Origin of the sequence: Nocardia sp. NPDC050413 (assembly GCF_040655475.1) — a bacterium.
Taxonomy (GTDB): Bacteria; Actinomycetota; Actinomycetes; order Mycobacteriales; family Mycobacteriaceae; genus Nocardia; species Nocardia coubleae.
Genome location: NZ_JBFAJZ010000011.1, coordinates 1 through 56,558, shown reverse-complemented (window position 1 = coordinate 56,558; position 56,558 = coordinate 1). Strand labels below are relative to the sequence as shown.

The following is a 56,558-nucleotide window of genomic DNA, read 5'->3' as shown; positions in this document are numbered from 1 at the left end:
CGTAGCCCCGGCACACTTCGCGGGCGCGTCACACCACGGCGCACAGCGCCACCCGGCAGCGTTGACCAGGAAAATGTGCGCGCACCGAATCCGTATCACCGATGTGCCGCGCCGATGACGCAGACGCGATCGGCGCTGGCCCGGCGAGTATCACAGGCGGATATGTGGTCGTCGCGGGCCGACCGGCCCGCCCCACCTCGTGCGTGCGAGATGCAATGACGAGGAAGGCACGAACCCTGAGCAAGATCACTGTCGAACAGGAACCCGGTGTGGCCGACACCCTGCTGACGGCCGAACTGGACGACACCCACACGCCGCCGAGTTTCGCCGAATTGGGGGTGCGCTCCGAAATTGTGCGCGCGCTCGGCGAGATCGGTATCGAACGCACCTTCGCGATTCAGGAACTCACCCTGCCGCTGGCACTGGCCGGCGAGGATCTCATCGGCCAGGCCCGCACCGGTATGGGTAAAACCTTCGGTTTCGGTGTGCCGCTGCTGCACCGCATCGCGACCGCCGACACCGGGACCACCCCGCTGGACGGCACGCCGCGCGCGCTGGTCATCGTGCCCACGCGCGAGCTGTGCATCCAGGTGACCAAGGACCTGGAGAACGCGAGCAAGTACCTGACCAACCACCAGGGCCCGTTGAAGGTCGCCGCCATCTACGGTGGTCGCCCCTACGACTCCCAGATCGCCGATCTGAACAAGGGCGTCGACGTGGTCGTCGGCACCCCGGGTCGACTATTGGACCTGGCGAACCAGAACCATCTGATCCTCGGCAAGATCGGCGTGCTCGTCCTCGACGAGGCCGACGAGATGCTCGACCTTGGCTTCCTGCCCGATATCGAGCGCATCCTCACGATGGTGCCCGACAAGCGTCAGACGATGCTGTTCTCGGCGACCATGCCCGGGCCGATCATCACGCTCGCCCGCACCTTCCTGACCAAGCCGACGCATATCCGCGCCGAGCTGGCCAACGATTCCGCGGTGCACGACCGCACCAAGCAGTTCGTCTACCGCGCACACGCGATGGACAAGGCCGAACTGGTGGCCCGCGTGCTGCAGGCCGAGTCCCGCGGCGCGACGATGATCTTCACCCGCACCAAGCGCACCGCGCAGAAGGTGGCCGACGATCTGGCCGAGCGCGGGTTCGCTGTCGGCGCCGTGCACGGTGACCTGAACCAGGTCGCCCGGGAGAAGGCGCTCAACAAGTTCCGCAACGGCACCATCGACGTGCTGGTCGCCACCGATGTCGCCGCGCGCGGTATCGACATCGACGACGTCACCCACGTCATCAACTACCAGTGCCCCGAAGACGAGAAGACCTACGTCCACCGCATCGGGCGCACCGGTCGCGCGGGTCGCACCGGCGTGGCGATCACCCTGATCGACTGGGACGAGTTGCACCGCTGGGAGTCGATCAACAAGGCGCTCGGCCTGAACATGGCCGACCCCGCCGAGACGTACTCGCGTTCGCCGCACCTGTACTCCGACCTCGGCATCCCCGAGGGCGTCACCGGTGTGGTCCGCAAGCCGAAGCCGGAGCGCGACGAGGACGCGGTGGTCGTGGAGCGCACCGAGCGCCCCAAGACCACGCGCAGCCGCCGTCGCACCCGTGGCGGCAAGGCCGAGTCCGCCGAGACGACCCCTTCGGAAACCACCACCGAGGAATCGTCGGACGCGAGCGACACCGCCGAAGGCGACAAGCCCGCCCGCCGCCGTCGCCGCCGCCGCAAGCCAGCCGAGGGCACCGACGCGACCACCGAGTCGGCTGCCACTGATTCGGCGGTCTCCGAGTCGGCACCGACCGATTCGGCCACCACCGAGTCGGCTCCGGCCGATTCGACCCCCGCCGACGCGAACGATTCCGGTGACGAGCCCAAGCCCGCTCGCCGCCGCCGTCGCCGCAAGCCCGCGGACGCGAGCGCCGATACTCAGGTAACCGTCGACGCCTGAGCACACCCAGCACCACCCGAAACGGCCCGTCATCACCAGATGGCGGGCCGTTCTCGTACTCACCCGGCGCAAGTGCCCACTGCCTCACCTTGCCGCGGGCAAAGTCTCACGATTCCGTCCCGGAGCAGCAGGCGAGCACATGGGTAACTCACCGGGGACGGGCTAGGGTGACCCACTACCTCGTCTGGCCGCCGACGCAACCCTCACCGCACCTCAGTCCGGCCGGAATTCCCGGAGAGGCGGCCCTGCTAGGGTCGCTGGCGTGGTTGTTCCGGAGCGGCGTACCCGTGCCGATGTCATCGCCGCCGTAACGATCGCCGTTGTCTGTCTGGTCGCGGCGGCTGTCGTGTGGGCGCGTGCCGACGCCACCGGCACCGATTCCGTCACCGCTGATTCCCCCGCACCCACCGTCGTGGCCGCGACGCAGTTGCCGGGCACGCTGCGCGAACGGTGGCACGCGGCGGACTCGGTGAGTTCGCGGGCGCTCGTCGCCGGGAATGTGGTTGTCACCGGCGACGAAGGCACGGTGAGCGGGCGCGATCCGGTGACCGGTGAGCAGCGGTGGTGGTACCGGCGGGACATGCCGCTGTGCGGGGTGGAGGCGCAGTGGGGTTCGGTGATCGCGACCTACCGCGATCAGCGTGGTTGCAGCCAGACCACCATGCTCGACGCTGATACCGGTGCCCGCAGCATCGCCCGCAGCAGTTACATGGACGACGCGATCCGGCTTTCCGGCGACGGCACCTATCTGCTCGCCCTCGGTGCCGACCGGCTGGAGATGTGGCGTTCGGATCTGGTCCGCACGCTCGAGTACGGCTATGTGGACGCGCCGGTGAATCCGAATACCCAGCCGCGCAACGGTTGTGAGCTCCGGTCTGCGGCGTCGAGTTCGTCGCGGCTGGCGGTGATCGAACGGTGTCCGGACGATCCTGGCGCCCGGCTGACGGTGCTCGCCCCGTCGCCGAAGGAGGCCACCGCACCCGAGGAACACGGCTCGCGCCTGCTCACCGCACCGGGCGGCGACTCCGCCGAGGTGCGGGTGGTCGCGGTGTCGGATGCCAAGATCGCCGTCTACTATCCGCCGACCCCGGCCACCGCGACGGGTCTCGCGCAACCGGCCCGCATCGCCGTGCACGACGGCACCGGCAACGAGGTGTCCTCGGCCGCGCTGGCCGAACCGTGGACCGACCGCACCACCGTGACCCGGCTCGGCTCGGCGATCTACGTGTTCACCGGCAAGACCTTGATCGCCTTGAGCGCCGCCACATTACAGCCCACCTGGACGGTGCGCGACGCACTCGGTACCCCGGCGTCGATGGCGGGCAGACTGCTCGTCCCCGTCGCCGACGGCATGCTCGCGGTGGATTTCGCCACCGGAACGACCGTTGCGCGGATCGCGGTGCAGCGCAGCGATTACAGCGGCGACCCGATCAGCACGGCGGTGCTCGGCGACACCGTCTTCGAACGACGCGGTGGCAGGCTCTACGCACTCGGCTGAGCCCGTCGGGCTGTCATGATGGAGCCATGTCCGCATCCGACGCCCGTTTGGTCCTGCTCCGCCACGGCGAAACCACGTGGTCCGCGCAACGGAAGCACACCAGTCACACCGATCTGCCGTTGACCGAGCTCGGCGAGGCGCAGGCCCGCGCGGCCGGGCTGGTCGTCAAGTCCCTCGACCTGCGTGATCCGCTCGTCTTCACCAGTCCGCGCAGGCGTGCGCGCCAGACCGCCGAACTGGCCGGGCTCGCCGATATCCATGTCGACGACGAACTGGTCGAATGGGATTACGGCGACTACGAGGGCGTCACCACCGCCGAGATCCGCGAGACCGTCCCCGGCTGGACCGTGTGGACCCACCCGGTGCCCGGCGGCGAGACGGCCGAGCAGGTGGGCGCTCGCGCCGACCACGTCCTCGACCGGGCCGAGCCGGTCCTGGCCGACCGCGATGTGGTGCTGGTGGGGCACGGGCACTTCTCCCGCGTGCTGATCGCCCGCTGGGGCGAGTTCGCGGTGCGCGAGGGGCGACGGTTCGCGATGTCGACCGGCGCGGTGAGCGTTCTCGGTTATGACCATGGGGCGCATACGATCTGGGCCCACAACCTGACCCATCGCACCGAAGGAGAACTGCGTTGACCGTGCGGCGCGCCCTCGCGACCGACGTGCCCGCGATGGTCGGGCTCGTGCACGACCTCGCCGAGTACGAGAAGGCCCCCCAGGCGTGCACACTCACCGAGGCGCAGTTGAGCGCGGCCCTGTTCGGGCCGTCGCCCGCCCTGTTCGCCCACGTCGCCGAGCACGAGGGCGAGGTGGTCGGCTGCGCGATCTGGTTCCTGAACTACTCCACCTGGGACGGCGTGCACGGCATCTACCTGGAGGACCTCTACGTGCGCCCCGAAGCGCGCGGCACGGGGCTCGGGCGCGCCCTGGTCGCGGCCCTGGCCGCCGAGGCGGTCACGCACGGCTACAGCCGGGTGTCGTGGTCGGTGCTCACCTGGAACACGCCGTCGATCGAGTTCTACCGATCACTCGGCGCCACAGCGCAAGACGAATGGATCGGGTATCGGCTCGCGGGAAAGGAACTGTCCGCGCTCGCCGCGTCGGTGCGGTGATATCCGATGCGCATAGCTCTACCGCACGATTGGCCCGCCACACCCGAGGACGCCGTCGCACTGCAAGATCGGCTACGCCCGCTGGTTCGCGCCGAAAACCCTGTGCCACCGCAATTCTCGACAGTGGCCGGAATCGATTCCGCCTACGCCGAGGACGGCACCGTTGCCACGGCGGCGGTAATTCTCGACGCGCATACCTTGGAAACCGTGGAAACGGCGGTGGCATACGGTGTTTCGACATTTCCCTATGTGCCGGGTCTGCTCGCTTTCCGGGAACTGCCCGCCACCGTCGCCGCACTCGAAAAACTCACGCGCACACCGGATCTGCTCGTGTGTGACGCGCAGGGCCGGGCGCATCCGCGCCGATTCGGCCTCGCCTGTCATGTCGGATTGCTGACGGGCATTCCGACGATCGGTGTCGCCAAATCGGTGTGGGGCGAATACGGCGAACCCGGGCCGCGACGCGGTGACACCAGTGCGGTGACGATCGACGGCGAGATCGTCGGCCGCGCATTGCGCACCAGGGACGGTGTGAAACCACTGTTCGTCTCGGTGGGTCATCTCGTCGACCTCGACACCGCCTGCGCTCAGGTGCTCGCGCTCACGAAGAATTTCCGGCAACCGGAGACGACGCGCGCCGCCGACCACCTGTGCCGCCAGGCGCTGCGCGCGAAGACCGGCTAACGCTCCTCTGGCAGCTCGCCGTAGTCCTGCGCCATCCACCGGCTCGACGCGGGTGCGAACAGGGCGGCCAGGCCGCCGAGCGCGACGACGGCGAGCAGGGTGCCGTACACCGGCTGATGCGAGTCGGTCAGCAACGACCAGGCGACCGGCAGCAACAGGATCTGCGCGATGACCGCGATGGCCCGGCCCCAGCGCTTGCCGCGCAGCAGCGCGATCCCGGCCGCGAGCACGCCGCCGAACAGCGCGATGAACCACATGGCCGTGCCGACCCCGCTGGCCACCGACTGGTCGTGGCCGGTCAGCGCCCGCACGATCAGCACGACCGCGGTCCCGACACCGGCCAGCCCCTCGAGGGTGACGATCGCACCGGCCACCCGCACCGTCGTCGGGATACCGCTCTCGGCCTGCGCGCCGTCGTCGTGCTGGTCGCCTGTGGTCATGTCGTGCTCCGTCACGGCGCCAAGCCTACGACGACGCGTCGTCGGGTGCCGTCGGCCGGGCGGGAACCGGCATCCGGTCACTCGCATTACCCTCGACCCAGTGCGGACGCTGCTCATCGTTAATCCGAATGCCACCTCGACCACGCCGGCGACCAGGGACCTGCTCGCGCATGCCCTGGAGAGCCGGACGCAGCTGACCGTTGCGCACACCCAGCATCGCGGTCACGCGGCCGAACTGGCGCAGTGGGCATCGACCCAGGAGATGGACCTGATCGTCGTGCACGGCGGCGATGGGACGGTCAACGAGACCATCAACGGGTTCCTGCCGCTGCCCCAGGTGGAAGACGATCAGGTGTGGCGGCCCCGCCTGGGGGTGATCCCCGGCGGCTCGGCCAATGTGTTCGCCCGCGCCCTCGGTATCTCTCCCGATCCGGTGACAGCTACCAACCAGCTCATCGATCTGCTCGGCCGCGACGCGGACCGCCGGATCGGGCTCGGTCTGGCCGATGACCGGTGGTTCACATTCAGCGCCGGAGTCGGTCTCGACGCGGATGTGTGCGAGGCGATCGACGCGGCCCGCGCCAAAGGTCGCAAGGCCACTCCGGCGCGCTATCTGCGGACGACGGTTCGGCAGTTCTTCCGCGCGCGCAGGCATGAACCGAGCGTCACCGTTACCGTTCCGGGACACGATCCGGTGGAGTCGGTGTATTACGCCTTCGTCACGAATTCGAGCCCGTGGACCTATCTGGAGGATCGTCCGGTTCGTACGAATCCCGGTACGACCTTCGAAACGGGCCTCGGGGTGTTCGCGATGGGGTCGATGAGTGTGACGCGCACCCTGTTGCTCGCCCGGCAGTTGCTGAGCGATAATGGAAACCCTAAGGCGGACGCACTGTTTCGGATCGACGATGTCGATTCGGTTCGCATCGATTCTCCCGGTGAGATCGGCCTGCAAATCGATGGCGACTTCATCGGAAAACGCAAGATGGTGCATTTCACATCGGTGCCGAGCGTGCTCGATGTGGTAGCCCCGAAGCCCGTCTGAGCAAGGAACTCTCGAAAAAATCTCCGGGTTGCGCTGCGAAAACCCGGAGACGCGAGTACAAAGGACCGGGCAGGTGCCCCATGTGGGCAGCCTAGAGCGTGATCTCCCCCACGGTGCGCCGCAGACCTATTGACATCTACGGTGATCGTGAAAGCATTCACAAGCAACCGTGCGGAAACATTCGAGTCGCACAAGTGAACGATCCACTAACCAGAGGTGCCCTTTGTGGCGCCCGCGCAAAGGAGCAGAGGAATGGACTGGCGCCACAAGGCCATCTGTCGCGATGAGGACCCCGAGCTGTTCTTCCCGGTGGGTAACAGCGGTCCTGCGCTCGCGCAGATTGCCGATGCCAAGCTGGTCTGCGCCCGCTGCCCCGTCACCGCCGATTGCCTGTCGTGGGCCCTGAAGTCGGGCCAGGACGCCGGCGTGTGGGGTGGAATGAGCGAAGACGAGCGTCGCGCGCTCAAGCGGCGCAACGCGCGCACCCGTACGCGTACCTCCGTCTAGGTAGACGAGACGGGCGTTACCGGGCCAGCAGCCCCGGTCCGGTAACGCATGTGAGAACCCGGCACCCATGGGTGCCGGGTTTATTGTTGCCCTACAACAGTTTTCGAAGTTCTACCGTGCGGAACGGCGACCGAGCGGGACCCGCAGCACCGCGTCGGTGCCGACATCGGCACCGGGGTGCAACCCGATGGAACCGCCCAGTTCCGAGGTCACGAGAGTCCGCACGATCTGCAGGCCGAGGCGGTCGGAACTCTCCAGGCTGAAGCCGGTGGGCAGGCCACGACCGTCGTCGCTGATGATCACGTCGAGCCAGCGCGCCGAACGCTCCGAACGAATCGTCACGGTACCGTTCTGCCCCGCGTCGAAGGCGTGCTCGATGGCGTTCTGCACCAGTTCGGTCAGCACCATCACCAGCGGGGTCGCCCGCTCGGCCGAGAACACCCCGAGCGAACCCGCGCGGCGCACCTTGATGCGCGCGGTGTGCACGGTGGCCACGTCGGCCATGATCGGCAACAGCCGGTCGACGACCTCGTCGAGGTCGACTTCCTCGTCCACCGACATCGACAGCATCTCGTGCACCGACGCGATCGAGGTGACCCGGCGCACCGATTCCGTCAGTGCCACTTGGGCTTCGGGGTTCTCGGTGCGACGCGCCTGCAACCGCAGCAGCGCCGCGACCGTCTGCAGATTGTTCTTCACCCGGTGGTGGATCTCACGGATGGTCGCGTCCTTGCTGAGCAGGGCGCGGTCGCGGCGCTTCACCTCGGTGACATCGCGCACCAGCACCGCGGGCCCGGCCAGCTCCCCACCCGGCCGCATCACCAGGGTGCGCAGCAACACCGTGGCACCCCGCGCCTCGACCTCCATCCGGCGACCGGTGCGGCCCGCGAGCGCGGCCTGGATATCGGCGACCACCTCTTGCGCGTCGAAGGGATCGGTGATGAGGGAGCGCGTCGTCACCGCGAGATCCTGGCCGACCAGGTCGGCCTGCAAACCCATCCGGTGGTAGGCCGACAGCGCGTTCGGGCTGGCGTAGACCACCTGCCCCTGGGTGTCGAGCCGGATGAAGCCGTCACCCGCGCGCGGGCTGGAATGGGTGGCCGCCCGGTCCTCCGGGGTGGGGAAACTGCCGTCGGCGATCATCTGGCACAGGTCGTCGGCGGCCGACACGTAGGCCGTCTCCAGGGTGGAACGCACCCGGGAGCGCTGCAGGTCGCCGTCGCGGCTCAGCACGGCGATCACGTCCTCGCCGCAGCGCACCGGAATGGCCTCGCGTATCGCGTGCACCGGGCTCGCGTCCGCGGCGCCGCTCACCCGCACCTCGGTGTCGGTGCGCACGGCGGCCCCCGCGAGCAGCGCGTCGAACACCTGCGGGAAGTCGGTCCGCGACGCGGTGGTGCCCACCTTGTCGTCGAGGTGCACCGTCGGTGCGGTGGTGGGCCGGATCTGGGCCACGCACACCACGTCGGCGCCGTCGGCGACCGGGCCGGCGCCCACCCACAGCAGCAGATCCGAGAACGACAGATCGGCGAGCAACTGCCAATCGCCGACCACTCGTTGCAGATGGTCCACGGCGGTGCCGGGAAGGTCGGTGTGTTCGGCCAGGAGCTCGCTCAGTGTTGCCACGCTGGATCTACCGCTTCGTTTCTCGTGCGACTTACGCGATGGTGGCGATCAGGTCGCCCGCCTGCAGAACCTGGCCCGGGGTGACGTCGACAGAGGTGACCTCGCCGTCCACCTCGGTGAGCACCGGGATCTCCATCTTCATGGACTCGAGCAGCACAAGGGTCTGATCGACGTGCACGTGATCACCCACCGCCACCTCGACAGCGAGCACGGTGGAGACCATCTCCGCGCGCACTTCTTCCACCATGACACCCCGTTCGTAGTCGTGTCGGCCACCGCGCTCGCGGCCGTGGCCGTATCCGCCGAAGCTACAGCCAACCACACGTGAAACAATGGCTCTCGATCAGATTGTGCTCCGCGCTGCGGCGGGGAGGACCCAGAGAAGGGAGCTACCTATGGGTAAGCGCGGACGTAAGAAGCGCAGCCGTAAGGGCAACGCAGCCAACCACGGCAAGCGGCCCAACGCCTGAGCCAGGCTCGGGACACGAAAAAGGGGCACCCGTCGGGTGCCCCTTTTTTGCTGCCGTCAGCCTTCGGTCGACTCGACCCTGGTGACGGTGATGCAGCGGTGGATCTCCACCTTCAACCGTTCACGCAGACCCTCGGGTGCGTGCTCACCACCGCACTTGCGGTTGAGCAGGCCCTTGATCTTCTCCTCGATGCCGTAGGCCTCGATGCAGGGGCTGCAGTGGTCCATGTGTTCCTGCAACCGCGCGCGCGTGGCCTCGTCGCATTCGCCGTCGAGCATGAGCCACACATCCGCGAGTACGGCGGTGCAGTCCATCTCCATATCGGGGTCGCTCACGACTGCACCTCGCTGACGCTCGGCTCCGTCGTGCGCGAGCGCACGCTGTGCTGATGGTTCGCTCGCTGGCGCTCGCTCACTTGGAAACCTCCTGGCGTTCCCCACGGTCGAATCCACGGTCGCGCGCCACCCCGGCGAGCAGACCCTTGAGTTGCTTGCGGCCGCGGTGCAGCCGCGACATCACGGTACCGATCGGGGTGCCCATGATGTCGGCGATTTCCTTGTACGGGAAGCCTTCGACGTCGGCGTAGTACACCGCCATCCGGAACTCCTCCGGCAACTCCTGCAGCGCGGCCTTGATCTCGTCGTCGGGCAGGGCGTCGAGCGCCTCGACCTCGGCCGAACGCAGACCGGTCGAGCTGTGCTCGGCGGTGGCGGCCAGCTGCCAGTCGGTGATCTCGTCGGTCGGGTACTGCGCGGGCTGGCGCTGCTTCTTGCGGTAGGAGTTGATGTAGGTGTTGGTCAGGATCCGGTACAGCCAGGCACGCAGATTGGTGCCCTCCTTGAAGGACTTGAACCCCTGGAACGCCTTGACGTACGTCTCCTGCACCAGGTCTTCGGCGTCGGCCGGATTCCTGGTCATCCGCAGGGCGGCGCCGTAGAGCTGGTCGAGCATCGGCAGCGCGTCGCGCTCGAACCGGGCCGCCAGCTCGGCTTCGTCGACTTGCGCGCCGGACGCCTCGGTAGGCACCACGTCATCGTCGCTCGTCACACCAATCCCTTCGATCGCCGTAGCCACCGAATCTACCGGCAGCACGGTGTCGATGGGCAATCGCACGTCCCCCGACGCGAGGGGACGCTCCTCGAGCAGCAGTGTCACTATCTCTCCTCACGTTGTCTCGGGGGGTGTCACTGCTGTGCAACAGGCACTCCCCCGGCTGTGTTCCCGATCGGCCGGTTTTAGGGTGTGCTCATGGCTGCCGCGTCGACGCCCGCGATCAAGGTGCTCACCGCTGCGAAAATCGCGCACGAGGTTCACTCCTACGCCCACGACCCGCGTGCGGACTCCTATGGCGTCGAAGCTGTCGACGCGCTCGGCGACGCACTGGGGGTGGTGGCAGCGCAGGTCTTCAAAACCTTGGTGATCGAGCTCTCCACCGGCGCGCTCGCCGTGGCGGTGCTTCCGGTGCCCGCCAAGCTGTCGCTCAAGGCCGCTGCGGCAGCGCTCGGCGCGCCGAAGGCGAGCATGGCCGACAAGACCAAGGCCGAACGAACCACCGGATACGTACTCGGCGGGGTCTCCCCGCTCGGGCAGCGCAAAAAGCTGGCAACCGTCGTCGACGCCTCGGCGCTGGAGTGGGATCGGGTGCTGTGCAGCGCGGGTAAACGGGGCCTGGAGATCGAGCTCGCGCCCGCCGATCTGGTGCGCGCGGCGGGCGCGGTGACGGCACCGATCACCGCGTAGCAATCCGATCACAGTCTCGTTCCGAATCCACTACCGACGCATTCCGCGCCCGGTACGACCGATTCGACCCGAGGATGTGATGCGAAAAATGTCCACTCGCTCGACGATCGCCACCCTGTCCCTTGCCCTGATACTCGGCTTCGGCGCCGCGGAGGCCGCCGTACCCGCCGCGGCGATTCCACCGGTGGCGCCGTCCGCGCCGACCGACCCCGGCGACTACCCGCTCAACGGCCAGGGCACCAGCCCGAAGAACGCGCCGGGCGCCGAGAACAACGAGCAGGCCGAGAAGACCGAGAACCTCGGCGGCGGACTGGCCACCGAGATCATCGACCTGGTCACCGGCGCCATCAAGTGCGGCCTGAACATCGCCACCGATTCGGTGCCCTGCCCGCTCTGACGTTCGCGGCGGCCGGGCACGATCACAGCAGTGTGGTCTGCCCGGCCGCTTCGTCGGGAACCAGCAGTTCCGGACCGTTGTTGCGCACGTTGTTCACCAGTGTCGACACCGGTCGCGCGACGATATTCGCCACCTCGTCCGCCGCGGGCCCGCCGAGCAACTCGGCGGGCGCCGGGTGGTCCGGATCCAGCCAGGCGTCCCAGTGCTCACGCGGCATCGGTAAGGGCATGCGGTCGTGGATGCGGGCGAGCTCACCCACGGCGTCGGTGGTGAGGATGGTGCACGACATCAACGGTTGCGCGTCGGGCTTGCTCCGGTCGCGCCACACCGACCACAGGCCGGCCATGTAGATCTGCGAACCGTCGGCATGGGACATGAAGAACGGCTTCTTGACCGCCTTGCCCTTGCCGGTCGGTGCGGGTTCGACGAGCCACTCGTACCAGCCGTCCATGGGGACGAGGCACCGCTTGGACTTGGCCGAGTCACGGAACGACGGTGCCGTGACGATCTTGTCGGCCCGGGCGTTGAACAGCGGTTTGCCCTTGGCTGGAACACCCGGTTCGGCGGCCTTGGTCCAGTGCGGGATCAGCCCCCAGCGCATCCGGCGGATCCGCAGGCGCGGATCGTCGTCGGGGTGGTCGTGCTCGTGGCGTTCGACCACGGTGAGCACCTGGCTGGTCGGGGCCACGTTGTAGCTCACCGTCTCGTCGGGGTTGTCGAGGTCGGTTTCGTCGACCGCGTCGAGCTCGGCCGCCAAGCGACCGGGGTTGGTCGTAGTCGCATATCGTCCGCACATAGCAACCATGGTGGCACCGACGTCCGACAAGTTCGGCCGACGCGGCGACGCGAGTTCGCGCACCACCGGTGTGTTCGGTCCGCACATGAGGGAGGATGGGCAGGTGAGTTTCTGGCCAGCGCCCCACATCGAGGTCCCCGTCCACGCGACCGTCACCCTGCCCGGTTCGAAATCCATCACCAATCGCGCGCTCATCCTCGCCGCACTTGCCGATGGGCCGTCCACCCTCACCGGTGCCCTGCGCAGCCGCGACACCGACCTGATGATCGCCGCCCTGCGCGCCCTCGGCACCGAGATCGTCGGCGACGCCGAAACCCTCGAGGTCACCCCCGCACCGCTGCACAGTGCCGCCGTGGACTGCGGCCTCGCGGGAACCATCATGCGGTTCCTGCCACCCGCCGCCGCCCTGGCCACCGGTGATGTCGCCTTCTTCGGCGACGAGCAGGCCAGGCACCGGCCGCTGTCGACCATCCTCGACGCGCTGCGCAGCCTCGGCCTCGACATCGAGGGCGACGCGCTGCCGTTCGTGGTGCACGGCACCGGGAAGCTGCGCGGCGGTGAGGTCACCATCGACGCCTCCGGGTCCTCGCAGTTCGTGTCGGGCCTGTTGCTCTCGGCCGCCCGTTTCGAGCAGGGCATCACCGTCAACCACAGCGGCGGTGTGCTGCCGTCGATGCCGCACATCGAGATGACGGTGGAGATGCTGCGCCGCGCCGATGTCGCCGTCACCACCCCGAGCGACGTGCGCGGCGCGCAGACCTGGACGGTGGCGCCCGGCCCGATCCGCGCCGTCGACTGGGAGATCGAACCCGACCTGTCCAACGCGACACCGTTCCTGGCGGCGGCCGCGGTCACCGGCGGCGAGGTGAGCGTGCCGATGTGGCCGCGCGGCACCACCCAGCCCGGTGACGTGATCCGCGAGATCCTGGTCCGCATGGGCGCCGAGGCCCGCGTCTTCGACGGGATCCTCACCGTGCGCGGGCCGGAACGGCTGGCGGGCATCGATATCGACCTGCACGATGTCGGCGAGCTCACCCCCACCGTCGCCGCGCTCGCCGCGCTGGCCGATTCGCCGTCGGTGCTGCGTGGCATCGCGCATCTGCGCGGGCACGAAACCGACCGTCTCGCAGCGCTTTCCGCCGAGATCAACCGGCTCGGCGGCAATGTCACCGAGACCGCAGACGGGCTCGAGATCGTGCCCGCCCCGCTGCACGGCGGGCAATGGCATTCCTACGCCGATCACCGGATGGCCACCGCCGGTGCGATTCTCGGCCTGCGGGTGCCCGGTATCGAGATCGAGGACATCGGCACCACCGCCAAGACCCTGCCGACCTTCGTCGCGCTGTGGGAGCAGATGCTCGCGCCTGCGTTATCGGGTGAAGGAGTGGCGCGCTGAGTCGCCGAGGACGCAGCGCGGCCAGCTACGACGAATCCGATGTGCGGGTTCGTCCCGGCAAGGCCTCCTCCCGCCCGCGTACCAAGACCCGGCCGCAGCACAACGACGCCGAGGACGCCATGGTGGTCGCGGTCGACCGGGGCCGGTGGGGGTGTGTCCTCGACGGTGACCCCGACCGGCGCATCGTCGCCATGCGGGCCCGTGAGCTCGGCCGCACCCCGATCGTCGTCGGCGACCGGGTGGGCGTCGTCGGTGATCTCACCGGCAAGCCCGACAGTCTTGCACGGATCGTCCGGGTCGCCGATCGGCGAACGGTGTTGCGGCGCACCGCCGACGACACCGATCCGTTCGAGCGGATCGTCGTCGCCAATGCCGAGCAGTTGTTCATCGTCGTCGCCCTGGCCGACCCGCCGCCGCGCACGGGTTTCGTGGAACGGACCATGGTCGCCGCGTACGCCGGTGGGCTGGAACCGATCCTGGTGCTCACCAAGCGTGACCTGGCGGCCGAATCCGAATTCGCTTCGGCCTTCGAGGGTTTGGACCTGAAGATCCTGTACGCGGGGATCGACGACCCCATCGAACCGGTGGTCGAGATCTTGCGCGATCGGCTCACCGCGCTCATCGGGCATTCCGGGGTCGGCAAGTCGACGATGGTGAATCGCCTTGTACCCGACGCCTATCGGGCCGTCGGCGAGGTGTCCGGCGTGGGTAAGGGCAAGCACACCTCCACCCAGTCGGTGGCGCTGCCGCTGCCCGGCGGTGGCTGGGTAATCGACACACCGGGCGTGCGGTCGTTCGGTCTGGCCCACATCACGCCCGACGACGTGATCGCCTCGTTCACCGATCTCGCCGACGCCATCGAGGACTGCCCGCGCGGCTGCACCCATCTCGGCCCGCCCGCCGACCCCGAATGCGCCCTCGATCAGCTGCCCGGTGTCGAGCGACGGGTCGCCGCGATCCGCCAGTTGCTCACCGCGCTGATCTCCAATGAGGCGTGGTAGCACTCGATCAGCGCGCGAATGGGTCTCGGTCGGATTGCGAATTCGACTCGCGTTCGCTCGCGTTCACGACTGCGACACTCCGCGCCGGTACGGTCATGCCCATGAAGCCACCGGCGATCGGATATCTGCGCCGCGACATCTCGGGTGTCGCCCAGTCCTGGGACGAAACGCAGATCCGATCCCTAGCCGAACGCCTCGGTTACCGCTTCACCAAGACGGTGGCCTTCAGCGACCGCACCACCGATCCGCTCGGCCGCCTGCTCGACGTGGTCGCCGCGACCTCCGCCGCGGCCGTCGTCATGCCGAGCCTGGCCCACCTCGGTGACGACTTCCCCCACACCCTCCTCGCCGCCTGTGACATCGTCACCGTCGCCCCCGAGGTCACCCACACCCGCACCGCCCCCGCCTTACCCGCCTAGGGACGCTCGCCCCACGCGCCGCCGAGTTCCATCAACTCCTGGTAAGCCGCCCGGTCCGCCGCGAGCCGCTGAGCGGCGGCCGCCAGGGTCGCGGGGGTGAAGTCGGTCCCGATGGTCGCCTGATGCTCCACCGCTTCGTCGGCCAGAGCCACCAGCAGGTCGCCGAGCAAGGTGATCTGCTGGGTGACCGTGCCGGATCGTCGACCACCGAGTTGATCGGTCATCCCGTCGGCGATCGCCAATCGGTGCAGCCGTTTCATGGACTCCGGAACCCCGCGCGTCGAACTCCCGTCGATCCACCCCTGGCGTTGCAGTTCCGCGACCACATCCCATGCCTTGGCGAGCCGATTCCACGGCAGCAGAAGACGTTCCGGCAGTTGTGGCCGCGGAGGAGGAGGCGGCGGGGCTTGCGGGTACATCATCGGCCGCGGCATCGGCACGGGTCGATGCGCCTGTGCGTAATCGTGCCACCACACGGCGGCGAGCGGCAGGCCGCCGCAGAGGATCGAGCCGACGAAGGTGGAACCGGCATCCGGTTCCGACCCGAACAGCGAAGACACCCCCGCCAGTAGACAGGTCGCACTCCAGACGCCTGCCAGCACCCACAGCGTGATCACCGAGGGAGATCTCTGGTACTTCATCGCGGGCTCAGCGCGGCTCTACTCACAGCCGTCATTATGCCGCCGCCGTCCGACAGCTTTGCCGGATCAGGCGAGTGGGCGGGTAGCGCTGAAGTAGGTGCCGTGCGCGTACGGGAAAATGCGGGGTATGACCACTGACGACGGGCGACCCGGACCGCCGATTATGAGCCCGAGCATCCTGGTGATCACCCTGTGCCGGCGGGTGGAGGCGGCGCTGGGAGCGGGGCTGGCGCCGCTGGATCTGACGGTGGCCCGGCTGGGGCTGCTCGGGCATATCAACGGTGTGCCGGGGGCCTCGTTCAGCGAGCTGGCCCGGATGTCGGGGACCAGCGTGCAGAGTGTGCACACCTCGGTGAAGGCGCTGGTCGGGGCGGGGTTGGTGCGGGACCGGACCGCGCGGGCAGGCTCGGCGTCGACCATCGAACTCACCGAAGACGGGGTCCGCTTGCTGGCGGCGGCACGAGAAGTGGTGTCGCAGGTCGATATCGAGCTCTTCGGCCCCGAGGCGGATCCGATCCAGCGACAGGTGGGCGCGGCGATTCTCGCGGCGTTCTCGGGCGCCGCACCCTAGCACTTTCAACAACCATGAAGGTCGCGCTACGCTTCAGGCATGTTGAAGGTCGGAGGTCGGTAGTGGAACATTTCTTGCTGTCGGTGCATGTGCTCGCGGGCATCGTTTTCGTCGGTGGCTCGGCGGTCGCCACCAGTCTCTTCCCCCGCTACGCGCCGATTGCCGCACCCGAACCCGATTCGGTGCGCAGCCGGTCGGTGGCCGTCGCGATGCACCGCATCACCGGCCACTACGCGAAACTGGCGATCATCGTGCCGGTGGTCGGGATCGTCCTGGCCACCATCCAGGGCCGGATGAACGAAATCTGGATCACCTCGGCCATGATCACCACCGCCATCGCGGGCGGCCTGCTCGCCGTGCAGATCCATCCGATGCAACGGGAGGCACTCGACAAGCCCGACGACGGCAAACGCCTGCGGATGCTGTCGATGCTCGCGGGGATCTACAACCTGCTGTGGACGGCCGTCGTCGTGCTCATGATCGTGCGCCCGGGCGGCTGAGCGCGTCGAGGAAGACGGCGACGAGGTCGGGCGTCGAGGCGGGGTTCTGGCCGGTGTGCAGGCAGCGATCCGATTCCACATGTGGTGTGAAGGGTTCGGCGCAGCGGTAGTCGACACCGAGTTCGGTGAGCCGGTCCTGCAGGAGCCAACGCGCCCGATCGGCCAGCCCGTTGAGGTCTTCCTCGGCATTGCTGAAGGCGGTCAGGCGGTAGCCCGCGAAGTCGTCGCCGGTGGCGAGCAGGGCTGCGGGGCCGTGGCTGATCAGCGCCGTCGGCTTGTCCGCGCGGAGGGTGTCGACGAGCAGCGCGGCGGAATCGGCGTCGCCTGCGAGATCTTCCATCGGCCCGTAGCCGCCGGGGTAGTAGAGGGCGTCGATGTCGGCGGCGGAGATCTCGCCGAGTGCGACGGGCTTTTCGAGAACCGTCGCGCCCTTGATCGTTTCGGCCACCTCCTGCGCTTTGTCGTTGCCGCCGTTGGCATTCGGTGCGAGGCTGCCCAGGTCGACAGGCGGCACCACCCCGCCGGGCGTCGCCACCAGCACCTCGTGTCCCGCCTCGCGGAAGGCCAGGTAGGCGATGGTGAATTCGGCGGCCCAGTAACCGGTGTAGTGCTTGGCGCCGGTGGTGAGACTCCAGCGGTCGGCACCGGTCATCACGAACAGGATCTTCGCCATCATCGCCTCCCGAACAGGGCCGATCGACGTCAGGTGTGTTTGGCGCCGATGGTGTGCAGAATCTCGTGGATGATCGGGTCGGCGAGCCGGTTGGTGACCGACCGACCTTCCCGGCTCGATACGACGCACCCCTCGTGCCGCAGCACGCGTAGCGCCTGGGAGATCGCGTTCTCGGTGCGCCCGATCGCGGCCGCGAGCTCACCCACGCTGATGCCGGGGGTGCGGTGCAGACAGAGCAGGATCTCCAGCCGGTTGGGGTCCGAGAGCAGGTCGAATCGCTGCGCCCAGGCGCGGATCTCGACATCACCGATCGCGCGCCTGCCGAGCTCGACCGGCGACCCGTCCAGTGTGCGTGGCTCTCCCATAACGCCCTCAGCTTAGTCGCCGGGTTCGGCACCGGACTATCATCTGTCCATCTGTTCAGATAAACAGCTAGGAACATCATGATGCGAATCCGGACCGTCGCGGGGGCCGCGTTCGCGCTGGCACTCACCGCCTGCGGTGCGCCGACCGCCACGACCACCGATTCGCTTGTCCTCGCGGATGCCGCCGAACTGGGCGGATACAACCCGATCGCCGGTTACGGCGCGGCAGGCGAGGCGAAGATCTACGACGGTCTGCTTCGGCTCACCGGTGGCTCCGGGATGCCCGGTTTCGCACCCGCGCTGGCCACCGAGTTGCCGAGAGCCGAACCCGGTGCCGCCACGTGGACGGTGCCGCTGCGCACGGGCGTGCGGTTCAGCGACGGAACCACGTTCGACGCGGCCGATGTGGTGGCCACCTATCGCGCGATCCTCGACCCCGCCTCGGCTTCGGAGGTCCGTTCGTCGTTCTCGATGATCGAGCGGGTCGAGGCCATCGATCCCACCACCGTGCGATTCACGCTGCGGCACCCGTATGCCGCGTTCCCCACCAAGCTGCTCATCGGGATCGTGCCGTCGGAGGCGGTGGCCGAACCGGGACCCGCCACCGAGTCGGCGCTCAACACGAAGCCGGTCGGCACGGGGCCCTATCAGCTGACGACCCTCGAACCGACCCGAGCCGTCTTCGTGGCGAACGAGAACTATTGGGGCGGTGCGCCTGCCGTGAAGCGGCTCACGGTGCTCCACGTCCCCGACGACAACACCCGCGCGCAACGGATGGCGAGCGGCGAGCTGGACGGAACCTCGCTGCCGCCGCTGCTGGCCGCCACCTTCGCCGATCGCGCGCCGATGTCGGTGCACGCCAACACCTCTGCCGATTGGCGCGGTGTCTCCATGCCCGCCGGTGATCCGGTGGCCGGTGATCCCGCGGTCCGGCTCGCGCTGAATTTCGCCGTGGATCGGCAGGCCATGATCGACAACATCCTCGGTGGATACGGGCGGCCCGCTTATACGCCCATTCCGGAGGTATACGGCGAATCCCACAACCCCACCGTGTCTTTCGCCTTCGACCGGGCGCGTGCCGAGCAGATCCTCGACGCGGCGGGCTGGTTGCGTGGCGCGGACGGTGTGCGCGCGAAACAGGGTGTGCGGGCACGGTTCACGGTGATGTACAACTCCACCGATACCTTGCGCCGTGACCTCGCCATGGCGTTCGCCTCCGATGCTCGCCGGGTCGGTGTGGAGGTCGACCTCGAAGCGTTGTCCTGGGATCGGATCGAACCCCGGATCGAACGGGCAGGGATTCTGCTCGGCGGCGGCAGCGAGCCCTTCGATCCCGATACGCAGGCCTACAACACCCTGCACACCGTCGATCCGGGTGCGGGCAGTCCGTACGACAATGCCGGCCGCCACTCCGATCCCACGATCGACGCCCTGCTCGAAAAGGCCAGGCGCACCCTCGATCCGGCGGACCGGGCAGCCGCCTACCGTGCGGCGCAGACCCGCTACGCCGAGGACCCGAGCCACGTCTTCCTCGTCCATCTGGATCACACCTATGTGGTGAAGGATTCGGGGTGGACGATGTCGGGTCCGGTGCTCGAGCCACACGCGCACGGTGTGACGTGGGGGCCGTGGTGGTCGCTGCAGACCTGGACGCGCGGCTCGTGAGGGGGCGTGGCATCGCGCGGATGACGCGGCGGCGGGTGCTGACGATGATTCCGGTACTGGTCGCGGTGTCGGCGGCGCTGTTCGCGGCGGCAGCGGTGTCACCGTTCGACCCGCTCGTCGGCTACCTCGGCGACCGCTACGTCACCACCGGCGCCGCCGATCGCGCGGTACTCGCCGGGCAGTTGGGGCTCGACGTGCCCTGGTACCGGCTCTACGCGCAGTGGGCCGCCGATCTGTGCACCGGCGACCTCGGGGTTTCGCGCAGCTTCGCTCAGCCGGTGGGTGAACTTCTCGCCCAGCGGATTCCGTGGACGATGCTGCTGGTGACGGTCGCCATGACGGTGGCGGTCGCGGTGTCGCTCGTGGCCGGAGTGGTCGCGGGGATGCGCCGCGGTGGCCTGCTCGACCGGGTGGTGAGTGCCGTCTGCGTCGCCCTGCAGGGGCTGCCGCCGTTCGTGGTGTCGCTGGCCGTGATCGGGGTGTTCGCGGTGGGGCTCGGCTGGTTGCCGCCTGCCGGGCTCACCGATGCGGGCGCCGAGGTCGATGCGGCGCAGGTCGCCCGCCACCTGGTGTTGCCCGCCGCCGCCCTGGCGGTCTCGCAGCTGCCGTGGTTGTTGCTCGCGGTGCGGGAAACGGTGGCCGCCAATCGCGGTGAGGATTTCGTGGTGGGCGCGGTGACGCGCGGCATCGACACCGCGACCATCACCCGCCGCCACATCCTGCCTTCCTCGCTGGCCCCGTTCGTCACGATCCTCGGTGCGCGACTGCCCGAAGTGGTGGTCGGTGCGGTGCTGGTGGAGGAGATCTTCTCCTGGCCAGGGGTGGCGGGTGCCTTCGTACAATCGGCGAAAGACCTGGATATGGCGTTGCTGGCCACACTGACGGTCGCGACGACGGGTGCGGTGCTGCTCGGTTCGCTGCTCGCCGACATCGCGGTGGTACTGCTGGATCCCCGGGTGCGGGCCGATGGGTGAGCGTGCTCGGCGACGGCTGTTCGTCGCGGTCGCGGTGCTGGTCGCCGTGTTGATCTACGCGCTGGTCGTGCCGTGGCTCGGTGGCGTCGACGACCGGCTCACCGATTTCGCCGAGGCGCGGCGCGCCCCGTCGGCGCAGTGGTGGTTCGGTACCGATGCGGCGGGACGGTCGCTGTTCGTGCGGATCGCGGCGGCGCTGCGCACCTCACTGGTGGTCGCGGTGTGCGCGGCGGCGGTGTCGACGGTGCTCGGTGTGCTGGTCGGTGCGGTATCGGCGCTGGCAGGCGGGCGGGTCGACCGGGTGATGATGCGGTTCGCCGACACCGCCAATGCCCTGCCGCATCTGCTGCTGGGCATCGTGATCGTCGCGCTGTTCCGGGGCAATACCGTGGCCGTGGTGTTGTCCATCGGGCTCACACATTGGGTTCAGGTGGCGCGGATCGTGCGGGCGGAGAGTCTGAGCCTGCGTGAACGCGACTATGTGGCTGCCGCGGTGCTGGCCGGGGCCGGGCGCACCCATCTGTTCACCCGGCACCTGTTGCCCGCCGTGACCCCACAGGCGTTGATCGCGGTGGTTCTGCTTCTGCCGCATGCGATTTGGCATGAGTCGACGCTGTCGTTCCTCGGGTTCGGGTTGCCGCCGCACGAACCGAGTCTCGGCACGCTGCTGGAGGAGGCGCGGAGTTCGCTGTTGCTCGGCGGGTGGTGGACATTGGTGTTTCCGGCGGGGTTCCTGGTGGTGACGACGATCGCGGTCGCTGTGGCCGGATCATCGCTGCGAGGGATTCTGGTGCCGCCCAAGCCTTCCCGGATTCCGCGATGAGCAGGGTGGTCGTAAGCCCCCGCGAGGGGCTGCGGATCGATGGGCTGACGGTGCGGATTCCCGTGCGGCGTGGCGCTGTCGTGCATGCGGTGAGTGAGGTGTCGCTCGAGGTTGCGGCGGGCACGGTCACGGCGCTGGTCGGTGAATCCGGTTGCGGGAAGTCGGTTGTCGCGAGTGCGGTGATGGGGGTATTGCCGCAGGCGGCGGTGGTGAGTGGGGCCGTTCATCTCGGCCTGAGTGGTCGGAGCGTGCAGATTCTCGGTGACCGCGTCGATTCGAGCTTGCCGGCGAGCGCTGGAACCGATCTCGGCGCTTCACAATTGGACCATCCTCAGCCGATCCCAGGGGTCGCGGAGCAATCAGGTGAGCGCAGGGGCAGCGCAACCCGATGGTTGGCGCGTCTTCGTTCCCAGGTCGAACCGTACCGTGGTCGTCATATCGCGCTGGTCCCGCAGTCCGCGAGCACACACTTCACACCGGTCCGCACTCTCGGCTCACAACTCGCGGAAACCGTTGCAGTGCTGGGAACCTCGCAAACACCGGCCGACCTGCTGCGCCGAGCCGGGCTCGAACCCACAGCACTCGACCTGTATCCACACCAACTGTCCGGCGGAATGGCACAGCGGGCGGCGGTCGCGGCGGCACTGGCGGGTGATCCGGCGGTGATCATCGCCGACGAACCGACGGCCGGACTGGACCGCGACCACACCGATCGGATCGGCGCCCTGCTGCGTGAGTGCGCCGACGCGGGTGCGGCCGTCCTGCTCATCACCCACGATCTGAGTCACCTGCTGCGGGCGGGGATCGCCGACACGGTGGCGATCATGTACGCCTCGCGGTTGATGGAGGTGGGGCCCGCGGCCGAGGTGTTCGCGGATCCGTGGCACGACTACACGCGCGATCTGCTCGCCGCGCTGCCGGAGAACGGTCTGCACCCACTCCCCCATCCACCACGGGAGCTGACGAATCTGTCCGACATCTGCCCCTACGCGGGCGGTCCTACTGCGCTGGTTCGGCAACGGCGACGCATGATTCGGAAAGGTGTCGACGGTGCTCATCGCTGATTCGATCACTGTCGGCTACGGCAGCCCCGTATTCGAGGACGTGACGCTGACGATCGCGCCCGGTGAGATCGTCGGGCTCGGCGGCGAATCAGGTTCGGGCAAAACAACTCTCGCCGCTACTTTGGCGGGACTGCGCACGCCCGATGCGGGGCGGGTCACGGTCGACGGCGTATCACCCCGACGCGCACGCGGCACCACAGCCATGGTCTTCCAATCCCCGCGCGCCGCGACCAATCCTCACTTCACCGTGGCGCAGATCATCGCCGAGCCCGCCCGAATCCATCGCCGCCCCATCGATGTTCCCGCCCTGGCCGCCTCGGTCGGCCTCACCCCCGACCTCCTCGACCGCCGCCCCCACACCCTCAGCGAAGGCCAACTCCAACGCGCCTGCCTTGCCCGCGCCCTCGCCCAGAACCCGCGCTACCTACTCCTCGACGAACCGACCGCCATGCTCGACGCGGCGACAACCGCCGCCGTCATCCGCCTGGTCGTCCAGCACGCCACCACCCTCGGCGTCCTCCTCATCAGCCACGACCCCGCCCTCCTCGAGGTGGCATGCACCCGAGCCGCCACGCTGCACGATGGAAGACTGATCAATGTTGAGAGGTTGCCGAGTAGGACGTCGACTGTCGATCACTCAGAAGTCGAGGTAACCGACAATCTCCTGGAGCAAGGCATCCGGCACCGGACGCCGATGAGCCAGATTGTTGCGAAGAATGCCGAACGCCCGTAGACGTCGCTTATCCTCTCTACCTATATCGACATGACCTGATTCGACCAACCATTTCAACGAGCCGATCTCGATGATGTCGTCGTCGCGGAAGTCCAATCCTGCCAACGCCTGAGGTGTTGCCTTCGGCCGGATCATACGCTCATAGCGAGCGCGTTCTTCATCGACATAGGGGATGAGGGTGCGGTTGTGTGCCAGCCAGACGCGGCGTTCGACCTCGGCTACGTCAAGGGTGTGGGGCGCCCACCTGATGCTGTGCCCCCAACGTTCGACCCGCCCGTCACTCCACGCCTGCTCCAATGCAGCAGGCGGCATGCTCTTTCCGCGACCTATCGCCGACGTCTCCGCGCTGCGCACGGTGGAAGCGATGCCCGAGTCCTGATAGTCGGTGAGCACTGCCGCGAGGGCAGTGGTGGACCGGTCCCAACTTTCGGCCAGATGATCGATACAGGCGAGATCCCAGCCCGCCACCTCGGTGATGACAGACGCATCGACCGGTGTCAGATGGTGACGACGCGCTACCGCCGCCAACCGGGTTTCCGAATCGAGGCGATCCAGCACACCCCACCACCAGTGCACCACCGTGCGTCCCGGGTCTAGATGGGTGATCTTTTTACGCGGAAGATCGGACAGACGCACGGCGATGACAAGTTTCGGACGGTCTTCGATCGCGAGGCCACACGCATTGAGCTGTGCAGGCCAGCGGTCGACGATCTCGGCCACATCCTTGTGTCGCCAACCGGGAACGAAAACCCAGGACCCGTGCCACGCTTCCCAGCTGATGACTGTCTCCCACGCCTCGAAATGACGTTGGGCGGTGAGGTCCGCTCCGAACGTAGTGAGGACACGCGTCGGGAACGCTTCCGATGATTCGGCGCAGAACTCCGCCCGATACCCCTCCCTCGACAGGTCGTCGAGTATCACATCGGCGAGCCCGGAGGTGACGGCCGCGTCGGGGAAAACGAGTACCGCCGATCTGCCTTCGCTCAAATCGGCCGCCACGTCCTGGATGAATCTCGCCGGGCCCGGCAGGCGCGGATACTCGTCGACGCTGGGGCCGTGGTTCATGCCAGCTTGTTCACTGCCCGCGCGACGACCCGATCGATCATGTACTCGTCATTCTGTTCATTGACGACGCCGAGTATCGCGAGGTCCGTGGCGATCGCCAGCAGTTCATCGGCTTCGAAGCCAAGGACCTCAGCGATGTCGTCGATGCGTTCAAAGGTGGTCGAGCCGAGCTGCGCCCAAGGGGTGAGGAAATTCCGGGCGCTGTCGTCGATGCCGACACTGTGAAGGAATTGTGTTGCAGTTGAGGCATTTTCAGGAAACGTTGAGAGCCGCTCCCACTCCTCGCCATGGCTGATTCCTCGATTAACTACGTCGGTGATCGCCGACTCCACCAGACCCGGCCAGCCGCCGGAATGAGCCAGCAGTTCACGCCGGCCGGCGGGGGTGTTGAACGGATTGTCGTGCCACGACCGAATACCGTCGCCGGACCACTTCCCCAAGGCTATCGGTTTGGTCTCGATCACTCCCGGCATCTCGACCAGCGTTCTCGATGCGCCGACACCGTGTGAGCCATAAACGATCACGAGATGACCTTGACCACGTTTACGCAGGGAACGCACCGCCACCGCAATCTCTGCCGCCTGGTCCTTGCCAACCTTGGACGCATCAATCACCACAATACGGGGAGAGTTGGTGCCACCGCCTGCCCATTTGAACGACGACAGCCTGTGGCGGATGTCCTCGGCGGCGGCGACCGTGACGACCTCTATCGATCGTTCGGCACCCACTGTCTCCAGCACTGGCACCACCGTCGTGATCCCGAGTGCTTCGCTGCCCGCGATCACGAAATTCGTCGGCTCATACTTGGCTTTCACCGGGATGATCTGGCTGAGGTCGTGTTCACTGAGCGGACTACGCAATTCAGCGCCGTCGATCGGCACCTGACGCCGAGTGGATCTCGGGTTGTATTCGTGCGGCAGCTCGAACTGTTCCTTATTCTCGTCGAGTTCGGTTTCGAGCTGCTCCTTGCTGCCGAGCATGGTGACGACGTTGGGTGATCTCACCGAGAACCTGCCCTCGTGGTCCTTGATCAGAACACCGAGTCCGATCAATTCGTCCAGATAGACGGCGAACTCGGTGCTGTTGAGGTCCTCGAAGCCCTGCGGCCAATACAGCTCACAGTGCTCCCGGATATCTGGCGCGCTGTACTTCTCGCGGAAACTGTCGTCCATGCACATGATGGCGACCGCGAGTGCGATCACTCGATAGCGGTCCTCGAGCCGGATGGTCAACCGCAGCTTTTCAGCGATTTTGTCGCGGGTGCGCGGATCGTGGGTGACCGTGTCGATGTCGGCATCGGTGATGGTGATGAGTGGCTCGCCCTTGTGCAATGGGCGCGATTGCAGGTGATCGACGAGGTCGTTGCACACCACCTGGATGAGCCCGGGCTGGAGGTTCGTGAACGCAAGCAGCCGCCACACCAACTCCGGATTGCCGAAACGATAGCCGAGTGCTTCCAACGGCTTGACGACCAGATCACGAGCCGGTCGTGCGGACAGCGGTCCGATCAGAACGTCGCGCCCGCCGTGCGCCAACGGCGTATTCGCGACATTTTGGAGCCGTTGCACCTTGTGCAGACCGGCGAATACCGGTTTGAATCGGCCCTCACTGTTGTCGAACAGCCCCTTGAGGGGACCGATCGTCCTGAATGCCAGCGGCGCACTGGATTCCTTCTCGAGAAATGCATCGGCCTCGTCGAGCAACAACAGAAGCCGTCGGGAGTCCTTGTCGTCCAGCCAGTTCCGTATCGCTCGAATCACCGGTTCCGGTTTGCGAACATTGGCATTGGGTTTGATGCCGACGTTGCCGATCTGGGCGAGTTCGTTGTAGAGGACTTGCCACAGCCGGTCCGATTCCGCCCAAGTACCGATGCCATGCGAGTTGAGGTCGATGAAAATCGCATATTGGTCCGGGACGGAATTGAAGTCGCGTTGGATCTTGCGCAGCAGCGCCGATTTGCCGAGCTGGCGGCCACCGTAGACGAAGAGGCTACCTGCCCTGTCGGTCAGCTGGTTGAGCTCGTCGGCACGTCCCACGAATACTTCATCAGGAACGTTGCCGGCGACGACCGTGTAGTGAGTGAAACAGGTGAACGGCAGGGTGATCTGCTGTACTGCACGGAACGACCGCGGATAGTGCGCCGCAACAAACGCCGCCACCGCATGATCGACGACAATGGCGCTGATCTTGTTGTCTCTGCACACATTCAAGCACTGACGACGCTGGTCGAGGGTCAGCACCCCGTCGAACAGGACGATATTGGGACCGTTCTTGGTCGGGAATCCCGAGGACAGTGTCTCGCGCAGCAGTTTCTGATCTGCGGTAGCCGCGACCATATAGTGCGTGGTCCGACTTCCCAAGCCTGGAACCAACGACCCGTCCACGGGAGCTGCGGTCACCCGGAAAAGTTCGAAGTGACGTATGCCCGGGCCGGTCTTCCGAGCCATTTCACCACGGGTGTCCAATCCGAGCGCTCGCAGAATCGCGAAGACATTGTCCTGCCGAGCCGACCGCGATCCGTGGCTGCGCTTGTGGATGAGCGAATCCCAGCTGCGCAACCGTCCGAGATCACCGTGCAGGTTCTCCCCGTTTGGTCGGTCGGCGGTGAACTGAGCTACAACATCCTCGATCGATGAGATTCGTGACTGATCCAACCCGGCAAGCGCGGTGACGAATGAGTCGAAAACATGGGCGCCGATGGAGATGTCGTCGGAAACTTCCTCAGGCAGCGGTCCGCTGCGTGCCAGCGCAAGCAGCTCGTTCGCTCCGACGAAGTCTTCGCCTTCGATGAGGTGCATGACACGGTTGCGGTCGGCCTCGACGGTGATCTCCTCGCCGACCCTGCGACGCAGCACTGCGGCGGACTGCTCTCGATGCTGGGTTAGCGTGTCGGCCAGTGCGCGCAAGTCGGCTACTTGCAAGTCGAAGCGGTCCCCCACATAGTTCGCGGGCTCCACGAGTGCGGCTTCAGCGTCCGTATAGGCCGCTCGGGTGAAGTCGTCGGAGTAGGTCCGGCCCAGCTCCGCGCGTACCGCGTCGGTCTCGCGTCGCAGCTTTCGCTGCCAATTCGATCGTTCCGAGTCGAGGCGTTCCTGCAACTCAGGGGTTTGTCGCGCCACTGCTGCGGCTTCCTGCAGATCACCCCGTTTGACATATGCCTCGAACAGTTCTCGTGGGGGCTGCGGTGCGCGCAGCTCCTCGATCACCTGAGCGGCGTTCTCCGGACGAACGATTGGCAAGCCGTTGACATCGCGGGCAGCGCAAATCACCGGTAGCGACTCTTCGAGCAGGACCTGCAATTCCCCCGTTCTCCGCGGCGTGGGATTCGGCAACGTGATCCAGTAAGCGATCCGGGTCATCGCGGCGTCGCCTGGTCCTTTGTCCGCCGGCTCCCCTTCGACACTTCTGGCAGCCTCCACCAGCTTACGCCGGGACTCCTGGAACACGGCGACGCGAGAGTCTCCGCCTACCACGACTACAGCATTCAAAGCTGCCGCCACACAATCGCTGACCGATTCGATGGCCTTGCAAAGACTGGTTCGGGCATGCGCGACAATCGGTGACCGCTTGTGCCGCTGTGCAGAATTCACCGCAATGTCGGCGCGCGTGATCAACTCATCCGGCGACTCCAGCTCGGCGAGGACCCCCGCGAGGGCCTCACGGCGCTCCTCCCCAGCAGTCGGCGCCAGCACCGCTTCGAGCGCGGCGCCGAGCGGCTCCTGTCGACGCAACAGACAACGCAGTGCCTTGTCCGCACGGGTGAAGTTGATCCGCAAATGCTCCAACTGCTCGCGAAGCGCGCGAGCGCGCTCGTGCACCTCGTCGATCGACAACTCGAGCCGGCCACCGAAGTCCTGCAGATGCTGGTAATTCCGGTCACCGGCGGCGGTGGCCACCTCCACCAGATTTCGCCAGCCGACATCGAGGTTCGCTTGGCGAGCGATACTCTCCAACTCCGAACGCGGAATCCAGCCTGCCGTTAGTGAAGCCCGCAGCGTCGCCGCCAGTGCAACACGCGCGGACTGGCAGTTGCTGAATTCATCCTCGTGCGGCATCCGCTTCGTAAGGGCGATCAAAACATCCGACGCATCGATACCGCCGGGCACAGCGTGGAACGCGTCAGCTGCCAGCCGGTAGGCCATCACATCGAGCTTCGGAAGCCCCCCGGCTTCCGCGACCAGCCACGCCGCACCGAAACGTCCAGCACGGATATGCTCGACGAGATCCTCGCTGACATCGATTGCGACCACCTCATCGCGCAAGGCAACATCCTCTGCGAGGCAATCGTCCGGCGCAACGAACAGTTCGTCCGCTGACTTGCCATCCGGTTCGACAGCTATCCCCGGGACGTCTGGGTCGCCTACCTCTGTGGGATCCAGGTCCGGGAGTGCCGCGCGGCCGACCGCTCTGCCGTCCACCGCAGTGTCATCGTCATCGGTCCAGACCCTGTTCGCCTGCTTTTGTGCGTCCACGTCGCGTGCTGTCGCGCTGTCAAGCGGTGCGGCGACAGCAGTGCCGACCTCATTATCATTGTCTGCAGTGCCGGTGGTCTCGATAACCTCATCGGCCGTCGATTCCTCGCCGAGTTCCTCCACGAGCCGATCGATCTCCGCGCAAGCACGATCATAGGCTCGCTGGAATTCTTCTGCGCCCGTCCCGACATGCGGCTCGAGGCTCGTCAACATTACGCGCAGACTGGCGATCTTCGACTGGGCCTCGGCGCGCTCGTGCTCTTGCTGTTCCTGCTGTTGCAGCAGCAGTCTCGCTCGCTCCTGCTCTACGAGGTACGCACGGACAGCCTGCAACGTGTCAAACGAGGCGCCAGTCGGCGGGGCATCGATTCCCAGCGTGCTCCACATCGACCACAGTTGAGTATTCCACGACGTCACCACGTCCTGCACGCCAATCGTAGACCGACGGCCAGCGCGGATCTCGTCTGCGGCGGCAACCAACACAGTCGCCGATTGCTCGGCTTGTTCCCGCAGTTGCGCCACCAGCGAATCAAGGACAACCGGTTCGATGTCCGTATGAACGCCGATGATGTCGAATTCGCAGCTTCCCTCATCCTCACCGGCGGTGACTTCGACTGATACATCAGCAACTGGATTCGGTTCCGACCGGTACCCGCGCAGAATCTTCCGGAAGCTGTCCACCGTCACGCCTTGTTCGGAATGCAGCGCCAGTACCGCTCGCACCCCGACTGAATGCGGCACACTCCCGCCCTCGTTCGCCCGCGTAAGGATCTCCTGGGAGAACCTCCCCGGCAGCATCTGCAGTAGCGCATCGGAAGCGGCTGGCATGGCCATCCACCGCCGAAACAGGCGAGCATCAATCCGTACATTCTTCGGCTTGTTGGCCTTCGCTCGCACCCCCTCGCGCAGACCTTCGCTAGAGGCCAACAGTTGCTCGATCTCCTCATCGAGCAGAAGCTGCAAGCATTGACGCACCAGTGAGCTCTGCACTGACCAAATATGCCACATCACAACGGGTTTGACGGCCCGAATGCCGAAGACGTTGCCGCTTGTATCGGCGCACTCCCGGTTGCATCGAGGGCCTGCCGGACGGTGTGGCAGTTGGCATCGCGCGGGGCTCGGCCATCAAGCCAGGCGGATGCGCAGGGATTCGTATGTGGGGATGAAGACTTTCCGGCGGTATCGGCGTTCGACGATCTCCCAGGGACGACCTGCGGCAGTGAGGGATTCGAGCAGGGCGGTGAGTTCGGAGTGGACCAGCTGCGCGCCAAGGCACAGGTGGCGGCCGCCGCCGAACCAGAGCTGGCGGGTTTCGGGGTTGTAGTCGCGATGGATGTCGAAATCGCCCGCGGCGTTGTTGATGGTCCAGGTGAGGATCTTGACGTGATCGCCTGCTTTCAGATCGCGGTCGGCGACGCGGACGTCGGCGGTGACAGACCGTCCGACGAGGTAGGCGGGGCTCGTGACGCGCAGGGTCTCGCGGACCGCGTCAGGGAGACGGTGGGGTGCGGCGAGCAGGGCTCGATGCTGGTCGCTGTCGTGCATGATCGCGACCATCCTGGTCATGGCACTGGCCAGGGTGTCGGTGCCCGCGACCGCCATGAGGATCGCCAGCCCGGCCGCGTGTTCGACGGCGAGACCGAGTTCGCGGCAGCGGCCGAGGGTGGTGTCGGGGTCGGCGCGCTCGTAGGCGGCGGGAACATTCACGGCGAGCCGAGTGGCCAATTCCCTGGCCCGCGCCACCGCGACCGGGTCGAGGGTGGTGGAGGTCATGGTGCCGAAACCCAGGTTGACCAGCTCCTCAACATGATGGAACAGGCGAAGGAACAGCGCGTCCTGGTCGGCTTCGGGATCGCCGCCGATCGCCGCGGCGATGTCCTCGGGTCGCATGCCGACCAGGTCGGAGACGCTGCGGCCGACGAGGATCTGCGCTCTGGCCGCCATGTCGACGGTCTCGCCCGCTGCCAGCCGCTCCCGCAGGTCGCGCAGGTCGGGGCCGATGACGCGCCGGACCAGCGCGTCGGTGTGGGTGAGGGTGAAGAGGTCACGCACCTTGGTGCGCAATTCGGTGTGCCCCGGGCCTTCGAACAGGTCCTGCACCCAGTCACCGATCACCTGCGACCACCAGTGCCCGGCCGCCCCCTCGGAGACGATGCTGAAGTGCGTGCTGTCGTTGTAGATCTGCCGGGCGATCACGGGATCGGCGACGAACCAACCGAGTGCGGGCACTTTGCGCACCGGCCGCGCGACCCGTCCCAGCAGCAATAAGCCCGGTAACCAGGGCTGACCTGCGGCGAGTAGGGTGAGTTCACGGCGACGAGCAGTACTCCACACCCCGGCAGAATCTAGCTGACCAGGCCCGATTAGTGAAGGTCTGTGACTAGGATCGGCGGCACGCGCGGTGGCGGAGTCGGCCTTCGCGCGATAGCTGGAAGTGACACACATGGTGAGATCGACAATCGAAGCGATCGGCGCGTACCTGCCGTCCCGCGAGCTGACCACGACGGAACTGATGAGCAGGCTGGCCGTCGAGGCGCCGCTGGATCTGGAGAAGGTCAGCGGGGTCAGGGCCCGCCGGGTGCGCGGTGACGACGAGGACTCGTTCACCATCGCCCTCGCCGCGGCCCGCACCGCACTGGACAACTCGCGCTACGAAGCCGCCGACCTCGACGTGGTGATCTCCTGTTCGATCACCCGCACCCGAGGCACCGATTTCTGCCTGGAACCGTCGTTCGCGCTGATGCTGCGCAACACCCTCCGCGCCACCCGCGCGATACATTTCGACGTCTCCAATGCCTGCGCGGGCATGCTGACCGGAGTTCTGGTGCTGGACAGGATGATCCGGTCCGGCGCGGTGAAACGCGGCCTCGTGGTCTCCGGTGAGTGCATCACGCCGATCTCCGACACCGCGGTCCGCGAGATCTCCGAGAAGTACGACCCGCAATTCGCTTCGCTCACCGTCGGCGACGCGGGCGCGGCCGTGCTGCTCGAGGCCACCGACGGGCCCGGCCTGGACTACGTGGAACTCAATACCAGCGCCGCCTACGCCAAGTTGTGCCTCGGTATGCCGAGCGACCGCAGCGCGGGCGTGGCGCTCTACACCGACAACCGGGCGATGCACAACGAATCGCGGTACCTGCTGTGGACCTCGCGCCAGCAGCGGTTCCTCACCGAGCGCGACTCGAGTTTCGCCGCCGAAGGCTACGACTACCTGATCCACCACCAATTCAGCGGCCCGGCAGTCGACTTGATCGACAAGATCGCCGAGCGCGAGTTCGACTCGGTGATGCCACCCAAGCTCGCCGTGCTCGACAAGTACGGAAACACCGCGTCGACTTCGCATTTCGTCGTTCTGCACGACGCCCTGCGGGACGGCCGGATCGCACCGGGGTCGAAGGTATTGCTCGTGCCCGCCGCCTCCGGGGTGGTCGCGGGATTTTTGTCGGTGACACTGGGCGATCTTCGGGTATAGGACAGTATGGGAATTATCATTTCGGCGGCGATCACACGCACCGGCGGCGTCAGCTCGGTGGGTCAGGCGGCCGAGGCCGCCCGCGCCGCGCTCGACGCGGCGGGCTGTCCGCACGAGCAGGTCGACGCGCTCATCAATGTCGGGGTGTACCGCGACGCCAACCTGGTGGAACCGGCGGTGGCGGCGCTCATCCAGCAGGCCGCCGGTGTGGGCCTCGAGTACCGGCCCGGTGATGTGCCGTGCCTGTCGTTCGACCTCATGAACGGCGCCTGCGGGCCGGTGAACGCCATCGGGGTGGCCGCCTCGCTGCTGGCCGACCTGCCCAACGGGCACGTGGTGATCGTCTCCGGTGACGCGCATCCGTCGATGAGCGCGGACGCGCACTTCCCGTTCCAGCCCGTCGGCGCGGCGTTCGTCCTCGAGAACCGGGCCGACGCGGCCGGTTTCGGTGACGTCCACGTGAGCGCGGGCGACACCCTGCCCGATGCGCAGGGGTACGTGGCGCTCGCCGAGATGGGCGCCGCGGGGCGCTCCGCGCTGACCGTCGAACTCGCCACCGGCACAACCGAACTCGTCGAGCACGCGGTGATCGCGGCGCGCGACGCACTGACCACCGACGGTCTCGACGCGGCCGATACAGTACTGGTGTGCGGCAAGCCGACGCCGGACTTCGCCACCGAACTGGCGCGCGAACTCGGCGTCGCGGCGGTGGTGACCGACGACTTCGCCGGTGACGCCCATACCTCCGCCCTCACCGGCGCCTATGTCGCCGCGCGAGCGGCGGGACACGACAATCGTGCGCTGCTGTTCGTCGCCGCCGACGGCGGGCCGACGGCGGCGGCGGTGACCTACCGAGGACAGGGAGTGCGGTGAGCAGTCGTCCGTTGCATGCGGTCTCTACGGAGGGTGATTTCTGGCAGGTGAGTGTGCCCCAACCGGGCCGTCACCGGGCCGAACCCCCGCGTGCCCCGAGCCGCGAGGCGGTGCTCGCACTGCGGGCGATCCCGGTTTTCGGGTGGTTGTTCCTGATCCTCGGTGTGGTCCGCCCGTTCCGCACCAAGCTGCTGCGGGTCGCGTTCTGGATCGATGTGGTGCTCAGTGTCGGCGTGCATGCCGCGCAGATCCCGGCCGCGCGGCGGGTGGCCGCCGAACGCGGTATCCCGGCAGGCCGGGCCGCGCTGATGACGATGCTGCTCGGCGCCACCTGGTGGAAGACCCTGGGCGAGCCATGACCGACCGGCGCCCGTGAGAAAGCCGCTGTGGGTGGTGATCCCCGCGTTCGACGAGGAACGCGGGATCGAGGCGACGCTGGAAGCTCTTGCCGCCCAACGCGACACCGATTTCACGGTGGTCGTCGTCGACAACAATTCGACCGATCGCACCGTCGAGGTGGTGCGTAAATTCGCCGCGGCGAACCCCGTTCCGGTGATCGAGGTGATCGGCGAGGCACAGAAGGGCACCGGCGCGGCGGCCGACACCGGCATGCGGTACGCCATCGCACAGGGCGCGCAACTGCTGGCCCGCACCGACGCCGACTGCCTGCCCGCACCGGACTGGACGCAGCGGATCCGCGCCGGGTTCGACTCCGGTCTGCGCCTGGTGAGCGGGCAGCTGATTCCCCGGACCGACGAGGGGGTTTCGTGGCGGGACCGCACGATCATCCGCATCGCGCTCGAGGTGGCTTCGCTGTTCGGGAAGGTGCGCTCGGGCAATCGTGACCCGAGATATCTCGGGCCGTATGTGATGACACCGGGGTGCAATATGGCCATCACCGCCGAACTCTATTCGGCCGCAGGCGGATTCCCCCGGACCGCCATCGAGGACCTGCACGAGGACCGTGCCCTCGTGAACGCGGTGCGCACCATCACCACCGATTACGGGCTGCGCCGTGACGTGCGGGTGTACGGGTCGAACCGGCGGGTGCGCGCGTGGGGTATTCGCAAAACGCTGGCCTGGTACGCCGATCACCGGTACCGGCCCGAGGTGGTCGACATCCGGTGAGCTCGTTGTTTCCCGATTTCCTCGACCGTCTCGCCACCCACGCCACCCGCATTCCGGACGCCTCCGCGCTCGGAACCGTCGGCAAGCGGGCGCTCACCTATCGCGAGCTGGTCGACACGATCGGCCGGGTGGCACACAATCTGCGGGTCGCCGGGTTGCGGCCGGGTGATCGGATGCTGTTCTCGATCCGGCCGTCGGTGAGTTCGGTCGGCTTGATCTTCGGCACCATCGCCGCGGGCGGGACGATTGTATTCGTGGATCCCGGCGTGGGGCCGGAGTTGTTCGCCAAGCGCATCGCTCTCGTCGAACCACGCTGGGCGGCAACAGAATCGCTGCTCTATGCGGTGAGTGGGCCGCTGGCCGGATTCGGGCGCAAGCGTGGGTTGACGTTGCCCCGGTTCAGTGAGCTCGAAGTTCGGCACCTGCACAGCGGGGTGTGGTTGCCCGGCACGCCCATGCGATCCCTCCCGCTGCGCCGCGTATTCGGTGATGCGCCGGATTCGTCTCTGCCTCAGGGTGATCCGGAAGCGGAGGCTTTGATCGTCTTCACCTCGGGCACCACCGACGAGCCGAAAGCCGTTGTGCATACCCGTGCTTCGCTGAGCGCAGGGCTGGCGGCGATGGGTGGGCAGACCAGCCTCGCGCCCGGCGCGTTCCTGCACACCGAACAGCTCATGATGGGTCTGCCCGCGCTGATGTCGGGTGCGCGCTGGGCCATGCCGAAGTATCCCCGCTTCGGCACCCACATCGATCCGGTGCGGTTCACCCGCGACCTGCGCAGCGCCACCCACGCCTTCTACACCCCCGCCGACCTCGCCGTGGCCCTCGACGCGCTGGAGGCGGGCACGATCGCCGCACCGCAGAACCTGCGTCAGGTCGCGCTCGGTGGTGCGCCGGTGACGGCCGCGCTGCTGCGCCGGGCACAGAAGTCGTTGCCCGACACCGAGTTTCTCGCGGTATACGGCATGACCGAGATCCTGCCCGTCGCCGTTGCCACCGGCGCGGACAAGCTCGTCCACGACGGTGACCTGCTCGGCACGCCTGTTCGCGGCGTCCGGGCACGCATCGCCGACGACGGCGAACTCGTCCTGAGCGGACCGAACCTGTGCCGCGGCTACCTTGGTTCCGCACCGCTGACCGAGATCGCGACCGGCGACCTCGCCCGTTTCGACGGCACCAGGCTGGTCCTCACCGGACGCAAGAAGGACATGATGATCCGGGGCAAGACCAACATCTACCCCGGACTCTACGAACCGGCGATCGCCGGCGTCGACGGGGTGCGCGAGGCCGTGCTGGTCGGGCTGCCCGACGAGATCGGCGACGAACGCATCGTCCTCGCGATCGTCGCCGAGCCCGGCGCGGGCGATGTGGTCGACCGCCTCCGCACGGTCTTACCGCAGCTCATCGACACCTCCGCCCTGCCGGACGACATCGTGGTCGTCGACCGCATCCCTGTCACAGGCCGGACAAGCAAGCCCGATCGGACCACGCTGCGCGAAATGGTGCGAGCTCTCCTGCCATAACCGCATCCGTAGCATTCTGTACACGCCGTAGCAGCAAAGTACAACTCGAGCCATTGGTTCGCCGGACATTCGTGCCGGTCTCCGAGCTCGCGCGCACCAGCGCGACCTTGCCTGCTGTCGGATACGAACAGTGGCGTGCCGACCTCGATGCGATGATCGATCCGGAAGTCCCCGGCCGTGAGTGAGGCTGCCGAACCTCTCAATATCCTGCTGGACACTTCGGTCCTCATCGATTACGCCGAGATCCACACCGAGCTTCCCAGTCAGGCCGAAGCCGCGATTAGCGCAGTCAGCCTCGCCGAACTCGCGGCCGGAGTCCACGCGGCGAAGGACCCGGTGCATCGAGCACAGCGACAACTCCAGTTCCACTGGGTAGTACGAACCTTCGATCCCTTGGTATTCGACGCCGAGACAGCGCATGTTTACGGATCATTGGCTTTACTGGTCGAACAGCTCGGCCGCAAACCCCGCAGTCGCGTCGCAGACCTGCAGATCGCTGCGACCGCTGTCCAGCATGCACTGCCGCTATACACACGGAACCCGGACGATTTCAAGGATCTAGGTCCTCTGCTCAACGTTATTCCGGTCTGAGCAACCGACTATGGCGGTCATGGTGTCGGCCAGGGCTTCAATGGTTGCCCTGGGGAGCATGGTGTCGACGTAGCAGAAGGTGATCGACATGGTGTTGTCGAAGGTGGCGACACCTACGGTGAGGGCGCTGGCACAGGAGTTGGTTCCCGCTACCGTGACGTCGGTGATGTGCAGGGGCTCGGGGGTTGCCGGTGGAGTGATGCGGCCGAGGTTGCTGAGGGTGACGTTCCAGGGGGCGCGGCGGTCGATGAGTTCGATGGTGCGCCTGCCGGATTCGAGGGTGCGGGGGCAGCCGTAGCGGATGGCCGCCAGGGAGCGCAGGTCGATGTGGCGGGCGATTCCCCTGTCCAGCTGTGCTTTTGCGGATCGCGCGGCGTCGGACGGATCGGTTCCGAAGGGGACGAAGGTGGGGACTACTGCGGTGAACATGCCTGGTTCGTCCTCGGCGGGAGATGGATTCAGGCGGGTGCGGATGTCGACGGGGATGCCGATGCCCACCGTGCCGGTCTCTTTCGGGGCATAGCCGCCGATCGTCTCGGCCAGCGCTGCTGCCAACAGCGCGTTGACGGTGACACTTTCGCTTTGACAGCGGGCGCGCAGCGCAGTGAGCTTCTCCCCCGCGATCGTGCGAACGACCGTGCGGGTGCGGCGTAGCGGCAGCGGTGGCGGACAGCCGGGCAGGCTCACCGCGCGCCGGGCGAAGGCGGTGAGCTGGGCGGACACATTCGTCCACAGGCAGCGCGACATCCGGGTCTGCGCGGGAGGGATGAGATCATCCGGCGCCGGAATCGCCGGGCGGGCGGTGACCACCGGTTGGGCACCGAAGGCGTAGGCGAGCAGTCGCCAGACGAGCGCGACCATCGAACGCCCGTCGAGATAGACATGCGAGAACACCACGATCAGATCGTGCTGCTCGTCGTCGGCGCCCGGCCGAAACGCGAGATCGATAATCCGGCCCGGCGCGGTCGCCGAGTCGACAGGCGTCGCGAGCTGAGTGTCGAACACCGTGTGCCAGTCATCGAGCTCGGCGACGATGCGATGCAACACCGGCAGATGCGGGTCCGCCGACGCGGCGAAACACGGCCCCTCCCCCACCACCGCCCGCAACAACGGAAACTCCGCGACAAGCGCTTCGGCAGCGAACTCCAGCCGATAAGCCCCGATCGGCCCCCGCACCCGAATCCGCACCACACAATTCGCGGGCGACAACTGATCCACCAACCAGAACCACCGCTCCGACGCCGACAACGCACGCTCTACCGCCACCCGCATCGCCCGAGCGTACGACGCCACCCGCTGCTCAGGGCCGTGTTGACCGACGGCGCCGAAGACCGGGCGCAGGTCTGCGTTATCCCTAGAACTTCCATTCGGAGCTGAATCGAAACCCTCGACCAGAGGATCCGCTGACAGAATTTCCTGATCAAGCAGTAGAAATTCCAGTGCGACTATCACCGAACCGAGGTGTTTGGACATGTCGAATCCACAAGATCCATCGCATGATCAACCGCACGGCGAGCAACCACCGCACGGGCAGCCCCAGTACGGCGGCGGACCGGGATACGGCGGGCAACCGGGATATGGCGGACAGCCTGGTTACGGTGGGCAGCCGGGATTCGGCGGGCAACCGCCGTACGGCGCGCAACCGTATCCGCCGCAACCGCCAAAGAAGAAGAGCAAAGTGTGGTTGTGGGTGCTGCTCGGTGTGCTTGCTCTCGTTCTGGTCGTGTGCGGGGGTTGTTTCGCGCTTCTCGACAACGCCGGCGACGAAACCACCAACAGCTCCGACCGGGCGTCGTCGGCCGCTCCGGTGGGCTCGGAGGTCAGGGACGGCAAGTTCGCTTTCGTCGTCACCCAGGTCGACCCGCCGGTCGCCACCGTCGGCGACAACGAGTACACCAGACAGACCGCGCAGGGTGAGTACATTCTCGTGCACGTCGACGTCACCAACATCGGCGACGAAGCGCAGTCCTACTTCGGGGAGAATCAGAAGCTCATCGACAGCGCCGGCAAGGAATACTCCAACGACACCAGTGCCGAGTTGGCCATCAATCCCGATCTGACCTCGGAAATCAACCCGGGTAACAAGAAGTCGGTCATCATCGCCTTCGACGTTCCCTCCGGGACCGATCCCGCGGCCCTCGTATTGCACGACTCCATGTTCTCGAACGGTGCGCGCGTGGCCTTGAAATAGGCCGGACCGCACGCACCGCCACCCGCATGGGCCCCGCACGCATGAAGCGTGCGGGGCCCAGCACGTACCGGTTCGATACACAGCTCTTTCACAGTCCGTTACTACGTGCGTATTATGGACTTATGGGTTTCGAGTGGCCTGATTGGGCGATCGCTCACCTGATCGGCATCGAACCCAGCGAGGTTCGGCAGGTCCTCGCAGCGTCACGACGGTGGCCGCGCCCGGCCTTCGACGGCCAGGTGACCGTCTTGACGGTGTGGGGGCGCACCACGGCCGGGCGTCCGTTGATCGTGGTCACACGGCAGCGCGACGACTGGACGTGGGTGATCATCGGCGCACGGACGATGCGTGCCGAGGAGCTGGCGCAATTCGAGCAGTGGGAAAGTGGGAATCCATCATGAGCGATCAGGACTTTCCGTCCAGCCGAGAGGAACTCGCCGATTTCATGGACCGGCTGAGTTTCTCCGACGAGCCTGCCGACGCGCCACCCCGACTGCCGGCCAACGAGGACATCATGGTGACCACCTCGATCCGGTTACCACTCGGCCTGCACTCTCGCCTCAAGGATCTGGCCGACGAACGGCGCGTCGGAGTATCGACGCTACTGCGCGAATGGGCCGAGGCCGCCGTCGCCGAAATCGACGACGAAGACCACATGATCTCCCTGGCCGAAGCCAAACGCGCCCTCTCCCGAGTCCACCCCATCCACCGAGCCAGCTGAGCGGCCCTACTGGATCGGCGCAGTATTCGCGGCCGGCAGAACACGCACCGCGCAGGTGATGCCCGACGCGTTCGCCAGCCTCGAATCGGTGGTGAGCAGATCGCAACCATAAGCCTCGGCCGCGGCGACATAGGCGGCGTCGTAGGCGGTCAGATTGTCGTGCAGTGCCCAGATTCTCGGGACGAGTACGCGCGTGACCGGAACTTCGGGGTCGAGTTTTTCCAACGCGGTGACAGCGCGAGCGGCCTGCTCGGTGGTGATGGTGCCCGCGCGGACGAAGCGGCGGATGACGGACAGGACCTCGACAGTCCAATGCTGCGGGGCGATCCAGCGATTGTCGGCTTCCAAGGCATCGCGGCAGACCGTACCGAGTGGGTCGGGATTCAGAAGCGCATGAACGAAGACCGAAGCGTCGACCACGATCACTCGCGAGCCCCCGGACCGTCCAACGCCGAGTCCCGCGCGGAGCGTTCTTCGTCCAAGGCCACTATTACGTCCTGAGGAGTGAACGCGACATCCCAGGTGGCCGGACTGAACTGCTTGAGCACCGCGATGTTGTCCTGACGCCGGGCTTCATCGCGCACCAGGTCGAAGAGGAATGCCTGCAAAGACTGCCCACGCTGGCGAGCCAACGCGACCAACTGGTCCCGCAGGGGCTCGGGAACGTCTCGAATCTGCAAGGCAACCATGCATGCAATTGTACATGCATGGTGGTGGTGGTGGCGATGCGCTCGTGATGGACGCTGACGCGCATGCCGCCGTCCCAGCCGAGAAGTTCGTTGTGCTGAGCAATCGAAACCACGCCCGAGCGCGGGTTTCGTTGCGGACGGAACCGGCTGCGGGAGAGCAGATTCCGGGCGCATTCTGACGCCGTGCGGACAGTGTTCACGGTGATACTCGCGGTGCTTGTCGGGTTCGGTGCGGTGGCGTGTGACCACGAGAAGGCGACCGAGACGACACAGGATGTCGTGTGCGAGATGGTTGTGCCGGTCGTCGAGGTCATCGCGCTGAAACTGCGCGCGGGGGTGACGGTGACGGCGGCGCTGGTGACGGCGGCCACCGGGATCGCGCTGAGCGCGGCCTGTGAGTACGTGATCGACCGGCTCGGCGCGGCGCCCGACGAAGAACACACCGTCGAGCTCGAAAGCGGAAACGGTAGCGAGACAACGACAGTCAGCGCCAAGACATTCACCAGCGTCACCGAGGACTGGTGCAACAAGACCGGCGGCTGCACCGGCTTCGAGCGCTGCCCCACTTCATACGTGTGCGTGTTCACCGGACACGACGGCGCGGGCAAGATGTCGCTGTTCAAGATCGGCTCCCCCGACCTGAGCGGCCAGCATATCGATGCCGCCGCCGTCTCGGTATTCAACCGCACCGGCAAGACGGTCACCCTCTTCGACACCGCAGGACATGAGGGCGACAGCTACACCATCGCGGTGTCGACCAAGGGCAATCTGCCCGAGGAATGGCAGGGCCGGGCCCGGTCGCTGACGGTGGGACCGGTGCCGACCACCACCTCGAAGAAGACCACCACGACAACCGCACCTATCCCGTCGAGCACGACCCGCAAGCCGACAACCACCAAATCGACGGTGACAACCGCCGCCCCACCCTCCTGACAGAGTCATTGCCTTTCTCACCTCGCAGCGAGAACAACGGTTTCGGAGCCGATGTGTTCGAGCACGTGCTGCTGCGCGAACTCGCGGACCTCAGGATCGGTGAAATGGCGGAGTCGCGCCTGCACCGTGTGATTGGGCTGTGGTGTCGACGAGGACGGACAGCTGGCGGTCGGCTTCACCACTGCGGAATATGGGCGCCGCCCGTCGGTTCGTTTGCGCCCATCATGCAACTGCCGAGCCGGCAGCGGTAGTCTCGTACGCGCCTGCGACAAGGAGGAGTTGACCAATGACCGCAGTGCATCCGGAGGAACCGCAGCGGATCACCGCCGAAGAGTTCCTCGGGTTCGAGCCAGACGCCCTGAGCAGCACATTCGGCGATTTCGAGATCGTCGACGGACTCGTTGTTCGGGCGATAGCGCAGAGCGAGGCGCACAGCAGGGTGGTGCGCAGGTTGGCCGCTGCTCTCGAAGATGCGCGTGACCCGGCTGGCCCTTGCCTTCGGGTTGCCTCCGATGTCGCTGTACGTTTCGCAGATGCTGAGGACGGAGCAGCGGATCGCCGCCTCAATGTGCGGTACCCCGATATTTTTGTGCGCGATTGTGAACCGTACGACGTCAATTCGGTGCGTAGCCATATCGCCTTAGTTGTCGAGGTCGCCTCGCGCGCGACGGTGGACAGCGACACCGGGATCAAGCGACAAATGTATGCCCGGGCGGGAATTCCGGTCTATCTGATCGTGCATTTCGACAAGAGCTGGGAATCCATCGATCGGATCGAGGAGTATCGGCTCGATTGGTCGGGGATGCGGTACATGCCGCATCGGGTTCACCGCATCGCGTTGGTTCTCGACAATCCGGTGACGTTGGCAATCACCTTCGACGCGTTGGATCGTCCGTAGGAATACAACGAAGGCCCCCACGGAAAACCGTGGGGGCCTTCGTTGTTCAAGAGATCAGCGGCGACGCTTGCCCTTGGTTTCGGTGCGGGCGGCCTCGCGGCGTTCGCGGCGGGTGCCGGTGGACTGGCGGCCGCCGTATTCCTGGGCGTCGGAGTGGGATTCGGCGCGGCCGTCCTCGGCGGGGCCCGAGTAGTTCAGGCCGCGGGGGGTGGACTCGTCGATGCCCTTGGCGCGCAGGGCAGGCGGGGCCTGGGTCTGAGGGGCGGCGTCCTGGGGGCGGGGGGCGCCCACCGGGGAACGCAGGCCCTTGTCGATGGAGACGCCTTCGGGCTGGGGCTGCTGGACCTCGACCTGCAGGTTGAACAGGAAGCCGACCGACTCCTCCTTCAGGCCCTCGAGCATGGCGGCGAACATGTCGAAGCCCTCGCGCTGGTACTCGACCAGCGGGTCGCGCTGGGCCATCGCGCGCAGGCCGATGCCCTCCTTGAGGTAATCCATCTCGTAGAGGTGCTCACGCCACTTGCGGTCCAGGACCGAGAGCAGGACCTGGCGTTCCAGGTTGCGCATGGCGCCCTCGCCCGCGAGGCCGTCGATTTCCTGTTCGCGCTTCTCGTAGGCGTTGTGCGCGTCTTCGAGCAGCGCTTCACGCAGTTCGTCGCGGGTGAGTTCGCCCGCCTCGCCGGTGGCGGTCTCGCCTGCCAGCTCCTTGTAGTCCAGGCTCACCGGGTACAGCGTCTTCAACGCGGTCCACAGCTTCTCCAGGTCCCAGTCCTCGACGTAACCCTCGGCGGTCGCGCCGTCGACGTAGGCGGTGATCACGTCGGTGATCATGTTCTGGACCTGACCCTCCATGTCCTCGCCACGCAGGATCCGGTTGCGCTCGCCGTAGATGACGGTGCGCTGCTGGTTCATCACCTCGTCGTACTTCAGAACGTTCTTGCGGATCTCGAAGTTCTGCTGCTCGACCTGGGTCTGGGCGCTCTTGATGGCCTTGGAGACCATCTTCGCCTCGATCGGCACGTCGTCGGGCAGGTTCAGGCGGTTCATGATCGCCTCGAGCGCGGCGCCGTTGAAGCGGCGCATCAGCTCGTCACCCAGCGACAGATAGAACCGCGACTCGCCCGGGTCGCCCTGACGACCCGAACGACCACGCAGCTGGTTGTCGATACGGCGCGACTCGTGCCGCTCGGTGCCGAGCACGTACAGGCCGCCGGCCTCGCGCACCGTCTCGGCGTCTTCCTCGGTCTGCTTCTTCACCTGCTCGAGCGCCGAATGCCAGGCGGCCTCGTACTCGTCGGGGGTGGTGACCGGGTCGAGGCCCTGCTTGCGCAGCAGGATGTCGGCGATGATGTCGGCGTTGCCGCCGAGCACGATGTCGGTACCACGACCGGCCATGTTGGTCGCCACGGTGACCGCGCCGGGCCGACCGGCCTCGGCGATGATCTGGGCTTCCTGCTCGTGGAACTTCGCGTTCAGAACACTGTGTGCCACACCGCGTTTGGTGAACTGCTTGGACAGGTACTCCGAGCGCTCCACGCTGGTGGTACCGATCAGGACCGGCTGGCCCTTCTCGTGGCGCTCCACCACATCGTCGACGACGGCGTTGAACTTGGCCTCTTCCGACTTGTAGATCAGGTCGGCCTGGTCCTTGCGGACCATCGGCTTGTTCGTCGGGATGGGCACCACGCCGAGGCCGTAGATCGAGTGCAGCTCGGCGGCCTCGGTCTCGGCGGTACCGGTCATACCGGACAGCTTGTTGTAGAGGCGGAAGTAGTTCTGCAGGGTGATCGTGGCCAGGGTCTGGTTCTCCGGCTGGATCTCGACCTTCTCCTTGGCCTCGATCGCCTGGTGCATGCCCTCGTTGTAGCGGCGCCCGACCAGGATGCGGCCGGTGAACTCGTCGACGATGATGACCTCACCGTCGCGCACGATGTAGTCCTTGTCGCGCTGGTAGAGCTCCTTGGCCTTGATGGCGTTGTTCAGGTAGCTCACCAGCGGCGAGTTCGCGGCCTCGTACAGGTTGTCGATGCCGAGCTGGTCCTCGACGAACTCCACGCCCGCCTCGTGCACGCCGATGGTGCGCTTCTTGATGTCCACCTCGTAGTGGACGTCCTTCTTCAGCAGCGGCGCGATGCGCGCGAACTCGGCGTACCACTTGGAGGAGGCGTCGGCCGGGCCCGAGATGATGAGCGGGGTGCGGGCCTCGTCGATGAGGATGGAGTCGACCTCGTCGACCACGGCGAAGTTGTGCCCGCGCTGGACCAGATCGTCCAGTGAGTGGGTCATGTTGTCGCGCAGGTAGTCGAAGCCGAACTCGTTGTTCGTGCCGTAGGTGATGTCGGCGGCGTAGGCCACGCGGCGCTCGGCCGGGGTCATGCCGCCGAGGATCACGCCGACCTCGAAGCCGAGGAAACGGTGCACGCGGCCCATCCACTCGGCGTCGCGCTTGGCGAGGTAGTCGTTGACCGTGACCACGTGCACGCCGTCGCCGGAGATGGCGTTCAGGTACGCGGGCAGCACACAGGTCAGGGTCTTGCCCTCACCGGTCTTCATCTCCGAGATGTTGCCCAGGTGCAGCGACGCGCCACCCATGATCTGCACCTTGTAGTGCTTCTGGTTCAGCACGCGCCACGAGGCCTCGCGGGCCACCGCGAACGCTTCGAGCAGCAGGTCGTCGAGGGTTTCGCCGGCGGCGTAGCGCTCGCGGAACTCGTCGGTCTTGGCGCGCAGTTCCTCGTCGGTCAACGCCTCGATCTCGTCGCCGTACGCGATGACCTCATCGGCGAGGTTCGACAGCCGCTTGACCATGCGGCCTTCACCAATCCGTAGCAACCTCGTCAGTGTCAGCGCAGGCACGGGTCTCGTCAGTCCTCTGGTCGGAGTCGGGTTCGGGCTAGTGAGCCACAGTGTTGTGGCAATGGTAGTCCGCAGACCACCGTACCCGGCCGCACGTACCGATGCCCGGTGTACCGGGTGCTCACATCCGCCCAGGTCACGGCATCCGGTGAGGCGCCTTGCCCGGCATCACGATTCACCTACTGTGCCGTAGGATGTAGCCGGTGCCCGATCTGCGCCGCCGAAGGCGCGCGAAGCGTGCAACGGAAGGAGCATCGGAGCGCGTGATCACGAGATTGACGCCGCAGGACGCGGCGTTCTACCGGCTCGAGTCGAGCAGTAATCCGATTCATATCGGCTCTCTCGCGATCCTCCAGAACTCCTCCGGCGACGGCTCCGGCCAGGTACTCGACTACGAACAGCTCATCGAGCTGGTCGAATCCCGGCTGCCGCTGGTTCCCCGCTACCGCCGCAAAGTCCGCGAGATCCCGCTCGCGCTCGGCCGCCCGGTGTGGGTGGAGGACAGCCGCTTCGACATCAGCTATCACATCCGCCGCTCCGCGCTGCCCGCCCCCGGCACCGACGAACAGCTCTACGACCTGGTCGCCCGGCTCGCCTCCCGGCCGCTGGACCAGGGCAGGCCGCTGTGGGAGATGTACCTCATCGAAGGGCTGTCCGACGGGCGAAGCGCGGTGTTCACCAAATCGCATTCGGCGCTCGTCGACGGTGACACCGCCCTCGAGATCGGGCACGTGATCCTCGACAACAACCCCCTGCCACGCGAACTGGCCGACGACGCCTGGCGCGCACCACGCGAACCGACCGATGTGGAACTGCTCGCCGGCGCGCTGTCGCAACTGGCCGCGCAACCACGCGAGGCCTACTCGGCGGTGCGCGACGCGGGCTCGAACGCGTTCGGGGTGGTACGCGGCGCCCGGATGGCGGTGCACGCCGCGGCCAATGCCGTCCGCGCGGCCACCTCGGGCGCACCCGACAGCCCGCTCAACGCCCGCACCTCGCGCAGCCGCCGCTTCGATGTGGTGCGCACAGACCTCGAGGACTACCGCAAGATCCGCAGGCACTTCGACTGCTCGATCAACGACACCGTGCTCGCGGTCGTCACCGGCGCCCTGCGCAATTGGCTGCTCTCGCGCAACGAGGCACTCGTCGAATCGACGAATCTGCGTGCGGTGGTGCCGATGTCGGTGTACGTCGACGGCGACAACCAGTTGACGCCGGCCAGCGAGGTGTCCTCGTTCCTCATCGATCTGCCGGTGGGCGAACCCAATCCGACGATGCGGCTCTCGCACATCTCGCACGCCACCGAGGCCGCGGGCAGGCAGCGACGCGGCGTGCGGGCGCGCACCCTCGTGCACCTGGCCGGTTTCGCACCGGCCAGCCTGCACGCGATGAGTGTGCGCGCGGCCAGTACCTTCGCCGACAACACCTTCAACCTGGTGATCACCAACGCGCCGGGCCCCCAGAACGCGATGTACATCGGCGGTGCGCGCATGCTGGAGATGTATCCGGTGTCGCCGCTGCTGCGCAATCAGACCCTGAGCTTCGGGCTCACCTCGTACGACGGTCAGGTTTTCTACGGACTCAACGCCGACCGCGACGCCATGGCCGATCTCGACGTCCTCGCGGCGTCAGTGCACGAATCGATGGAGGAGTTGCTCGGTGCCTGTCTCTGAGAACGCCAAGATGCGCGTCTACATCCCGGCGACGATCCCGATGCTGCGGCAACTGGTCGACGAGCGCGAACTGTTCCCGCTCGGCGCGACCGCGTTCGCGGTGACGCCCGCGCTGCGCGAGGCCTACGCCGCGGGCGACGACGACGAACTCGCCGAGGTGGCGATGTCGGAGGCCGCGCGGGCCTCGCTGCGGCTGATCGCCGCCGAACGCGACGGGCTCGACGACGCCGACGACGACACCACCGCCCCCGACGAGGCCGCCAACCCCGGCAGCCCGACCTACCGGCGCTGCGTGATCGCAGCCGACGTCACCGGCGCGAAACTGCGCCCCGACCTCGACGACGCGGTGGTGAAACTGGCCGGGCCGATCACCTACGACCAGGTGGCCTCGGTGCACGTCGACCTGGCCGAAGCCGAACCCCAGGTGGCCAAGGCCGTCGACGTGATCGACGTCGCCGACATGGGCGACCCGGACGCCGAGTTCGTCCTCGGCGACGCCGAAGACCACCAGCTGGCCTGGTACGCCACCCAGGAACTGCCCTTCCTCCTAGATCTGCTGTGACATAGCGGCTGGCGCTGCGGTTCTCCCAGTCCTTCGGCTGGCGCCGAACCTACGATGCCGTAACCTTGCTGCGAGTGAGCCACCGCGGGTGGCTCGGATGCGCGACAGGGAGTAACGGCGAAGCAATGGTCCTGAACAAGTTCCGGGAATGGCTCGAGGCACCGGCGGCGCAGGTCGCCGATCGCGGCGGCAAGCTGAACGTGCTACGCGGTGTGGTCGCCCGGGTGACCACACCCCTGCTGCCCGACGACTACCTGCACCTGGCCAATCCGCTGTGGTCGGCGCGGGAACTGCGTGGGCGCATCGTCGACGTGCGCAAGGAGACCGCCGACTCGGCGACGCTGGTCATCAAGCCGGGCTGGGGTTTCGACTTCAAGTATCAGCCGGGTCAGTACATCGGCATCGGCATCCTCATCGACGGCCGCTGGAACTGGCGTTCCTACTCGCTGACCTGCCCGCCGGACTGGACCGGCGAGGGCGGCAAGCGGCTCATCTCCATCGCCGTGAAGGCCATGCCCGAAGGCAAACTGTCCAGCCACCTCGTCAACGGGGTCGCCGCGGGCACCATCGTCCGGCTCGCCGCACCCCAGGGCGGGTTCGTGCTGCCCCAGCCGGTCCCCGAGAAGGTGCTCTTCCTCACCGCGGGCAGTGGCATCACCCCGGTGATGTCGATGCTGCGCACCATGGACCGCCGCGACGGTGTGCACGACGTGGTGCACGTGCACTCGGCGCCGACCGACGCCGACGTGATGTTCGGCGCCGAACTGCGCGCCCTGCACGACAAGCACCCGAGCTTCGTCTCGCACCTGCAGCTCACCGACGAACAGGGCTTGTTCGCGCTGTCGAGCCTGGACGAGCTCTACCCCGACTGGCGCGAGCGCGAGACGTGGGCGTGCGGTCCCGCGCCCATGCTCGACGCCATCGAAGCGCACTGGAAGGCAGCCGGCATCCCCGAGAAGCTGCACGTCGAGCGTTTCGAGGTGGAACGGTCCGCGGTCGGCGAGGGCGGCACGGTGACCTTCGGCACCACCGGACGCACCCTGACCGTCGACGGCGCGACGAGCCTGCTCGAGGCAGGCGAGTCGGTGGGCGTGCAGCTGCCGTTCGGCTGCCGGATGGGAATCTGCCAGACCTGCGTGGTCACGCTGTCGGCGGGACACGCCCGCGACCTGCGCAACGGTGACGAACGCCAGCCGGGCGACAAGGTTCAGACCTGTATCTCCGCCGCGGCGGGTGACTGCACACTCGACATCTGATCCCACCGTCACGCTTCGGTTACGGGTATCCTCGAATCATGCGCCGGTCATATGACTGACCGGCAGCGGCTGGTCTCGGCAGTGGCGCCGTAGCGTCACCGCCGGGCCCCTCGTGTGTGGACCGAGCGTGCAGGCCGTCAACCGAACAAGAGAGGACCCCGGTGGCCATCACCGATATCCAGGCCTTCGCCCATCTGACGGCGGCCGACATCGAGACCCTGGGCAAAGAACTCGACTCGATCCGACGATCTGTCGAAACCTCGCGCGGTGAGCGCGACGCCAAATACATCCGCCGCACCATCGCCGCCCAACGCGCCCTCGAGGTCGCGGGCCGTGCGGTGCTGTTCGGCAGCCGCAACCGCTGGGCGTGGCTCGGTGGCACCGCGTTGCTGTCGGTCGCCAAGATCATCGAGAACATGGAGCTCGGGCACAACGTCAGCCACGGGCAATGGGATTGGATGAACGATCCCGAGATCCACTCCACCACCTGGGAGTGGGACCAGACGGGTCCGTCGGCGCAGTGGCGGCGCGCGCACAACTACTCCCATCACACCTACACCAACGTGCTCGGCAAGGACGAGGACCTGGGTTTCGGCATCCTGCGGATGACCCGCGACGAGGCATGGGAGCCCAAGCACCTCGTGCAGCCCGCCGCGAACCTGCTGCTGGCCGCCACCTTCGAGTGGGGCATCGCCTTGCACGACCTCGGGATCGAGAAGGAACTCGCGGGCGTACCGACCAAGCAGCTGATGTCGGAGCCGAACAAGGACTTCGCCCGCAAGGCGGGCCGCCAGGTCGTGAAGGACTTCGTGCTGTTCCCGGCGCTCACCGGTCCGGCCTGGAAGTCGACGCTCAAGGCCAACGCCACCGCCAACCTGGTGCGCAATCTGTGGGCCTACGCCGTGATCTTCTGCGGGCACTTCCCCGACGGCGCCGAGAAATTCACCATCGAACAGCTCGACGGTGAGACCCAGGGCGAGTGGTATCTGCGTCAGATGCTCGGTAGCGCCAACTTCAAGGCGGGCCCGGTCATGGCGTTCATGAGCGGCAACCTCTGCTACCAGATCGAGCATCACCTGTTCCCCGACCTGCCGAGCAATCGGTACCCGGAGGTCGCCGCGCAGGTACGTCAGCTGTGCGACAAGTACGACCTGCCCTACACCACCGGCTCGCTCGGCAAGCAGTACCTGCTGGCCTTCCGCACCATCCACAAGCTCGCGCTGCCCGACCGGTTCCTCAAGCGCACCGCCGATGACGCGCCCGAGACGTCGTCGGAGCGCAAGTTCCACGGCATCTCGTTGCCGGAGGCGCTGCGCGTCGACCCGGAGACCGGCAAGCGCCTCGGCCTGCGTTCGGCGCTGCACGATGCGAAGGTGAGCCTCGAGGCGAAGGCGCGGCACGAGAAGGAAGTACTGCGCGAGGCCAAGGTGGCGCTGAAGAAGCGGGCGCGGCAGGAAGAGGCGGCCCTGCGGAAAAGGGCGCGCGGTCTCAGATAACATCTGCGTCTCGATCGCGCAATAGGACACATCCCACAATCCATCGCGGAAATCACCAACCTACGCTCTCGTAACCTACGGTACTGTAACCGCCATGGCGATCTCGGATGTCAAGGAATACGCGCACCTCACCGCCGCGGATGTCGAAGCTCTCGGTGCGGAGTTCGACGCGATCCGCCGCGAAATCGAATCTTCGCGAGGCGAAGCCGACGCCCGGTATATCCGCAACGTCATCCGGTTACAGCGAGCCCTGGAGATCAGCGGCCGCACTGTCCTGTTCGCCAGCTTCCTGCCCCCGGCCTGGTTGGCCGGCGTCGCCCTGCTCGGCACTGCCAAGATCATCGAGAACATGGAGATCGGGCACAACGTCATGCACGGGCAGTGGGACTGGATGAACGATCCGGAGATCCACTCCACGTCCTGGGAGTGGGACAACGCGGGCCCGTCGGCGCACTGGAAGATCACTCACAACTTCCTGCACCACAAGTACACCAACGTCCTCGGTATGGACGACGACATCGGCTACGGCCTGCTGCGCGTCACCCGCGACCAGCGCTGGATGCCGTTCTACCTGGGCAACCCGATCTACAACTTCCTGCTGCAGGCGCTGTTCGAGTACGGCGTCGCGATCCAGCACCTCGAGCTGGGCAAGGTGGCGAAGAAGAAGTGGGACAAGGATTCCCCGGAGTGGAAGCAGTTCGACGCCGACCGCAAGCTGGTGCTCAAGAAGATCGGTAAGCAGGCCGCCAAGGACTATGTGATCTTCCCGCTGCTCACCGGGCCGTCGTTCTTCTCCACCCTCACCGCCAACTTCGCCGCCAATGTCGTGCGCAATGTGTGGACCAACGCGGTGATCTTCTGCGGGCACTTCCCCGACGGCGCCGAGAAGTTCACCAAGGCCGACATCGAGAACGAGACCAAGGGCGAGTGGTACCTGCGCCAGATGCTCGGCAGCGCCAACATCAGCGGCGGCCCGGTCATGCACTTCATGACCGGCAACCTCAGCCACCAGATCGAACACCACCTGTTCCCCGACCTGCCGAGCAACCGCTACGCCGCGATCGCGGTGCGGGTGCGCGAGTTGGCCGACAAGTACGACCTGCCCTACACCACCGGGTCGCTGCCGGTGCAGTACTTCAAGTCGTGGCGCACGATCCTCAAGCTGTCGCTGCCCAACAAGTACCTGCGCCACACCACCGACGACGCGCCGGAAACCAAGTCGGAGCGCCTGTTCGAGGGCAAGGCCGTGCCGACGATCGACCCGGTGACCGGTCGCAGGCGCGGGTTGCGCACCGCGCTGGCCGCCGGACGACGGATGGCGCGTAGGTCGGCCTGACCTCGCAATGCCACACTGCACCGGTGTGTGCTGAGCAACTGAGCGTCTACGACGCGATCCGTCTGCGTCGCGATGTGCGCGCCGAATTCACCGGCGAACTCGTCGACGACGACACGTTGTGGCGGATCCTGTCCGCCGCCCACCGGGCGCCGAGCGTCGGCAATTCCCAGCCCTGGGACTTCGTCGTGGTCCGCGAAGCGGCGACCTTGCGCCGCTTCGCCGACCACGTGGCGGGCAAACGCGTCGAGTTCCGTGACGCGCTGCCCGCCGACCGGGCCGCTACCTTCGACCCGATCAAGATCGAGGGGATCGTCGAGAGCGGTACCGGGATCGTGGTCACCCACGACGACCGGCGCGGTGGACCACAGGTACTCGGCCGGGCCAGCGTCCCCGAGACCGGTGTGTATTCGACCGTGCTCGCCATCCAGAATCTGTGGCTGGCGGCGACCGCCGAACAGGTCGGTGTCGGCTGGGTGTCGTTCTACGAACCCGGATTCCTGCGCGATCTGGTCGGCCTGCCCGAGGGCATCACGCCCATCGCCTGGCTGTGCGTCGGACCGGTGCACGAGTTCCAGGAGGTGCCGGATCTCGAACGCTTCGGCTGGCGGGCGCGGCGGGCGCTCACCGACGCCGTGCACTACGAGAAGTTCGGTGGCTGAACGCGATCCGGGCACCCGCGCCCGCGGGTGCCCGGAGTTCCGGATGGGTCAGACCAGCCGGATCAGACCGTAGTCGAAGGCGTGTCTGCGATAGACCACCGACGGCCGGTCGGTTTCCTTGTCGTGGAAGAGGAAGAAGTCGTGCCCGACCAGTTCCATCTGGTACAGGGCGTCGTCGACCGTCATCGGCGTAGCCGGATGGTCCTTCGTGCGCACGATGTGGCCGGGACCCTCGTCCTGGGGTTCCTCGTCGTGTTCGTGCGCCACGTGCCCGTTGGCCTGGGCGAACAGCGAGTCGTCGACCAGGGACGCGGTGGCCTGGGCTACCGAGACGGGCGTCTTGTCTCCGTAGTGGACCACGCGGCGCTTGTCCTTGGACCTGCGCAGCCTGCTCTCGATCTTCTGTGATGCCGACTCGAACGCGGCATAGAAGCTGTCGGCGCACGCCTCGGCACGCACGATCGGGCCACGCCCGCGTGCGGTGATCTCGACGCGCTGGCAGGCCTTGCGTTGACGACGGTTGCGCTCGTGGAACAGCTCCACATCGAAGAGGAAGATCGACGGATCGAAGCGCTCCAGCCGGGAGAGCTTCTCCGAGACATAGATTCGATAGTGGTCGGGTACTTCGACATTGCGACCGGAGACCACCACTTCCGCGTGGGGTGTCCGAGTCGAGTCGGCGGCACTGTCCTCCAGTGCCGAAGGGTCAGCATCGTGCACTGATGCCCGTGCAGAAGTCGTCACGCGAGTACCTCCCGGATATGGCCGCACACCAGAGCGAGTGCGGCGGGATTGAGCTGTGCCGATCGGGAATCGCTCGACACCAGAGTTCGCGGCGCCACCTCCCAGAAGCTGTGGTTCGGTGTGTGTTCGCGACGCTAGTCCGCCACGGACGAGTCCGCCACTGTTCACGCAAATTTCGCTGAGTCAAGCCGCACAGGTCACCAAAACGGCGCACGGATGTATGCCGATCCGGCTAAGAACACGTATCGATTCGGTGGCGGTGGCGCCGGTGGTCAACACGTCGTCGACCAGTACTACCTCGGCATTCGCCGGAATTGGTGCCCGCGCGGTGGCCGGGGTCACGGCGATGATCTTGTGCGCGAGATTGTGTACGCGCTCGCGCGTGCCGAGCCCGACGGAGTCGCGGACACCGGGCCTCATACGAAGCAGACCGACCGTCCGGCAATCGATCAGCCACCTCGCCGCACAAGCCGTAGAACGGGCTACGGGATCGCCGCCGCGGCTACGGGCGGCCGACGTCCGGGTGGGCGCCGGAATCAGCACCAGCGGGCGGTCAGCGGACCGTAACCGTGCCAATGCCGCGGCGAGTGCGGCGCCGAGCGGGTCGGCCAGGTCGCGTCGGCCGTGTTCCTTGGCCGCCAGCACGGCGCGCTTCGCCGGACCGCGATAGGGGCGAAGCGCCCAGCACGGAACACCGGGGTCGGTTCGTGGGCGTACCCGCACCGGACCCGTGGCCAACTCGGCCGCGCACGCGCCGCACCAGGGCGTGCCAGCCAGCGCACAGCCGCCGCAGCGGACCGGCAGCACGAGATCGAGCAGAGCCTTCATAGCCGGTGAGCATGACAGCGGGTACCGACAGAATCAGGTCGGCAGGACCGGGACCACGCCTTCGCCGGTGAGCCCGGGTACCTCGCGCCAGAAGCGGTCGGTTCGGGTGGGGTCGGCGGTCTGCAGTTGCAGCACCGCGCGGGAATCGGCGACGTACTGGGTCGACTGCGTCGCCGTGACCACCCGGACCGGCGGAGTCAGGTTCTGCGACGTCACCGGCGTGAACTGGGAACCGTCGATGGACACGGTGAACACCGGGTCGACGTTGCCTTCCCGGGCGACCATGAGCGTGTCGCCGGTGATCCAGCTCAGCGACACCGCAGGCGTGCTCAGCCCGATCGCCACCGGCAGCGCGGAGGTGAGCGCGTACTTGCCGTCCGGCCTGCGTTCGATCACCGCCACGTACACCTTGCCGTCGGCGATCAGCGCTGCCCGCACACCGGTCCGCGAGACGACCACCTCGGTGATCGGCAGTCGCGGCGCACCCGCGCCCTCGAACAGCGCCGAGGTGTCCACGTCCTGCAACGACACATTGCCGGTGGCACGATCGGTGACCGCGCGCACGACGCGTTGCTCGTCGAGCACGGTCCACGCGGCGCCACCGTCCATGGTCCAGGACGGCCGGGCGATACTCGCCGCCTCGACCACACCGAACGCGCCCGCACCGTAGTTGCCGATCAGCAGGGTGCGGCCCGGTTCCGGTGCGGGCCTTCCGGTGTCGGCGACGGCGGCGACGAACTGGCCGTCCGACGAGATGCCGACCGACTGCAGGTTGGTCGCCTCCCCGAAGGCCCCGCTGGGCGCGACGATCCCGTCCGGTGTCACCTGCACGAGGGTGCCGTTGCGCAATGCGTGCAGCCCGATCTTGTTCCCGGCGGGCGCCGCCGCACTGAACTGGTCGACATCGGCGACCGACCACCCGCTCGCGAAGCGTTCGTCGAGCGGTTTGCCGTCGGCGAGCAACACGTACGGGCCGAGGATGTCGGCGCGCGACAGTGTCGTCACCACCTGGGCGGCCAGCAGTTCACGACCACGTTGATCGAGCGTGCCGAGCCCGCCGAAATCGATACGCACCCCACCGATCCCGACACCCACCTCGCCGGGGTCGTTCTCCGCCTTGATGATCGGGCTGCGCACCGCGGTCGGCGGGGCGAGCAGATTGCGGACCACCCCGGCGATGGCCGACTGTGGGCCGCCGCTGAGCAGGCCGACGAGCCGCTCGGTGAGTTGACCTCGTGGCACCGAGAGCCAGCGCGGATCCGGCACGAGCAGCTGGGCGGTGCTGTCGAAGTAATACAAGACGTAGCGCTGGTAGGTGCTCGCGAACGACGCCGAAGCCATCACGACGCCGTCGGGCAGGTCGGTGATGCGCCATTCCCCGTCGACCTTGCTCATCTCGATCTTGTTCTCGAGCATGCCGTCGGTGGCGCGGTAGACGCCGTCGCGGCCCAGCTCGCCGACCTTGCGGGCGCGCACCACATACGTCGCCCGGTCGCCGGTGCGCGATTCGCGCAGCGTGTCGGGCCGATCGACGATGGTGATGCTCGCCTCGTCGTTCCACTCCCCCGCCGTGTCGTCGCGCATGTACTGGCGGGCGGCGGCGTGCCGGTTGGTCGGGTCGGCACTGGCACCGAGGAAATCGCCCACCAGCAGGTCGGGATCGCGGCCGGGCTCCGGCGGCGGCGGACCCGCCGACGTGGGTTCGCGCTCGATGGTGCCGAGGGCCTGCGGCGCCGACGATTCGGGCAGGCTCGCGCACCCGGTGAGGACGAGCAGGCAGACGAGGGCGAGCAGCCCCACACCCTTGCGAACACCACCCGCGTTACTCATGACTCTCGGTCTCCGGTCTCGGTCGCTGCGGCTTCTTCGTTGTCGTCGGCGGCGTCGTCGCGTGGGATGTCGAGGACCTCGGGTTCCGGTTCGGCCTCGGGTAACGCGGGCACCTTGCGCAGCATCGGTTCCAGCGCCAGCGGGCTCGGGCCGAGTTTGCGGCCGCGCACCATCGGCAGCAGCAACCGGAAGCTGGCGCCGACGCCCGGATCGCCCCAGGCCTCCAGTCGGCCCTCGTGCAGGTTGGCGTCCTCGACACTGATCGACAGGCCGAGACCGGTGCCGCCGGAGCGGCGCACCCGCGAGGGGTCCGAGCGCCAGAACCGGTTGAACACCAGCTTCTCCTCGCCCGGTCGCAGACCGACACCCTGATCGCGCACGACCGTCGCCACGGCGTTGGCCTCGGCGTCGCCGCGCATCCGGATCAGGACCGGTTTGCCCTCGGAGTGGTCGATCGCGTTGGCGAGCAGATTGCGCAGCACCCGTTCGACGCGACGCGGGTCGACTTCGGCGACCACCGGTTCCTCCGGCAGGTCGACGACCAGCTCGACCCCGGCGTCCTTGGCCAGGTGCCGCACCGTCGTGATCGCGGCCCGCGCGCACATCCGCACGTCGAGGGACTCCACCTGCAATTCCGCCACACCGGCGTCGTGCCGCGAGATCTCCAGCAGGTCGTTGAGCAGGCCTTCGAACCGGTCGAGTTCGTTGACGAGCAGTTCGGAGCTGCGCGCGAGCGCGGGATCGAGGTCGTCGCTGGAACCGTGGATGAGGTCGGCGGCCATGCGCACCGTGGTGAGCGGGGTGCGCAGCTCGTGGCTGACATCGGAGGTGAACCGGCGCTGCAGATTGCCGAACTCCTCGAGCTGGGTGATCTGGTTCGACAGGCTCTCGGCCATCTCGTTGAACGCCTGCGCCAGCCGTGCCATGTCGTCCTCGCCGCGCACCAGCATGCGTTCTTTGAGCCTGCCGTCGGCGAAGCGACCGGCGATGCGCGCGGCCGAACGGATCGGCAGCACCACCTGCCGGGTGACCAGCGCGGTGATCGCGGCGAGCAACACCAGCAGGACCACGCCACCGATGAGCATCGTGCCGCGCATCAGCGACAGGCTCGACTCCTCGCTGGCCAGCGGGAAGATCAGGTAGATCTCGAGGGTCGCGATCTCGGCGCTCGGGCTGCCGATGATCAGCGCGCGGCCGCGGTAGCCGTCCGGGTCGGCGACGGTGGTGAACTGGTAGGACACCTGGCTGCGCTGCACGAATCGGCGCAGTTCCTGTGGCACCTCGGAGATGAGATCGGTGGTGATCTCCTGCGGCGGGGTACCACCGACCATGGCCAGCGCGGAGTCGAAACTACCGGCGGCGCCCGTGGATTGCCCCGTGCCGCCCCGGCTGGACAGCGCGCTGCGCGCGTCGGCCAGTTGCTGCTGGCGGCTGTTGGCGCCCTCGACACCGTTCAGCTCGTTCTCGATCGTGCTGCGGGCGCGATCCATCTCCTCGACCGCCGCGTTGATCTTGGCTTCGAGGAGTCGGTCGGTGATCTGACCGGTCAGCACGACCCCGAGGATCGTGATCCCGATGAGGGAGAGAGTCAGCGTGGAAACGATGACCCGCAATTGCAGCGAGCGACGCCACAGGTGACCCAGCGCGGTGCCGATGGTCTGGAACCAG

56 protein-coding genes are annotated in these 56,558 nt (G+C 66.9%); 36 read left to right on the top strand and 20 right to left on the bottom strand.

Going from position 1 to position 56,558, the window contains the following annotated elements; translation table 11 throughout:
- The first annotated feature begins 215 nt into the window (after positions 1–215).
- The 5 genes from AB0I19_RS23325 (at position 216) to AB0I19_RS23305 (ending at position 5,248) form a co-directional block, all read left to right on the top strand.
- On the top strand, positions 216–1,955 hold the full coding sequence (locus tag AB0I19_RS23325) for a DEAD/DEAH box helicase (RefSeq protein WP_357151117.1): 1,740 nt from the start codon (positions 216–218) through the stop codon (positions 1,953–1,955).
- Between the two features lie 262 nt (positions 1,956–2,217).
- Positions 2,218–3,453: a hypothetical protein gene (locus AB0I19_RS23320; RefSeq protein ID WP_357151115.1), complete on the top strand. Its 1,236-nt coding sequence runs from the start codon at positions 2,218–2,220 to the stop codon at positions 3,451–3,453.
- Positions 3,454–3,479: 26 nt separating this feature from the next.
- The gene (locus tag AB0I19_RS23315; RefSeq protein ID WP_357151113.1) at positions 3,480–4,088 is read left to right on the top strand and encodes an acid phosphatase; all 609 of its coding nucleotides are present in this window, start codon (positions 3,480–3,482) and stop codon (positions 4,086–4,088) included.
- A gap of 35 nt (positions 4,089–4,123) precedes the next feature.
- Positions 4,124–4,564 (top strand): GNAT family N-acetyltransferase, encoded by a 441-nt coding sequence (locus tag AB0I19_RS23310; RefSeq protein WP_357151282.1) that lies wholly within the window; start codon positions 4,124–4,126, stop codon positions 4,562–4,564.
- 6 nt (positions 4,565–4,570) lie between these two features.
- Complete coding sequence (locus tag AB0I19_RS23305) at positions 4,571–5,248, top strand: endonuclease V (RefSeq protein ID WP_357151111.1); 678 nt, start codon at positions 4,571–4,573, stop codon at positions 5,246–5,248.
- On the opposite strand, the gene AB0I19_RS23300 is transcribed toward AB0I19_RS23305, so the two are convergent.
- Entirely contained in the window at positions 5,245–5,688 is a 444-nt protein-coding gene (locus tag AB0I19_RS23300; RefSeq protein ID WP_357151109.1) for a hypothetical protein, read from the bottom strand. The two genes, AB0I19_RS23305 and AB0I19_RS23300, sit on opposite strands and share 4 nt — an antisense overlap.
- A gap of 100 nt (positions 5,689–5,788) precedes the next feature.
- Here AB0I19_RS23300 and AB0I19_RS23295 point away from each other — a divergent pair, with 100 nt between their 5' ends.
- Both AB0I19_RS23295 and AB0I19_RS23290 read left to right on the top strand, forming a co-directional pair.
- Positions 5,789–6,733, top strand: coding sequence for a diacylglycerol kinase family protein (locus AB0I19_RS23295; RefSeq protein WP_067491720.1), 945 nt, complete (start codon positions 5,789–5,791; stop codon positions 6,731–6,733).
- 252 nt (positions 6,734–6,985) lie between these two features.
- The gene (locus AB0I19_RS23290) at positions 6,986–7,240 is read left to right on the top strand and encodes a WhiB family transcriptional regulator (RefSeq protein WP_022567051.1); all 255 of its coding nucleotides are present in this window, start codon (positions 6,986–6,988) and stop codon (positions 7,238–7,240) included.
- A 111-nt stretch (positions 7,241–7,351) separates the two neighbouring features.
- Here AB0I19_RS23290 and AB0I19_RS23285 read toward each other — a convergent pair whose 3' ends face one another.
- The 4 genes from AB0I19_RS23285 to AB0I19_RS23270 form a co-directional block, all read right to left on the bottom strand.
- The gene (locus tag AB0I19_RS23285; protein WP_357151107.1) at positions 7,352–8,866 is read right to left on the bottom strand and encodes a histidine kinase N-terminal domain-containing protein; all 1,515 of its coding nucleotides are present in this window, start codon (positions 8,864–8,866) and stop codon (positions 7,352–7,354) included.
- A 31-nt stretch (positions 8,867–8,897) separates the two neighbouring features.
- Entirely contained in the window at positions 8,898–9,113 is a 216-nt protein-coding gene (locus tag AB0I19_RS23280) for a biotin/lipoyl-binding carrier protein (RefSeq protein WP_067491718.1), read from the bottom strand.
- Between the two features lie 279 nt (positions 9,114–9,392).
- Positions 9,393–9,671 carry a mycothiol system anti-sigma-R factor gene (gene rsrA / locus AB0I19_RS23275; protein ID WP_067984979.1) on the bottom strand — a complete coding sequence of 93 codons (279 nt, stop codon included), beginning with the start codon at positions 9,669–9,671 and terminating at the stop codon, positions 9,393–9,395.
- 76 nt (positions 9,672–9,747) lie between these two features.
- Positions 9,748–10,383, bottom strand: a complete 636-nt coding sequence (locus tag AB0I19_RS23270; RefSeq protein ID WP_067491716.1) for a sigma-70 family RNA polymerase sigma factor — start codon at positions 10,381–10,383, stop codon at positions 9,748–9,750.
- A 201-nt stretch (positions 10,384–10,584) separates the two neighbouring features.
- Between AB0I19_RS23270 and ybaK the strand changes: the two genes are divergently transcribed.
- The gene (ybaK, locus tag AB0I19_RS23265) at positions 10,585–11,076 is read left to right on the top strand and encodes a Cys-tRNA(Pro) deacylase (RefSeq protein ID WP_357151105.1); all 492 of its coding nucleotides are present in this window, start codon (positions 10,585–10,587) and stop codon (positions 11,074–11,076) included.
- Between the two features lie 88 nt (positions 11,077–11,164).
- Positions 11,165–11,473 carry a hypothetical protein gene (locus AB0I19_RS23260; RefSeq protein ID WP_357151103.1) on the top strand — a complete coding sequence of 103 codons (309 nt, stop codon included), beginning with the start codon at positions 11,165–11,167 and terminating at the stop codon, positions 11,471–11,473.
- A gap of 22 nt (positions 11,474–11,495) precedes the next feature.
- Here AB0I19_RS23260 and AB0I19_RS23255 read toward each other — a convergent pair whose 3' ends face one another.
- The gene (locus AB0I19_RS23255; protein WP_357151101.1) at positions 11,496–12,269 is read right to left on the bottom strand and encodes an SOS response-associated peptidase; all 774 of its coding nucleotides are present in this window, start codon (positions 12,267–12,269) and stop codon (positions 11,496–11,498) included.
- An 85-nt stretch (positions 12,270–12,354) separates the two neighbouring features.
- Here AB0I19_RS23255 and aroA point away from each other — a divergent pair, with 85 nt between their 5' ends.
- From aroA to AB0I19_RS23240, 3 genes are all read left to right on the top strand, one after another.
- Positions 12,355–13,665 (top strand): 3-phosphoshikimate 1-carboxyvinyltransferase, encoded by a 1,311-nt coding sequence (aroA, locus tag AB0I19_RS23250; protein WP_357151099.1) that lies wholly within the window; start codon positions 12,355–12,357, stop codon positions 13,663–13,665.
- Positions 13,662–14,666 carry a ribosome small subunit-dependent GTPase A gene (rsgA, locus tag AB0I19_RS23245; RefSeq protein WP_357151280.1) on the top strand — a complete coding sequence of 335 codons (1,005 nt, stop codon included), beginning with the start codon at positions 13,662–13,664 and terminating at the stop codon, positions 14,664–14,666. The genes aroA and rsgA overlap by 4 nt, the downstream gene beginning before the upstream one ends.
- Before the next feature lie 101 nt (positions 14,667–14,767).
- Positions 14,768–15,085 carry a hypothetical protein gene (locus tag AB0I19_RS23240; RefSeq protein WP_225278907.1) on the top strand — a complete coding sequence of 106 codons (318 nt, stop codon included), beginning with the start codon at positions 14,768–14,770 and terminating at the stop codon, positions 15,083–15,085.
- Here the strand turns inward: AB0I19_RS23240 and AB0I19_RS23235 are convergent.
- A complete protein-coding gene (locus AB0I19_RS23235; protein ID WP_357151097.1) occupies positions 15,082–15,726 on the bottom strand; it encodes a hypothetical protein in 645 nt (214 codons plus the stop codon). The two genes, AB0I19_RS23240 and AB0I19_RS23235, sit on opposite strands and share 4 nt — an antisense overlap.
- A 127-nt stretch (positions 15,727–15,853) precedes the next feature.
- On the opposite strand from AB0I19_RS23235, the gene AB0I19_RS23230 reads away from it, so the two are divergent.
- Together AB0I19_RS23230 and AB0I19_RS23225 are read left to right on the top strand one after the other, a co-directional pair.
- Positions 15,854–16,297: a MarR family winged helix-turn-helix transcriptional regulator gene (locus AB0I19_RS23230; RefSeq protein WP_357151095.1), complete on the top strand. Its 444-nt coding sequence runs from the start codon at positions 15,854–15,856 to the stop codon at positions 16,295–16,297.
- 62 nt (positions 16,298–16,359) lie between these two features.
- Positions 16,360–16,797: a hypothetical protein gene (locus AB0I19_RS23225; RefSeq protein ID WP_357151093.1), complete on the top strand. Its 438-nt coding sequence runs from the start codon at positions 16,360–16,362 to the stop codon at positions 16,795–16,797.
- Here the strand turns inward: AB0I19_RS23225 and AB0I19_RS23220 are convergent.
- Both AB0I19_RS23220 and AB0I19_RS23215 read right to left on the bottom strand, forming a co-directional pair.
- Entirely contained in the window at positions 16,772–17,470 is a 699-nt protein-coding gene (locus tag AB0I19_RS23220) for a type 1 glutamine amidotransferase domain-containing protein (protein ID WP_357151091.1), read from the bottom strand. The two genes, AB0I19_RS23225 and AB0I19_RS23220, sit on opposite strands and share 26 nt — an antisense overlap.
- Before the next feature lie 29 nt (positions 17,471–17,499).
- Positions 17,500–17,835, bottom strand: a complete 336-nt coding sequence (locus AB0I19_RS23215; protein WP_067491441.1) for a metalloregulator ArsR/SmtB family transcription factor — start codon at positions 17,833–17,835, stop codon at positions 17,500–17,502.
- 81 nt (positions 17,836–17,916) lie between these two features.
- Between AB0I19_RS23215 and AB0I19_RS23210 the strand changes: the two genes are divergently transcribed.
- The 5 genes from AB0I19_RS23210 to AB0I19_RS23190 are packed head-to-tail and all read left to right on the top strand — an operon-like array spanning position 17,917 to position 23,094.
- Positions 17,917–19,500 carry an ABC transporter substrate-binding protein gene (locus tag AB0I19_RS23210; RefSeq protein ID WP_357151088.1) on the top strand — a complete coding sequence of 528 codons (1,584 nt, stop codon included), beginning with the start codon at positions 17,917–17,919 and terminating at the stop codon, positions 19,498–19,500.
- A 20-nt stretch (positions 19,501–19,520) separates the two neighbouring features.
- Entirely contained in the window at positions 19,521–20,474 is a 954-nt protein-coding gene (locus AB0I19_RS23205; protein WP_357151278.1) for an ABC transporter permease, read from the top strand.
- Positions 20,467–21,297: an ABC transporter permease gene (locus tag AB0I19_RS23200; RefSeq protein WP_357151086.1), complete on the top strand. Its 831-nt coding sequence runs from the start codon at positions 20,467–20,469 to the stop codon at positions 21,295–21,297. Before AB0I19_RS23205 ends, AB0I19_RS23200 begins: the two co-directional genes overlap by 8 nt.
- On the top strand, positions 21,294–22,361 hold the full coding sequence (locus AB0I19_RS23195; protein ID WP_357151084.1) for an ATP-binding cassette domain-containing protein: 1,068 nt from the start codon (positions 21,294–21,296) through the stop codon (positions 22,359–22,361). Before AB0I19_RS23200 ends, AB0I19_RS23195 begins: the two co-directional genes overlap by 4 nt.
- Positions 22,348–23,094, top strand: a complete 747-nt coding sequence (locus AB0I19_RS23190) for an ATP-binding cassette domain-containing protein (RefSeq protein WP_357151082.1) — start codon at positions 22,348–22,350, stop codon at positions 23,092–23,094. The genes AB0I19_RS23195 and AB0I19_RS23190 overlap by 14 nt, the downstream gene beginning before the upstream one ends.
- Here the strand turns inward: AB0I19_RS23190 and AB0I19_RS23185 are convergent.
- The 3 genes from AB0I19_RS23185 to AB0I19_RS23175 all read right to left on the bottom strand — a co-directional run bounded on the left by AB0I19_RS23185 (position 22,999) and on the right by AB0I19_RS23175 (position 30,860).
- Positions 22,999–24,159, bottom strand: coding sequence for a hypothetical protein (locus AB0I19_RS23185; RefSeq protein ID WP_357151080.1), 1,161 nt, complete (start codon positions 24,157–24,159; stop codon positions 22,999–23,001). The two genes, AB0I19_RS23190 and AB0I19_RS23185, sit on opposite strands and share 96 nt — an antisense overlap.
- A complete protein-coding gene (locus AB0I19_RS23180; RefSeq protein WP_357151078.1) occupies positions 24,156–29,621 on the bottom strand; it encodes a hypothetical protein in 5,466 nt (1,821 codons plus the stop codon). The genes AB0I19_RS23185 and AB0I19_RS23180 overlap by 4 nt, the downstream gene beginning before the upstream one ends.
- A 135-nt stretch (positions 29,622–29,756) precedes the next feature.
- Positions 29,757–30,860, bottom strand: a complete 1,104-nt coding sequence (locus AB0I19_RS23175; RefSeq protein WP_357151076.1) for a cytochrome P450 — start codon at positions 30,858–30,860, stop codon at positions 29,757–29,759.
- A 214-nt stretch (positions 30,861–31,074) separates the two neighbouring features.
- Between AB0I19_RS23175 and AB0I19_RS23170 the strand changes: the two genes are divergently transcribed.
- The 6 genes from AB0I19_RS23170 (at position 31,075) to AB0I19_RS23145 (ending at position 36,218) form a co-directional block, all read left to right on the top strand.
- Positions 31,075–32,103 (top strand): 3-oxoacyl-[acyl-carrier-protein] synthase III C-terminal domain-containing protein, encoded by a 1,029-nt coding sequence (locus AB0I19_RS23170; protein ID WP_357151074.1) that lies wholly within the window; start codon positions 31,075–31,077, stop codon positions 32,101–32,103.
- Positions 32,104–32,109: 6 nt separating this feature from the next.
- Positions 32,110–32,976 carry a hypothetical protein gene (locus tag AB0I19_RS23165; RefSeq protein WP_357151072.1) on the top strand — a complete coding sequence of 289 codons (867 nt, stop codon included), beginning with the start codon at positions 32,110–32,112 and terminating at the stop codon, positions 32,974–32,976.
- Complete coding sequence (locus AB0I19_RS23160; RefSeq protein ID WP_357151070.1) at positions 32,973–33,335, top strand: hypothetical protein; 363 nt, start codon at positions 32,973–32,975, stop codon at positions 33,333–33,335. Before AB0I19_RS23165 ends, AB0I19_RS23160 begins: the two co-directional genes overlap by 4 nt.
- A 13-nt stretch (positions 33,336–33,348) precedes the next feature.
- Positions 33,349–34,104, top strand: coding sequence for a glycosyltransferase family A protein (locus AB0I19_RS23155; protein WP_357151068.1), 756 nt, complete (start codon positions 33,349–33,351; stop codon positions 34,102–34,104).
- Positions 34,101–35,627 carry a class I adenylate-forming enzyme family protein gene (locus AB0I19_RS23150; protein WP_357151066.1) on the top strand — a complete coding sequence of 509 codons (1,527 nt, stop codon included), beginning with the start codon at positions 34,101–34,103 and terminating at the stop codon, positions 35,625–35,627. Before AB0I19_RS23155 ends, AB0I19_RS23150 begins: the two co-directional genes overlap by 4 nt.
- A 177-nt stretch (positions 35,628–35,804) precedes the next feature.
- A complete protein-coding gene (locus AB0I19_RS23145; RefSeq protein ID WP_357151064.1) occupies positions 35,805–36,218 on the top strand; it encodes a type II toxin-antitoxin system VapC family toxin in 414 nt (137 codons plus the stop codon).
- Here AB0I19_RS23145 and AB0I19_RS23140 read toward each other — a convergent pair.
- A complete protein-coding gene (locus AB0I19_RS23140) occupies positions 36,186–37,490 on the bottom strand; it encodes a hypothetical protein (RefSeq protein ID WP_357151062.1) in 1,305 nt (434 codons plus the stop codon). The genes AB0I19_RS23145 and AB0I19_RS23140 overlap by 33 nt on opposite strands.
- 199 nt (positions 37,491–37,689) lie before the next feature.
- On the opposite strand from AB0I19_RS23140, the gene AB0I19_RS23135 reads away from it, so the two are divergent.
- The 3 genes from AB0I19_RS23135 to AB0I19_RS23125 all read left to right on the top strand — a co-directional run bounded on the left by AB0I19_RS23135 (position 37,690) and on the right by AB0I19_RS23125 (position 39,130).
- The gene (locus tag AB0I19_RS23135; protein ID WP_357151060.1) at positions 37,690–38,409 is read left to right on the top strand and encodes a DUF4352 domain-containing protein; all 720 of its coding nucleotides are present in this window, start codon (positions 37,690–37,692) and stop codon (positions 38,407–38,409) included.
- 122 nt (positions 38,410–38,531) lie between these two features.
- The gene (locus AB0I19_RS23130; protein ID WP_067491422.1) at positions 38,532–38,810 is read left to right on the top strand and encodes a hypothetical protein; all 279 of its coding nucleotides are present in this window, start codon (positions 38,532–38,534) and stop codon (positions 38,808–38,810) included.
- Entirely contained in the window at positions 38,807–39,130 is a 324-nt protein-coding gene (locus tag AB0I19_RS23125) for a hypothetical protein (protein ID WP_067637425.1), read from the top strand. Before AB0I19_RS23130 ends, AB0I19_RS23125 begins: the two co-directional genes overlap by 4 nt.
- A gap of 6 nt (positions 39,131–39,136) precedes the next feature.
- On the opposite strand, the gene AB0I19_RS23120 is transcribed toward AB0I19_RS23125, so the two are convergent.
- Both AB0I19_RS23120 and AB0I19_RS23115 read right to left on the bottom strand, forming a co-directional pair.
- Positions 39,137–39,556 carry a type II toxin-antitoxin system VapC family toxin gene (locus AB0I19_RS23120; protein ID WP_357151057.1) on the bottom strand — a complete coding sequence of 140 codons (420 nt, stop codon included), beginning with the start codon at positions 39,554–39,556 and terminating at the stop codon, positions 39,137–39,139.
- A complete protein-coding gene (locus AB0I19_RS23115) occupies positions 39,553–39,819 on the bottom strand; it encodes a hypothetical protein (protein WP_357151056.1) in 267 nt (88 codons plus the stop codon). The genes AB0I19_RS23120 and AB0I19_RS23115 overlap by 4 nt, the downstream gene beginning before the upstream one ends.
- 183 nt (positions 39,820–40,002) lie before the next feature.
- Here AB0I19_RS23115 and AB0I19_RS23110 point away from each other — a divergent pair, with 183 nt between their 5' ends.
- On the top strand, positions 40,003–40,752 hold the full coding sequence (locus AB0I19_RS23110) for a peptidase inhibitor family I36 protein (protein WP_357151054.1): 750 nt from the start codon (positions 40,003–40,005) through the stop codon (positions 40,750–40,752).
- Positions 40,753–41,038: 286 nt separating this feature from the next.
- Positions 41,039–41,650, top strand: coding sequence for a Uma2 family endonuclease (locus tag AB0I19_RS23105; protein WP_357151052.1), 612 nt, complete (start codon positions 41,039–41,041; stop codon positions 41,648–41,650).
- 54 nt (positions 41,651–41,704) lie between these two features.
- On the opposite strand, the gene secA is transcribed toward AB0I19_RS23105, so the two are convergent.
- Positions 41,705–44,506 carry a preprotein translocase subunit SecA gene (gene secA, locus AB0I19_RS23100; protein ID WP_357151050.1) on the bottom strand — a complete coding sequence of 934 codons (2,802 nt, stop codon included), beginning with the start codon at positions 44,504–44,506 and terminating at the stop codon, positions 41,705–41,707.
- Between the two features lie 263 nt (positions 44,507–44,769).
- On the opposite strand from secA, the gene AB0I19_RS23095 reads away from it, so the two are divergent.
- The 6 genes from AB0I19_RS23095 (at position 44,770) to bluB (ending at position 51,488) form a co-directional block, all read left to right on the top strand.
- Complete coding sequence (locus AB0I19_RS23095) at positions 44,770–46,179, top strand: wax ester/triacylglycerol synthase family O-acyltransferase (protein ID WP_181700283.1); 1,410 nt, start codon at positions 44,770–44,772, stop codon at positions 46,177–46,179.
- A 10-nt stretch (positions 46,180–46,189) separates the two neighbouring features.
- Positions 46,190–46,741, top strand: coding sequence for a hypothetical protein (locus AB0I19_RS23090; RefSeq protein ID WP_357151275.1), 552 nt, complete (start codon positions 46,190–46,192; stop codon positions 46,739–46,741).
- A 125-nt stretch (positions 46,742–46,866) separates the two neighbouring features.
- Complete coding sequence (locus AB0I19_RS23085) at positions 46,867–47,997, top strand: ferredoxin reductase (protein ID WP_357151048.1); 1,131 nt, start codon at positions 46,867–46,869, stop codon at positions 47,995–47,997.
- Positions 47,998–48,158: 161 nt separating this feature from the next.
- The gene (locus AB0I19_RS23080) at positions 48,159–49,493 is read left to right on the top strand and encodes a fatty acid desaturase (protein ID WP_067491405.1); all 1,335 of its coding nucleotides are present in this window, start codon (positions 48,159–48,161) and stop codon (positions 49,491–49,493) included.
- A 94-nt stretch (positions 49,494–49,587) separates the two neighbouring features.
- On the top strand, positions 49,588–50,829 hold the full coding sequence (locus tag AB0I19_RS23075; RefSeq protein WP_067637447.1) for a fatty acid desaturase: 1,242 nt from the start codon (positions 49,588–49,590) through the stop codon (positions 50,827–50,829).
- A 23-nt stretch (positions 50,830–50,852) separates the two neighbouring features.
- Positions 50,853–51,488 carry a 5,6-dimethylbenzimidazole synthase gene (gene bluB, locus AB0I19_RS23070; protein WP_357151045.1) on the top strand — a complete coding sequence of 212 codons (636 nt, stop codon included), beginning with the start codon at positions 50,853–50,855 and terminating at the stop codon, positions 51,486–51,488.
- Positions 51,489–51,536: 48 nt separating this feature from the next.
- Here the strand turns inward: bluB and raiA are convergent, their stop codons facing one another.
- The 4 genes from raiA to mtrB form a co-directional block, all read right to left on the bottom strand.
- Entirely contained in the window at positions 51,537–52,232 is a 696-nt protein-coding gene (gene raiA, locus AB0I19_RS23065) for a ribosome-associated translation inhibitor RaiA (protein WP_067491399.1), read from the bottom strand.
- 183 nt (positions 52,233–52,415) lie between these two features.
- The gene (locus AB0I19_RS23060; RefSeq protein ID WP_357151043.1) at positions 52,416–53,060 is read right to left on the bottom strand and encodes a ComF family protein; all 645 of its coding nucleotides are present in this window, start codon (positions 53,058–53,060) and stop codon (positions 52,416–52,418) included.
- Positions 53,061–53,093: 33 nt separating this feature from the next.
- A complete protein-coding gene (gene lpqB / locus AB0I19_RS23055) occupies positions 53,094–54,890 on the bottom strand; it encodes an MtrAB system accessory lipoprotein LpqB (protein ID WP_357151041.1) in 1,797 nt (598 codons plus the stop codon).
- A partial coding sequence (gene mtrB, locus AB0I19_RS23050; protein WP_357151039.1) for an MtrAB system histidine kinase MtrB occupies positions 54,887–56,558 on the bottom strand: 1,672 nt, incomplete at its 5' end. The genes lpqB and mtrB, both read right to left, overlap by 4 nt.

Excerpts from the sequence above, each read along its gene's own strand:
- AB0I19_RS23325 (WP_357151117.1), top strand. The coding sequence starts at position 216 with ATGACGAGGAAGGCACGAACCCTGAGCAAGATCACTGTCGAACAGGAA.
- AB0I19_RS23315 (WP_357151113.1), top strand. The coding sequence starts at position 3,480 with ATGTCCGCATCCGACGCCCGTTTGGTCCTGCTCCGCCACGGCGAAACC.
- AB0I19_RS23310 (WP_357151282.1), top strand. The coding sequence starts at position 4,124 with ATGGTCGGGCTCGTGCACGACCTCGCCGAGTACGAGAAGGCCCCCCAG.
- AB0I19_RS23305 (WP_357151111.1), top strand. The coding sequence starts at position 4,571 with ATGCGCATAGCTCTACCGCACGATTGGCCCGCCACACCCGAGGACGCC.
- AB0I19_RS23300 (WP_357151109.1), bottom strand. The coding sequence starts at position 5,688 with ATGACCACAGGCGACCAGCACGACGACGGCGCGCAGGCCGAGAGCGGT.
- AB0I19_RS23290 (WP_022567051.1), top strand. The coding sequence starts at position 6,986 with ATGGACTGGCGCCACAAGGCCATCTGTCGCGATGAGGACCCCGAGCTG.
- AB0I19_RS23280 (WP_067491718.1), bottom strand. The coding sequence starts at position 9,113 with ATGGTGGAAGAAGTGCGCGCGGAGATGGTCTCCACCGTGCTCGCTGTC.
- ybaK (WP_357151105.1), top strand. The coding sequence starts at position 10,585 with ATGGCTGCCGCGTCGACGCCCGCGATCAAGGTGCTCACCGCTGCGAAA.
- AB0I19_RS23260 (WP_357151103.1), top strand. The coding sequence starts at position 11,165 with ATGTCCACTCGCTCGACGATCGCCACCCTGTCCCTTGCCCTGATACTC.
- AB0I19_RS23255 (WP_357151101.1), bottom strand. The coding sequence starts at position 12,269 with ATGTGCGGACGATATGCGACTACGACCAACCCCGGTCGCTTGGCGGCC.
- aroA (WP_357151099.1), top strand. The coding sequence starts at position 12,355 with ATGAGGGAGGATGGGCAGGTGAGTTTCTGGCCAGCGCCCCACATCGAG.
- AB0I19_RS23240 (WP_225278907.1), top strand. The coding sequence starts at position 14,768 with ATGAAGCCACCGGCGATCGGATATCTGCGCCGCGACATCTCGGGTGTC.
- AB0I19_RS23235 (WP_357151097.1), bottom strand. The coding sequence starts at position 15,726 with ATGAAGTACCAGAGATCTCCCTCGGTGATCACGCTGTGGGTGCTGGCA.
- AB0I19_RS23230 (WP_357151095.1), top strand. The coding sequence starts at position 15,854 with ATGACCACTGACGACGGGCGACCCGGACCGCCGATTATGAGCCCGAGC.
- AB0I19_RS23220 (WP_357151091.1), bottom strand. The coding sequence starts at position 17,470 with ATGGCGAAGATCCTGTTCGTGATGACCGGTGCCGACCGCTGGAGTCTC.
- AB0I19_RS23215 (WP_067491441.1), bottom strand. The coding sequence starts at position 17,835 with ATGGGAGAGCCACGCACACTGGACGGGTCGCCGGTCGAGCTCGGCAGG.
- AB0I19_RS23210 (WP_357151088.1), top strand. The coding sequence starts at position 17,917 with ATGCGAATCCGGACCGTCGCGGGGGCCGCGTTCGCGCTGGCACTCACC.
- AB0I19_RS23205 (WP_357151278.1), top strand. The coding sequence starts at position 19,521 with ATGACGCGGCGGCGGGTGCTGACGATGATTCCGGTACTGGTCGCGGTG.
- AB0I19_RS23200 (WP_357151086.1), top strand. The coding sequence starts at position 20,467 with ATGGGTGAGCGTGCTCGGCGACGGCTGTTCGTCGCGGTCGCGGTGCTG.
- AB0I19_RS23195 (WP_357151084.1), top strand. The coding sequence starts at position 21,294 with ATGAGCAGGGTGGTCGTAAGCCCCCGCGAGGGGCTGCGGATCGATGGG.
- AB0I19_RS23185 (WP_357151080.1), bottom strand. The coding sequence starts at position 24,159 with ATGAACCACGGCCCCAGCGTCGACGAGTATCCGCGCCTGCCGGGCCCG.
- AB0I19_RS23170 (WP_357151074.1), top strand. The coding sequence starts at position 31,075 with ATGGTGAGATCGACAATCGAAGCGATCGGCGCGTACCTGCCGTCCCGC.
- AB0I19_RS23165 (WP_357151072.1), top strand. The coding sequence starts at position 32,110 with ATGGGAATTATCATTTCGGCGGCGATCACACGCACCGGCGGCGTCAGC.
- AB0I19_RS23140 (WP_357151062.1), bottom strand. The coding sequence starts at position 37,490 with ATGCGGGTGGCGGTAGAGCGTGCGTTGTCGGCGTCGGAGCGGTGGTTC.
- AB0I19_RS23135 (WP_357151060.1), top strand. The coding sequence starts at position 37,690 with ATGTCGAATCCACAAGATCCATCGCATGATCAACCGCACGGCGAGCAA.
- AB0I19_RS23130 (WP_067491422.1), top strand. The coding sequence starts at position 38,532 with ATGGGTTTCGAGTGGCCTGATTGGGCGATCGCTCACCTGATCGGCATC.
- AB0I19_RS23125 (WP_067637425.1), top strand. The coding sequence starts at position 38,807 with ATGAGCGATCAGGACTTTCCGTCCAGCCGAGAGGAACTCGCCGATTTC.
- AB0I19_RS23115 (WP_357151056.1), bottom strand. The coding sequence starts at position 39,819 with ATGGTTGCCTTGCAGATTCGAGACGTTCCCGAGCCCCTGCGGGACCAG.
- AB0I19_RS23105 (WP_357151052.1), top strand. The coding sequence starts at position 41,039 with ATGACCGCAGTGCATCCGGAGGAACCGCAGCGGATCACCGCCGAAGAG.
- AB0I19_RS23090 (WP_357151275.1), top strand. The coding sequence starts at position 46,190 with ATGCGCGTCTACATCCCGGCGACGATCCCGATGCTGCGGCAACTGGTC.
- AB0I19_RS23085 (WP_357151048.1), top strand. The coding sequence starts at position 46,867 with ATGGTCCTGAACAAGTTCCGGGAATGGCTCGAGGCACCGGCGGCGCAG.
- AB0I19_RS23075 (WP_067637447.1), top strand. The coding sequence starts at position 49,588 with ATGGCGATCTCGGATGTCAAGGAATACGCGCACCTCACCGCCGCGGAT.
- AB0I19_RS23060 (WP_357151043.1), bottom strand. The coding sequence starts at position 53,060 with ATGAAGGCTCTGCTCGATCTCGTGCTGCCGGTCCGCTGCGGCGGCTGT.
- lpqB (WP_357151041.1), bottom strand. The coding sequence starts at position 54,890 with ATGAGTAACGCGGGTGGTGTTCGCAAGGGTGTGGGGCTGCTCGCCCTC.